This window comes from Protofrankia sp. Cr2, from assembly GCF_963555885.1.
GTDB lineage: Bacteria > Actinomycetota > Actinomycetes > Frankiales > Frankiaceae > Protofrankia.
In genome coordinates this window covers 1-57671 of the sequence record NZ_CAUVXG010000008.1, presented here as the reverse complement: position 1 = coordinate 57671, position 57671 = coordinate 1, and the positions used below count along the sequence as shown (strand labels likewise).

Below are 57671 nucleotides of genomic sequence, written 5' to 3'. Positions count from 1 at the left end.
TCGCCCTGACCCATGACGACGGCCGGCCGCCATCCGACCGGCTGGTGACGCCGATGCCGACCGATCGACTGGCTGGCTGGCTCGCGTCGCTCGCGCTTGCCGCGGTGGCCGGCGTACTGAGGTTCTGGCAGCTCACCGAGCCGCGTGGCATTTACTTCGACGAGGTTTACTACACGCACGACGCCTACAGCCTGATGACCCACGGCTATGAGCTGAGCGACATCAAGAGCGGCTGCAACGGCCCCGGATTCGTCGTCCACCCGCCGCTGGGCAAGTGGCTGATGGCCGCATCCCAATGGCTCTTCGGCTACACCGACTGCGCCGGGGTACAGCACGGCAACCCCGAGCTGGGATGGCGCTTCGCCTCAGCCGTCGCGGGGACGCTCGCGGTGCTCGTCATCACCCGTACCGCCAGGCGGATGTTCCGCTCGACTCTGCTCGGCTGCTTCGCCGGGCTCCTGCTCGCCTTCGACGGGCTGGAGTTCGTCCAGAGCCGGATCGGGATCCTCGACATCTTCCTGATGACCGGTCTCGTGCTGGCCCTGGCCTGTCTGGTTCTCGACCGGGACGACGGCCGCGCCCGGCTGGCGGCCCGACTGCGGGCCCGATCAGGCACCGGCCCGCAGTCGGCCCTGGTCGGCACCGGCCCGCACTCGGCCCTGGTAGGCACCGGCCCGCACTCGGCCCTGGTAGGCACCGGCCCGTGGCTCGGTGCACGCCCGTGGCGGCTGGCCTGCGGGCTGTGTCTGGGTGCGGCTATGGGGGTGAAGTGGAGTGCGCTTTACACCCTGGTCGGTTTCGCCGCACTTGCCTTCGCCTGGGACGTGGGAGCCCGCCGGACCGCGGATGCGCGCCGGCCGATCCTGGCCGCGCTGGCCCGGGACACCCCGATCTGGGCGGTGAGCTTTCTCGTCGTGCCGGTGGTGACGTTCTTCGCGACGTGGATCGGCTGGTTCGTCACCGACGGAGGCTACAACCGGCACCACTTCGGTAACGGCGCGTGGGCCGCACTACGCGGCTGGTGGGACTATCAGATGCAGATCTACCAGTTCCATGAGCACCTCAACGCCTCGCATCCCTACGCGTCCAAGCCACTGAGCTGGCTGGTGCTGGGCCGCCCGGTCGCCTACTACTACGGCGCACCCAAGGTCGGCGAATCCGGCTGTAGCGCCCAGGCCGGTTGCTCCCGGGAGATTCTGGCGATCGGCAACCCGGCGATCTGGTGGCTGGGCACCCTCGCCCTGGTCGGTGTCCTCGCGCTGTGGGCGAGCCGCCGTGACTGGCGGGCGGCCCTCGTGCTGGTCGGCTTCGGCACGTCGTTCCTGCCGTGGCTCGCATTCCCCAGCCGGACGATGTTCCTGTTCTACGCCCTGCCGCTGCTGCCGTTCCTCGTACTTGGCCTGACCGCACTAGCGGGTGTCGCGCTGGGCCCCAGAACCGCTTCGGAGACGCGTCGCCTGGTCGGGTCGCTGGTGGTGGGCGTCTATGCGATCGTTGTCGTCCTGCTGTTCGTCTACTTCTATCCGATCATGGCAGCGCAGGTGATCCCGACCTCGGCGTGGCGGGTCCGCATGTGGTTCCCAGGCTGGATCTGACCGCCACCCGGCGCCCGCCAGGTCGCCCCGCGCGCGTCGTCCGCTGGAGTGGTACCGAACTCTGCGGACCTGCGACCGGACAGTCCGCAGTTGGTTCAGCCCGAACGCCCCCGCCAGCGGCAGGCAGACCAGCGTCGGCAGCATGTAGCGGTAATCGAACACCGCGGTCGCGCAGGGCACCACCAGCAGGGCGAGCCCCATCGCGACCAACAGCAGGCAGTCGTGGCGGGCCCGGACGGGGCCATAGCCGGAGGCGACCATCGATGCCAGGACGCCGAGGAGCGCGTAGGCGCCGAGGAGCGGGCCTGGCATGAATCCGAACGACTGGTATCCCCGCAGCAGACCGCCCAGAAGCGGATCATAACGGCGGGGCACGGCGGCGCCGCCGACGTCCCGCAGCACCAAGTCGATGTGCCAGCGTGGATCCAACCGCCCGGATGGGAACTGCCAGCTCCCGAGATACCAGTCCGGTGGCTCGGCGTTACGCGACGGGGAGAAGTAATGCGCGACGTCATGTGCCACCAGCGTGGCGTACTGGTGGGGCTGCGCCACGATCACTTTGATCGCGAAGTGTCGGAACAACGCATTGGTCTGCGCGTCGAACGCCCGAAAGCGGTAGCGCGGGCTGGCGCGGTCCCAATCGTAGAAATTGGGCCCGGGCCGCTCGTCAGGTGGATGCGGCGAACACAACGGGATCTCGCCCGGCGTCACCTCGAAACGGGCACAGTCCGCGAACGGCGCGACCCGACCCCAGAGGAACATCCCGTCGGCATTCTGCAGGGCAAAACTCCCATGCGCGGCGGCGAACCAGGCCGCGTAAGCGAGCAGCGGCGCTGCCCAACACAGGACGAATGCGATCAGCCGTCGGGTCCCGGCATTGCGGGCGAGCAGGTAGACGGCGGCGAGCAACCCCAGCACCAGCGCCACCGAGCGGGTGAGGGTGGCCGCGGCCAGCAGGATACCGGCGCCGGCGGACATGGCGACGGTCGGGCGCGGGCGGCATAGCAGCAATACGATCGCTGCGGCCAGCAGGGTGGCGAACAGCGTCTCAGCCATGACCATCTGCTCGATGTCCACCTGATAGGCATCCAGCAGAACAGGCGCAGCAGCCGAAGCCGCGAGCCACCGGGGCAAGCCACGCCGCAGCGACAGATGGTACAGCGCGGCGCCGATACCGAGACCTAGCAGGTGCGTGACGGCAGGGACCACCACCAGCGACGGCGACCACGCGAACAGGCGCAGGAAGGCGGAGTACCCGAACGGCCGGACCGGATCCGGGCTGAGCTCGCGGGCGTACCGCAGGTAGGAATACGAGTCGCCATAGAACTCCAACGCCGGCCAGTAGGCGACGAGCGCCGCAACCCGCAGGAGGCTACCGCCTGCCAACAGCACCGCGAACAGGCGGTGCTGTTGGCATAACCGACTCGTGTGCCGCCACAGCACCGGCCAACCCACGTCATCGGCCGGTCATGCATCGGCCGGTCATGGCACCGGACGGGTCGCCACGCACAACACCGACTGCCCGAACGGCACCCGGATCCGCCGTTCGACACACCGACTGATCGGCACGATGACCCGGTCGTAGAGGCGTACCAGACGAGGATCCGCGCTGCGCTGTCGCACCCGCCGGACCGCCACCCACCAGGCGATACCGCCCAGCAGGTTCACCGGCTCCACCCGCTCGACGCGCAGGCCGGCCAGTTCCACCGGCCGCCGCAGTGTGGCTGGCGTGTAGCGACGGAAATGACCGACCATGCGGTCGAACTCGCCGTACAGCGCCGGATAGGCCGGCACCCACAGCACGATGCGACCGCCGGGAATCACCAGGCGGGACAGCCGTCGCAGCGCGGCCACGTCGTCTTCGATGTGCTCCAGGACGTTCATCATGATCAATGTGTCAACCGGGCGCACCGCGGGCTCCAACGCCGCTGTCCGTTCGATCCCGGGCAGGTCAACCCCGGGCAGGTCAGCCCGGCGCAGGCCAGCGACGTCGAGCATGACCACGTCGACATCCGCGCGCCCGGCAAAACGGTGACGCAGTGTCTGTAGGCAAAACGGATCAGTGTCCGAAACGATGAGATGCTCATAACCGTGCAGACCCGCGGCGAAGTCTCCGAGGCCCGACCCGACCTCCAGAATGCGCCGGCCGCAGTACGGCGAGACGAGGTCGAGTTCGAAACGCCGGTAGTTGACCGCGTCCGCGCCCCCCAGATGATTCTCCAGTACCCGCGGCTCAACGCCGTCGGCGACTGGGATCGCAGCCGGCGCGCCGGCCAGTACCGCGGTCATTTCGAGCCCGCTTCGCGTGGTCCGGGGCGACCCACGGTCAGTAGATGCAGGAAGAAGGATGCGAAGACACTCTGTGCGCCGAGCACCATCAACGTCATGGCCAGCAGGGCCGGCCGTAGTTCGTCAATCGGGCCGAGATCAGCGGCGATCCAGCGAGCGAGAACGATCGTGTCGATTACCAACCCGATGACGAACAGCAGGAGGCCGGCCACGAGGCCGCGCTCGAGGGTGAATCGCCGGTACGCCCAGGCGAGCATGCGACGCGGCCGCTGCGCCCAGCCCAGGCCGCGGTTGTAAACATCGGCGAAGAGCCCGAGGAGCACCACCTGCCAACCGAGGATGGCAACCATCGCGAACAGCACGCAGAAATGGACGTCGAAACGGTGAAAGCCGACGTCGAGGGCGCCGGGCAGGAGTACGAGCTGCCCGGCGACACCAAACCCGAGCAGTACCAGCCCCGGGCCGACGAATAGGTGGCGAGGTGCGAGTGGCAACATGAAACGCAGGTGCCGCCAGCCGTCCCGAAGCGACCGTAACTTGGACGCACCGACCCGGGGATGATAGGTGATCGGCACTTCTTCGACCCGCAGGTCGACCCGGGCAGCCGAGATGATCAGCTCGGAGGCGAGCTCCATCCCCTCGCACCGCGGACCCATCCGCTCGTACGCGCCACGGGTGAACGCACGCATCCCGGAATGGGCATCAGACGAAGCGAGACCGAAGATCCGATTGAGGATCCCGGTCAGCACGGGATTACCCAGATAGCGATGGGACCACGACATCGCGCCAGGCATGATCCGGCCGGTGAAACGAGAGCCGAGAACGTAGTCGGCGCGGCCGGTCCGCAACGGCTCAACGAGCACTGGAAGTTCCGAGAAATCATATGAATCGTCGGAGTCACCCATTACCAGATAGCGACCACGAGCGGCCGCGAATCCGGCGATGTACGCGTTTCCATAACCGCGTCGGGGCTCCGTCAGGACACGCGCGCCGGCCGAGCGTGCGACCGATACCGAGTCGTCCGTCGAGCCGTTGTCGACGACGATCACCTCGCCGCCGAGACCGGCCGCGGCAAGGCCCGCGAACGCCTTGGCCACGCAGGCCCCGACCGATGCCTCCTCGTTGAGACACGGCATCACCACGGAGATCTCGACGGAAGCCTCGGCGGGGATCTCTACGGCGCCACGTCCGGTGCCGGTACCGACTGGGTCCGTCCGGCCGTGTCCGGCGATCGCAACCGCGGCTGGTCGGGCCGTCAAGGCCGCCCGATTCTCAGTCACCCAGCCTCCCGAGATGATCGATAATGGATACCATCGGTGACAGTACTAATACTTAAGGCGAAACAGCGGCAAGAGTGACCCGCGGGTCTGTCACGTTGGGTAAAATTTATGGAGCCTTCCGTAAAATTATTCATCGAAGCCCGAGAGCGAAGACCGAGTCCGCCGGGGGGTACCTGTCGGCGCGATGGCGCGATCGGGGATCGTGGAGCACCAACCGCGGCCACTCGCGGCCGACGCAGGAGGAAAGGAACCACCATGGCGGATGTGTCGGTACGCTTCGCGATGACCGATGACAGCGAGATCGTGCTCAACCTGTCGCTCACGCAGGCGATCCGACTGACCGAAGCCATCGCGTCCAAGGTCAGTCAGGCGATGACCGAGCAGCCGCCACGGGGGAGCCTCAACGGCAGCTCCTACGGCGGCCCAGCCGTGCGGCCAGGGCCCTATTCCACCTCGTGACGGCGACCCACATCACCGCGAAACGGGTTGTGGATGGGGACGGTGGCGCCAGCCACAGGCCCTAGCCGGTCAGCTGGGCGATAAGAGCACGCAGCAGTTCGAGGTCGCGCCGGCGGATCTCCGCCGGCGAACGACCGTTGACGCTCTGCGGCGTGAGTGACGCGCGGACTCTACGCAGTTTGTCCCGTAACTCCTGAAGCTCGTGCGGAGGCAGCAAACCCTCGCGCAGCAGCAGCACGACGTGCCCGCCGTGCTCGACAATGTCGATGGAACCCGACATGGGCAGGGTGACGACGCGGATACCGATCGGCTCCTGCTGGTCATAGACCATGAAAAGTCGGTCCTCGGCGATGATTTCAGCCGTGCCGTCGTCCCAGAGCACCGTTGCACGGGCCGCACTCGGCAGTTCCCAGCCGGCCGTCTCGACCCGCACCCCGTCCTCTTCGCCCAGCCCGGGTTCACGGCGTGGTGCCGCATGCACCGCCAGGACGGTTCCGCACCGAGACCAGACTCCACCGCCAAGATCATCAGCTGGAGACACCCGGTCTCCGGTGGCGAACATGACGAGACCGCCTCGGCCATCGGGGGCCGTTGGTCTCTGCACCGCCATGGCGTGATCGTAGGGCGATATGGGTGGCGGCCGACACAGGCGCCTGTCTGCGACCCCCGGCCCGGGGGGGCAGGACACACCCACTGTCACAGATCGATACGTCTCCGGCGCCGGATGCCCGACCATGCATAACGCGACACTTCACGGAGTTGATGCCCGCGAGCCATGAACTGGACGTACGTTCGCGGAACCGCTGGAACGGACGATCCTTTGGCACCCACCCGGAGGCCACCAATGCGCGACACCGGTTATCCCCCCATCGAGGAACACGCGGTCATCGGCGATTTGCGTACGGTAGCACTCGTCGCGACTGACGGCACCATCGACTGGTACTGTCCGCAACGCTTCGACAGCCCATCGGTGTTCGCGAGCCTGCTCGACGCCGAACGCGGCGGAGCATTCCGCATCCACTGTCCCGGTTCCCGCGCCAAGCAGCTCTATCTACCGGACTCCAATGTGCTGATGACGCGTTTCCTCGCGCCGCAGGCCGTCGGAGAGGTCGTCGACTTCATGGTCCCGGTCGACAGCGACATCACCGAAGCCCCGCATGTGATCGTCCGCCAGGCCCGTGCTGTCCGCGGGCGAGCCGAGTTCTCGCTGCGCTGTCATCCACGCTTCGACTATGGGCGCGCATCGCATACGGTCACGATTGTCGACGGTCAGGGTGCGGTGTTCGACTCCCCCGTCGGCACCCTCACCCTACGCACCTGCGTGCCTCTTGTGGCCGACGATGACGGCGTCACCGCGATGTTCACGCTTGACACCGGCGAAACCGCGGACGTCGTCATGGAATGGAACACTCCCATCCGCCCGCTCGTGCAAGGGGAGGCGGATCGCCTGTTCAACCGCACCCTCACCTACTGGCAGACCTGGCTTCGCCGCAGCCGGTACCATGGACGCTGGCGGGAGATGGTGAACCGTTCTGCGCTCGTTCTTAAACTGCTCGTCTACCGGCCGACCGGGGCCCTGGTCGCCGCGCCGACCACCTCCCTGCCGGAGGAACTCGGCGGAATCCGCAATTGGGACTACCGCTACACCTGGATCCGCGACGCCGCGTTCACCACATACGCTCTGATGACGCTCGGGTTCACCGACGAGGCCGCGGCCTTCATGGACTGGCTGGAACAGCGCTGCCACGAGGCGCCGGCAGACAAAGGCCTGCACGTCCTCTACAGCGTCGACGGCAACGCCGATCTTGACGAGATCGTACTCGAGCATCTGCGCGGCTACCGCGACTCGAAGCCGGTACGGATCGGTAACGGCGCCGCCGGCCAACTCCAGCTCGACATATACGGCGAGCTCATGGACTCGGTCTACCTGTACAACAAGCTCGCCGCACCGATTTCCTTCCAGCTGTGGGAGGCACTTTCCCGCCAACTGGACTGGCTCGCCAAACACTGGGAGGAGCCGGATGAAGGTATCTGGGAGACGCGTGGCGGCCGGCAACGCTTCACCTATTCGGCGTTGATGACCTGGGTGGCCTTTGAGCGCGCGTGTCGGATATCCCGCCAGCGCGGGCTGCCCGGTCCCACGAACGAATGGAAGGATTACGCCGGCCGCGCCTACCGTTTCGTCCAGAACGCGGCATGGGATCCGGCCCGCGGTGCCTACATGGAGCATCCCGGGTCATCCAGACTGGACGCCTCGCTGCTCTGCATGCCGCTGGTCAAGTTCTCCGGGCCCACCGACCCGCGCTTCCTGTCAACCCTCGACCGCGTCGGTGAGGACCTCGTCAGCGACAGTCTGGTACGCCGCTATGCCGCTGATGGCAGCGATGGTCTGCACGGGGACGAAGGCACGTTCAACCTGTGCTCCTTCTGGTACGTCGAAGCGCTCACCCGCGCGGGCCGGGTAACCGAGGCACGGCTGGTGTTCGAGAAGATGCTCACCTACGCCAACCACGTCGGCCTGTATGCCGAGGAGATCGGACCGTCCGGCGAGGCCCTGGGAAACTTCCCGCAGGCGTTCACGCATCTCGCCCTGATCAGTGCGGCCGTCCACCTGGACCGCACCCTCGGCTAGGGAATGCCGGGTTGGCAACCAGCGGAGCACCAGATCATCACCTGCGAACGCAGGAGCGGGTGGGTGCCCGCGTGTCGGCTGGAAGACGACATGTTGCTGACGTGTGCCGGATCCACCGGCAGGATGGGTACATCCGGCCCACCAGGGCTGAGTCAGGGACGCTGCAGGGACGATGGACGAGGGGCGCGACGATGGCGGGACTTGACCGTTTCCGGGTCGAGGTGGTGACCGGACGCGGAGCCGAGGCCGGGGTGGTGATCCGCCTGCCGGGAGTCCTTGTCGTCGCCCGCGCCGGGCGTCCCGAGACTCACGAGGTAGCCAAGACGCTGCTGGCGATGTGCGCCGAGGTCGCCGGTGACTCGGGGCCTGCGTCGACTACCGGCCGACGGCTGGTACGCCGGGTTGCGGGGCTACTCGCGGACGCCGACCCGGACGCGGTACCCGACTTCACCCTGCTGGCCGGGGTGGGCGACCGCCTGGCAGCGCTGATCCACGGCTCGATGGAGGTGGCCGCCTACGGGCCGACCCCACTTGCCCTGTCCGGCGCCGAGTCGGCCACCTGGGTGGACCGCCTCCTACCCGCCGAGGTCGGTCGACTTGACATCGGGCCGGTCGGCACGCTTGGGCCCGCCGGCATCGTCGGCGCCGTGAGCGAGCCGACCCGCGAAGCCTTTCCGCTGGACCTGCGAATCGGCGCCGTACCCGGCATCGGGGCGTCACTGGTGCTCTCCGACTCGCCGATAGCGGTCGTGCCCAGGGGGGCAGAGGAGGACTTCCTGGCTGAAATCGGCGGACCACGCGACCCGATGACCTCGGCGGCGCCGATCCCGTCGTCGGGTGCGGGAGCGGCGGCCGGGTCGTCCCGCGAATCCATGTCTCCGATATCGCAGGTGCCGCCGATATCGTCGATGTCCACGGCGCCGCCGGCGCTGGCCCCGCTCAACAGCAAGGACATCGGTGAAGCGGCGCACTGGCAGCGGACCGGACAGCCCACAGAGGCCGCGGACTTCGCCGCGCTCACGGCCGCCGATGCCGACCCGCCGACCGAGCTCGCAGGCCGTGACTCGGCTGCCGCCCGGATGGAGGACACCGAGAGCGAGGCGCTCACCGAACTGCCCGGCCGCGGTCTCGATGTCGCTGACCTGTTCGACGACCAGGACGCCCCGACCATGCTGCCCGGCCAGTCCGAAGCACAGGTCGAGGGAATCCTCTGCGCCAACGGCCACTTCAACCACCCGGACGCGCCCTACTGCACCGAATGCGGGTTGTCGCTGGCCCAGCAGACCGGTAACCCGGTCTGGGGCCCCCGACCGACGATCGGGGTGATCCTCCTCGACGACGGCACGGAGGTCCACGTCGACACGAACCTGGTGATCGGCCGGCAGCCCGACCGGGACGAGGCGGTACGGGCGGGTCGCGCGCGCCCGCTGATGCTCGAGGACGGCGAGAGCGCGGTGTCCCGCGTCCACGCGGTCATCACGCTCAGCGGGTGGGACGCGGTCATCGCCGACCAGGGCTCGGCGAACGGCACCTACATCGCCCCGCCCGAGGCGACAGTGTGGACACCGCTGAACCCGCACGACCCGGCTCCGCTCGTCCCCGGCACCCGGGTCCAGGTGGGCAAGCGGACGTTCGTGTTCAACCCGCCGATGCAGGGCTGAGCGCAGCATGGCCATAGGGAGGCCCGATCTGGATCGTGACCCCACAGACAGTGACCCCACAGACAATCACCGGACAGGCAGTGACCGGACGGCGAGGCTACGGCGAGCCTCCCGCTGGTTGCCGCTGGTCCTGGTCTTGGTGATCGCCCTGCTGGCCGCAGGCGCAGGCCTGCGCGGGATTGTCGACCAGGCTCCCGGCGAGGGTTCCGTGGACGCCGGATTCGCCCGCGACATGTCCGTCCATCATGTCCAAGCCGTCGAGATGGCGATGGTCGAGTTCCGCGGTAGCGCCGACGCGACACAACGTGGTGTCGCCCAGGACGTTGCGCTCACCCAACAGCGGGAGATCGGCATCATGTCGGCATGGCTGACCCAGTGGAACCTGGCACAGATCTCGACCGACCCGCCGATGGGCTGGATGCGATCCGTGCACCAGGCGAGCCATGACAGCTCCGGGCATGACGGGGAAACAACGCATTCCACGCGGATGCCCGGCATGGCCACCGACGCAGAACTGGGCCAGCTGTCCAAGGCTTCCGGGCGGGAGCTGGACGCCCTCTTCCTCACCCTCATGATCCGCCATCACCGTGGCGGGATCACGATGGCGCAGGAGGCCGCGGCCCGCGCCCAGGAGCCCGATGTGCGGGCACTGGCTCGGGCGATGGTCATCAACCAGGCGATCGAAATCGACCAGATGGAGGCCGACCTGCACGCCATGGGGGCTCCCCCGGCCTGATGCGGAGTTGGAGCGCCCGGGACGATGACACGTCGGGCGTACCGTAGGCGGCTGTGACCACAGCCCACCCGGATACCCGAGCTCTCCCCGCGGCGGTGCCGGGGCGCCACCGGTTCGCGGACCACCTCGGCCGCGCATGACCGCGCATCGGCAACCGGAGCTGCTCGGCCGCACGGCGCTTGTGACCGGTGCGTCCAGCGGGATCGGACACGCCATCGCCGTCCGGCTCGCCGTCGCGGGTGCGTCGGTCATCGCGACCGGCCGGGACCAGCCCGCGCTGGACGCGCTGGCCGCGCAGGCGGGCGGCCACGGAGCCGAGATCCACCTCCACCGGGCGGACATCACCGACACCGATGCCCGGGCCGAGCTCGCCGAGGCTGTCCGCCGGCAGTTCGGCGGCCTGTCCATCCTGATCCACTCGGCTGGTGCCTATCAACGTTCGCCCATGGCGGACGCGGACATCAGCGACCTTGACCACCAGTACGCGGTGAACGTCCGTGCCCCCTACGCCCTCACCCAGCTCCTGCTCCCGGATCTGCTGCGCGCAGGCCGCCACTCAGGCGGGGACGTCATCTTCGTCAACTCGACCCAGGGCATCTCCGCCAGTCCGAAGATCGGCCAGTATGCCGCCACCAAGCACGCGCTGCGCGCGATCGCGGACAGCCTGCGCGCAGAGGTAGCCGACGCCGACGTCCGCGTGTGCACGATGCTTCCCGGCCGGACGGCGACCGCCATGCAGCGCCGGGTCCTCCAGGCCGAGGGCCGACCCTGGGCGCCAGACGCGCTCATGGCGCCGCAGGACGTCGCCGAGATGGTGACGGCGGTGCTCGCGCTGCCCATCCGCACCACCGTCACCGAGGTCGTGATGCGCCCGACTCGCACGCTCCCGCCCGGTTAGGGCATGTCTGGTGGATCTTCGATCGCATGGACCAATATCCACCAGACAGGCCCTGGTTCCCGGTATCCCGGACGCCCCGGACGTCCCGGACGTCCCGGACGTCCCGAGTGATCAGACGTCGGCGGGGACGAGATCCGCGAGCAGGGCGCGGACCCGGGCATCGATATCGTCACGAATGGGTCGAATCTGCTCAGGTGCCTTGCCGGCGGGATCGGCGAGGTCCCAGACGAGGTAGCGTTTGCCCGGGTAGACAGGGCAGGCGTCGCCGCAGCCCATAGTGATCACGACATCCGCAGCATGAACCGCGGCATCCGTGAGCGGCTTGGGGAACTCCTTGGACAGGTCGATGCCGACTTCGTTCATGATTGCCCGAACGGCGGGGTTGATTTCCGAGGCCGGGGCGGAGCCCGCCGAACGGACGATTACCCGACCGGCAGCGTGGTGATTAAGAAGGGCTGCGGCCATCTGGGAACGGCCGGCATTGTGGACACAGACGAACAGCACCTCGGGGATGTCGGACACAAGCGTTTCCTTTCATGAATAGGGTCTGATTACCGAGCCCAACGAGCTGACTACGTATATCGCCTGGCCGGTAACCGAAATTCGGCGATCCCGCCGGGAAGACCGCCGGGAAGATCAGCCGATCAGGGCGTGCCTGATGGATGTTGGTCGATGCGGGCTATGATCCATCAGACACGCCCTAGGGGCGGATCGGCCATGGATCTTCTCGCGCCGCCGGTACCGGGGTGGGCGACCACCGCGGCGGGCGTGGCCACCGGGCCCAGGTCCGGATAAAACAGGCGGATCCCCGCGACCGCGACACCGCCGCCGACGATCTGAGCGGCGATGAAACCCGGGGCGGACGCGGGAGCGATACCGGCGAAACTGTCCGACAACATCCGGCCGACGGTGATCGCAGGGTTGGCGAAACTAGTCGAGCTGGTGAACCAGTACGCCGCCCCGATGTAGGTGCCGACCGCAGCTGGCGCCCGATCGCCCCGACCGGATCTGGCCAGCGCGAAGATGACGAGCAGGAGGCCTGCCGTCGCCACGACCTCGGACAACAGGTGCGGGCCGGACGCCCGGTGATGGGTGGAGATCGATACCGCCGGCAGGTCGAACATCAGATTGGCGAGCACCGCCCCGGCGACGCAGCCGCCGACCTGGGCGGGCAGATAGGCGGCGGCATCCCGCCACGACATCCCGCCGAACAGGGCGTCGACCGCGGACACCACCGGGTTGAAGTGGGCACCTGAGACCGGACCGACCATCAGGATGATGGCGAACAGGCCTGCGGCGGTCGCAGCCGAGTTCTCCACCAGCTGCAGGCCGACCTGGTTCGGGCTGAGTTGCTGGGCGGCGATCCCTGAACCGATCACGAGCGCGGCGAGCAGCATGCTGCCGACCGTCTCCGCCGCGAGCCGCCGTACCAGCGGCGGGGTCTGCCCGGCAGTCACGGAGCGGGGCTGATGACGGTCAACAGTTCGCCCGCCCCAGCCTGTGCTCCGGCGGCAGTGGCAGTGGGCTCCGGCCCACAGCCGGCCGGACCGCACGCGCATGCAGACCCCGGCACCGCGGCGTCGACGATCGTCGGCTGCGTACTCGTCGGCTGCGTACTCGGTGGCTGCGTGCTCGGTGGCTGCGTGGACACGCTGGCCTCGACATCGGCGAGGACGGTGTAGACCTCCCACGGTGCCCCGTCGGGATCGTCGACCCAGACCTTGTCCTGCACCGCATAGCAGCAGGACGTGCCCTCCTGCGTTGCCGTGGCCAGGCCCTGCTCGGCCAGCCGCCTCGTGGCTGCGACGACATCGTCGGTGGATTCGACCTCAACCCCGAGGTGGTTGAGTGCCCCGGTCACGCCGGCGCCGCGAGCCTGAGGGTTTTCGATCAATACCAGTTTCAGCGGCGGGACGTCCACGGCGAAGTTCGCGTACCCCGGCCGTTGCTTCGCGGGCCCCACCCCGAAGAGCTTCGAGTAGAAATCAACCGCCGCATCCACATCCGAGACGTTCAGTGCCAGTTGCACCCGAGCCGCCATCATCACCACACTCCAGACATCGACAAGCATCTATATCTTGATGCTGTTGAGGGTGCCCCAGCCATAGACGGCTGTCAATAGCCGAGGCATGCTGACGTCATGACCGCGACCAGAATCGAATTCGGGACGGAGGCATCCGCCAATGCGGACTGGGCCTGCGCCACCCCGCTCTCTCGCGAACCCCTCTCCGCCGAGGCCGCCGCACAGCTCGCCGGTGTCCTCAAGGCCATCGCCGACCCCACCCGGCTGCGGCTGCTCTCATTGATCTATGCCCATGCCGGCGGTGAGGCGTGCGTGTGTGAGCTGACCGAACCGCTGGGCCTGAGCCAGCCCACGATCAGCCACCACCTCAAGGTGCTCGTCGACGCCGGCCTGCTCACCCGTGACAAACGCGGTGTGTGGTCGTACTACCGGGCCGTTCCCGCGCGGTTGGCCGCTCTCGGCAGCCTGATCACGCCGGGTGATCCCACGGATGGCGCGGTGTCCGGCTGAACTGCGTCCGGCTGAACTGCGTCCGGCTGAACTCCCCGAGCGTCCGCTACGGCGGGATTGCCCTGGCGGCGCCGGGTGCGCGAGAATGATCGCGATCGAACATCCGGTGCCACCAGGCTCTGGACGCCCTACCGTGGGCGTGGCGTACCGTGACACCACTATCAGAGCATGGAAGTCGACGCGTTTCCGGGGGGTGCGGCCGTGCCGGGAACGACGCCGCCGCCCGTGTCGGGCGCTGTCGTGGCTCCACTGCGGCCGGAGGACCCCCGCGAGCTCGGGCCGTACCGCATCGCCGGCCGTCTTGGGCAGGGCGGGATGGGCGCCGTCTTCCTCGCCTCCCACCCGGACAGGTCCCAGCAGGACAGCCAGTGGGTAGCGATCAAGGTGATCCGCCCGGATCTCGCCCAACACCCCGAGTTCCGCGCCCGCTTCCGGCGCGAGGCCGAAAGCGCCCGCAAGGTGAAGCGCTTCGCGACCGCCGCCGTGCTCGACGCCGACCCCGACGGCCCCCAGCCTTACCTTGTCACCGAATACGTCGAGGGACCGACGCTGTCGAAGATGGTCAACGCCCGCGGCCCGCTGCGACCCGCCGACCTTGAACATCTCGCGCTGAGCGTCGCGACGGCGCTAAGCGCCATCCACAATGCCGGCATCATCCACCGTGACCTGACTCCGTCCAATGTGCTGCTGTCACCGGTCGGCCCCAAAGTGATCGACTTCGGGCTCGCCCGGTCGTCAAGCATCCTGACCAACATCAGCCATGTCGGTGCGCAACCGATCGGCACACCCGCCTACATGGCGCCCGAGCAGATCGTCGACGATGCCGTCACGTCAGCGGTGGATGTGTTCGCCTGGGGAAGCGTCGTCATCTTCGCCGGGACCGGCCATCCGGCATGGGGCGAAGGACCTACCGATGCGATCCTTTATCGGATCATCCATGACGAACCACGCCTTCATGGCATCCCCGATGACCTGCGCGAACTCGTCACGCGCGCGATGCGCAAGGACCCGGCCGAACGCCCGAGCGCCGACGCGCTGCGAGCCGTCCTGACCGGCAGCCTGGACCCCGCCAGCCTGGCCGGACCCGAAACGACGGGAAGATCAGCGGGAAGGCTGCGTAGAGGATCCGCGGGGGGCGGTCGATCGCGCCGACGCCTCGCGCTCGCGCAGCGTGATCCGCCGGCGCCGTCGCTGGCCGACGGTGGTGGCACCGTTGGGCTTGTCCCATCGAATCCGCCGGTACCACCGCCGGTGTCGCCGAGACCGACGGTGGCACCGACACCGGTCTCGCCCTACCCCGCGGTCTCGCCCGCGCCGGCGGGGTCCGGGCCAGCCCGACGAATGGCCGTCCCCGTCACGCCCGCTCCACGCCGACGCCGCCTGGGTCGGCGCGGGCTTGTCCTGCTCAGCTGTCTCACGGCGGCGGTTGCGACAGCGTCCGTCGTGGCCGTCGCCGTTACGGGCCGAAACAGTGGCCGGACGGGCGTGGACCGAGCTGCGGTATCCCGGCAACTTGCGAGCAACGCGGACACCCAGCGTCAGAGCGACCCAGAGCTGGCCGGCCAACTCGCCCTCGCGGCATACCGGATCGCTCCGACGGCCCAGGCGCGGCGCGCCATGGTCGCGTCATTCGTCGCCTCATCCGCGGTGTCGCTGCCACAACGCGGCGCGACGGTGATCGATGTCGCCTGGGACGCCCGAGGCCGGACCCTCGCCGAGGTCGACACCGATGGCCGGGTCCGGCTGTGGGATCTCAGCGACCGCGGCAAGCCGACCCTGACCTCCGAACTCGGCCCGGCGGTGACCGGGCCGGCAAGCGGTGTCGCGCTGAACGCGGACAGCCGCAGCCTCGCGGTCGGCGGCGTCGACAACACCGCCCGGCTCTGGGCCGACCGGACCTGGGAGACCGGTGGAACTGGCGGATCCGGTGCTACCGGCGGAGTCAGCCGGCTCGACGGTCACATCAGCCCGGTTGTCCGGCTCGTGTTCGACGCCTCCGGCAGACTGCTGGTGACGGTAGGTGCGGACGGAACGGTCGGGCTGTGGGACGTCAGCGATCCACGGCATCCGGCATCGCTTACATTTCTGACCAACCGCAGCGGTCTGGTGACCGACATCGCACTGCGCCCGGACGGTCACCTTCTCGCCACCGCTGCCGTGAACGAAACTGTGCGATTGTGGGATCTGACGGACCCGGCACAGCCCCACCAGATCGCCGCCATGTCCGGACACGTCGGTGCGGTCGTAACGGTGGCCTTCAGCCAGGACGGACGCACAGCTGTGACCGGTGGTGACGATCACACGTTGCGGCTGTGGGATCTGACGGACCCGGCCAAACCGCGGGCGACGGACGTCCTGACCGCCCACGACGATCGTGTGACCGGCGCAGCCTTCGGCGCGGACGGCCTGCTGGTGTCCGCCGGCACCGACGGCGCCATCGTGTTCTGGGACGCCACCGCGAAACCCGTCGAGCTGACCCGGCTCGTCGACCGGAACAAGGCCGTCAGCCGACTTGCGGTGTCCGCAGAGGGTTACGCGTTCGCGGCCGGCGGCTCCAACGGCGACCTGCGGGTGCTGTCGACCGATCCAGCCACGCTTGCCCGGACCGCCTGCGCGGATCCACGCTTGCGACCCAGCCGCGAGCGGTGGACGCAGTGGGCTCCGCAGGTTCCTTACTCCGACCCCTGCCCGCAATAGCCCCCGCGACGACGAGGGCCTACTTTCTGAATCTTCGCTGGTATCGCCCCCACCAATATCCAGGAAGCAGGCCCTGGGCGGGGTGTCCGTAGGGAGCTCGGCCCGATCGCTCAGATCTCAGGGAGCGCCGAGAACCCGGGGGTATTTCCTGTCTGCATGGCGTTGGGGACGTCTAGTTGGAACCAGACGGTCTTGCCTGTGCGGGTGGGCCTCGCACCCCAGCGGGTGGCCAATTCGGCGACAAGTTGCAGGCCACGGCCTCCTTCGTCGTCGAAGGTGGGATGCAGCAGGCGGGGCACCCGGGTGTCCTCGTCGGAGACTTCGACGTAGAGGGCGTGCTGTCCCCGGCGCAGGACGAGGTTGCTGGGGGTGTTCGCGTAGCGGATCGCGTTGGTGACCAGTTCACTGACCAGGAGTTCGACGGTGAAGACGTCCTCGCCGATTCCCCAGTGCTCGAGGGCGGTGCGGACGGTTGCCCGCGCGATTTTGGCGGCCCGAGGCTCGGGGGCGATCGAAGTGGTGGTGGTGGTGGCCGTGGTGGTGGCGCGGACAAGCAGCAGCGCCACGTCGTCGTCATAGCCCTCGCCGCGGTCGATGAGGGAGAGCAACCGGTCAGCAGTCATATCAAGATCTTTTGAATTGACACTGCTCCCGAGGCTGTCAGGCGTCCGGAGAGCGCCCATGAGATGCCGGCAGCCTTCGTCGATGTCGATGGACGGGGCTTCGACCAGGCCGTCGGTGAACAGGGCAAGGGTGGAGCCAGCTGGGAACGGGTGCCGAGTTTCGGCGAACGTCTGACCGCCGACGCCGAGGATGATGTCGCTGTGGCCTTCGAGGAGCCGGACCTCTCCGTCGGGGCGGGCGAGGACGGGGTCCAAGTGGCCGGCGTTGGCCAGACAGATCGTGCCGGTGGCGGGTTCGAAGATAGCGTAGATGCAGCTCACGAGGGTTCCCTCGGGACCGGCGCCGATGCTCTGGACGAGGTCGTCGAGGTGGGTGAGAACGTCGGCAGCGGGCAGATCGAGCGCAGCGAAGGCCCGGACAGCGGCGCGGACCTGCCCCATAACCGCCGCGGCGGCAAGACCCCGGCCCATGACATCACCGATGACAAGGGCGGCTCGGCCCGCGGACAGCGGGATCACGTCAAACCAGTCGCCTCCGACCTCGGTGCCGGCCGTTCCCGGTTCGTAGCGCCAGGCGATGTCCAGACCTTCGAGGGTCGGAGTGCCGTGGGGTAGCAGGCCTCGTTGCAGGGTGATGGCAGCGGCCCGCTGACGGGCGTAGGCATGAGCGTTTGCCACCGCGTTGGAGATTCGGCTCCCCAGCGCGGCGGCGGTCTGCACGTCCCAGTCGGTATAACGACGCCGGGACGAGCCGATGCCGAAGTAGACGACGCCGAAGAACCGTTGGCCCACCAGGAGGGGGGCCGCGATGGCCATGTTTATCTGGATGCGCTCGAAGAACTTGGCCGGATCCGGTACATGAACGCTGCGGATCACCCGGTCGTCGATGTCGAAAAGCACCGGCCGGCGCGTGGCGAGCGCCCGGTGAGCGGGATTGTCCGGGCCGAGCTCGACCAGCGTACCGATGATTGAGCCTGAATCCTGTGGTTGGGGTGAGGAGCGCGGCCGGTTTGCCTCGGCGAATCCGCGCAGCGCCAGCCGGTTTGGCCTCGCGTCGGCGTCGAGGGGCTCGTCGGCCAGCAGCACTTCGCAGTTATCCGCGAATTCCGGGACGGCGAGTTCGACGATCGCCTTCAACGTGTCCAAAAGCTTCAACGAGGCTCCGAGTAGCCTGCTGGCCCGGCCCAGCAGGCGCAGCCGCTGTTCCACAACGTCACGTGCCGCCTCCGCCTGACGCTGTTCGGTCACATCAATCAAGGCGACACCCACCGCGGCCGTTACACCGTCCGGGTCGCGGAGCGGGTAATGGGAAACCCGCCAGATGCGCTGGTCGGGCCAGCTTGCCGGGGTGCTTCCGGTGATCTCCACGTCGAGGATCGGCTCCCCGGTGGACAGCACCTGCCGGAACACATCCCAGGCGTAGGGCTCCACGTCAGGAAGCAGATCGGAGATGGCCCGGCCGCCGATGTCGTCCACGGACAGACCGTTGATAGCCAGTATCGCGCGGTTCATCATGCATATCCGTAGCTCCGCGTCCACGACCAACAAACCGATAGGAGCCGTGTCCGCGAGCTGTGTGATCAGCCCAAGGCGTTCCCAGCGGTCCGATACCAGGCTACGCCGATCTTGGGCGCCCGCACGACGAATCCTCGGTGGGCGTGAGCCGCGAGGATCCGGCGTCGATTCCATGTGACTGCCCTGCGATTGGCGGAAGCTGCGATTGGGATATATGGCGTTGTCGCGGCCAGCGACGGCGTGAGGTCACACGGTCAGATGCACCATCCCCATCCCCATCGCCATCCCCATCATCCATGCAGTCACAGAGTTACCGATCCCCGGAGCCGGATGTAACCAAACGCGCGAAGCGGCACCCGGGGCTACGTCGCATCCTGATAGCGGAACCACGTTCAGGCCCTTAGAGCGCCCGGCAATAGGGGACGCGGCGTCGCGGGGCCGGGGCACGCACCTCGCCACGTTGTCGTCGGTCGACACCCAACACCTCCGGTGTCTCCCTCCTCGCACCTCGCGATGCACGCACCCCAGCTTCGCTCCTTGATCCACTTCCCTATTGCCGGGCGCTCTAAAGGATGTGAATGTGATGTTGCTGGAGAAACATCAGATTCACATCGTTGAGAGGCGGCCGGTGCGGGCCGGCTGGCCGATCACCCCCGTGACCACGCGGGCAGCCCGACAGAGGCACTCATCGCACGCGCAGCCCGCGGCGTAGCCCGTCGAGCTTGTCGACCAGCATGCGGTAGACCGGTCAGGTCCGTGGCCCGTGCCGGCACGTCGGCACGTCGGCACGTCGGCACGTCGGGCACATTCATGTTGTGACCGGGCCGACCCCCGCAGTGAGCTTCCCAGCAAGGTTGATGTTGCCTGTCGTCGTCTCGTCGTTACGCGGCACCTCGTGGGACTTGAACGCGATGTCCTTGCCGTTACGCACATAGAAGTTGACGAATGCGGCGGTGGCCGGCTTACGCAGGGCCTCTTTGCTCACATACAGGTAGAGCGGTTTGCACAGCGGTATATAAGCGCCGGTCCCGGCGGACACCACCGACGGCGAAACACAGCCGCTGCCATTGTTCAGCTCCAGGCCGCGAATCTTGTTGCCGTAGGTCTCAAACGTCGGGAAGTCAAGGAAGCCCAGCGCGTTCTTGTTCTGGGCGACGTTCTGCGCGACGGCTTCCAGCTCGACCGCGCGGTACCCACGGACGTTATCGCTCGCCCCGTTCACCTCGTTGTTGAAAACCTGGCCGTGAACGGACGTCGGTGCCGGGCCGAACAACTCCACCGGCTCGTTCGGGAAGCTCGGATCGATCTGATTCCAGCTGGTGACTGTCGAACCCTTCTTCCACACGTTTGTGAGCTGGCTGAGCGTCAGGCACCGCGCCCAGGTGTTCGCCGGATTCACGATGACCGGCAGCGTGTTGTGGGCGATCTCGAACTCAGCGACCCTGTCGGCGCAGCCAGGGTCACCCTTGAAAGCGGTGTTCAATGCGAAGGAGGCCCCGGCGATGTCGATCTTACCCTGGCACAGCCGCGTGAAGCCGTCATCGGTGGACGTCGATTCGACGCGGACCGCAACGCCGCTCTGTTGCCGGCGGAACAGCGCGTAGGCAGTCTCGGTGATCGGTGCGACCTCGCTGGAACCGGAGGCGAGGACGACGTTCTCAGGCCGGACCGACGGCTCGCTCGGCAGGGCCGCCGTCTGGACCGGGGCCACCGCCGACAGCGACGCCGCGGGGGCCGCGGTACCTGACCCGCTGTTGTCCGCGGTAGCGACGATTCCGGCCGTTGTAGCCGCGATCAGAACGAGCACGGCGGCGGCCACCGAGACGATTCCCCGTCGGGTGCCGACAAAGCCGGTGAACACGCGCGGTTTCGTCCGACCGGCTGCGTGGGCCGCGTGGGACAGTTCAACCGGGACCGGGACATGAGCCGGAGCCGGCTCTGCGTTCCCGGCCTGCGCCACGCCGATCGTGGGCGGCATGCTGAGCGAGGGCCGGACTCCCCCGGGCGAGCTGCTCGAAATCGGCGGAACTGACGGTGGAAGGGTCCGCGAAACCGGCGGGACACTCAACGCCGGTGGAACACTCAACGCCGGTGGCGCGATGATCACGGTCTGGAGTGGGGGTGATGTCTGGCGCGCGCCCTGCGCGGCAATGAGCGCCGCACCGAGGGCAACATCGCCGGGCGAGCCGACATCCTGCCTTCCGATGCCGGGGAACGCCTCGGTGAGGACCCTGCCCACCAGGGGGATCCGGGTCGAGCCGCCGAGCAGGAGCAACATCGACAGGTCCGCGGACGTCGCCGGAACCGAACGAAGTGCGCGCTCGAGCACCCGGACCGTGTCGTCCACCATCGGTCGGATGAGGGCCTCGAACTCGTCGCGGGTCAACCGCACCGATTCCGACACGGCATCGCGGCCAGCCTGGGACAAACCCAGCGCTGACAGGTCAACCGAAATATCGACCACGTCATCCTCGGAGAGGATCTCCTTTGCCTGGGCGCATTCAGACCGTAACCGACGCAGAGCCGTGGCCGTCGCGGGATCCGTGTGGTCGAGACCGGACGCGGTGTCCCCGAGCGTGCGCAGGACATGGGCGAGCAGGATCTCATCGATCTCCATACCACCGGCGCGGGTGATCCCAGCGGGGGTACCGGCAATCTGGAATCCGGCGGGCATCGCGGCCAGCACCGCGGCCTCGAAGGAACCCGCGCCCAGGTCGTAAATGCCCACGAACGCCCCGGGGGTCGCCACCCCCCGACGATTGAGCAGCGCGCCGACAGCGTCAGCCGAGGAGCACACCGTGATCGGGACTGCGGCGTCGACCTGGCCGACGGCTTCGGTGAACAGGTCACACCGAAACTGCGACCAGCTGGCCGGATGAGCGACGACCACGTGATCAGGCGGTGCCTTGCGCAGCCGGGTGGCTGCGGCGACGACCCAGCCGAGCAGACGTGAAACCAGCGCCTCGGGGGTATAGGCGGCGTCACCGAGCAGGATGGGCGTCGGATCACCCACCTGTCGCGGAAAGCCGCGGGCGGCCCGGCCCGGATCGGCGGCCGCCCGGCGTTGCGCCGCCCGGCCGGCCTGTATCCCGCCGTCAGGCGCGGCGTAGAGGACGGTCGGAATATCGATTCCGCCGCCGATGGCCAGCACCTGCGGCCAATCGTCGTCGGCCACAGCGACCACGGTGTTGGCCGAGCCCAGGTCGACTCCCACCTGATATCCCACAACGCCCCCGAACATCGGCAACGACGCTGATCAAGAACAGAACCAGCGCGCCGATCAACGCGCCCGCGATCAGCGTGCCCGCGATCAACTCATCCACGATCAACATATCCGCCCGGATTATAGGCGCAATATCAACCTCCTACTACAGCCGCATGTACAGTCGCATGCCGTTGATCAACATGTCGTCGCCCCGACAGTGCGATCGCACGGTATCGATCATGGTCGAAGAGTGCGGGACGCCACGGACGACGGGCTTGCACCCCTCGCACCCAAGTCATCACACACCGCCGCCACCCAAAAGCTACGGGTCGACAATTCGTTGACCATCCCTACATATTCCTTCATTCAATCGATCCATAGGCACATTCTATCGATCCATAGATAAAAACAATCGTACGTACCCGACAAAATTTTTCTCACTGAACCCACCTTCATTGATTTACCTTTTGTTAACGATTTTCGATCCGTTCACCACCCGGACAGCAGGTGATGCTGAAATCCGAGAAGCACTGAGGTGGCCAGCCCGCCCCTGTCACGGCCGACCACGGCCGACCACGGCCGATCGGTTGGGAAGGCCGTCCTGCACACCATTCCGTAGGTAGACCATTCGAGTCTTGGAGGGGGCTATGGATTCTATTGATTCGATCAACCCGAGCCTGGCACGCCGCGGTTTTCTCGCGGTGTCCGGGCTGTCCGCGGCCGGAATTGCGACCGCGTCGCTGCCCGCCGCACGAATAAGAACCCCGAAGATCAACGGTTACCCGTTCACCCTGGGAGTGGCGTCCGGAGAGCCGACGTCACACGGTGTCGTCCTGTGGACCAGGCTCGCTCCGTCACCGCTGGACCCCGACGGCGGCATGCCCAACAGCAACTACAAGGTCCGGTGGATCGTCGCCGACGACTGCAACCTGAAGCACGTGGTCCGCACCGGCGTGGCAACCGCCACGCCCGAGTGGGCGCACAGCGTCCACGTCGAGGTCGAGGGTCTGCTCCCCGCGTGGGACTACTACTACGCCTTCGAGATCGACGGTGAGCGCAGCCCCATCGGGCATACCCGCCTGGCTCCCGGCGCGGGTTGGAACATCCCCGCGATGAAGATCGCCCACGTCTCCTGCCAGAACTTCGAAGAGGGCTACTACCGGGCCTACCGGGATATCGCCGAGCAGGATCTGGACATCGTGTTCCACCTCGGTGACTACATCTACGAATCCAACCCGAGGCCCGGACGCTCCCGGCTGCACTCCAACACGGAGCCGTACGACCTCGCCGGTTACCGGGTGCGGCTTTCGCAGTACAAGACCGACCCGGACCTCCAGGCCGCACACGCAGCCCACGCGTGGGGGGTGACCTGGGACGACCACGAGGTCGACAACGACTACACCGCCACGACAAACCAGGACAAAGGTACGCAGGACACCTTCCTGGTGCGCCGTAACGCCGCCTACCAGGCGTACTGGGAGAACATGCCGCTGCCGAACAGGGTCCGCCAGGACTACGTGTTGTACCGCCGGCTGCGGTACGGCAAGCTGGCCGAGTTCAGCATCCTTGACACCCGCCAGTACCGCGACTCCCACGCGTGCGACGACAACGGTGTGACCAGCGGCCAGTTCGCCACCTGCAGCGAGAACCAGGAGCCGACTCGCAGCGTCCTGGGCGCGCCCCAGCGTGACTGGCTGCTGAAGGGATTCAGGAACGCCAAGACGCACTGGAACGTCTTCCCCCAGCAGATCCTGATGGCCCAGCTGAACTTCAATGCAGGCCCCGACCTCAAGTACTGGAACGAGTTCTGGGACAGCTACGGCGCCGAGCGCCGCACCGTCCTGCAGGCCATGTACGACCGGAAGCTCTCCAACCCGGTCGTACTGACCGGGGACATCCACGCGTTCCTGATCAACGACCTGCACACCGACTTCCGTGACCCGAACTCGCCCGTGGTCGCAACGGAGCTGGTCGGCACGTCGATCAGCACCGTGCTGCCCGTCCCCTTCCCGACGATCGTCGGGGCCGCGATCCCGAACAACCCGCACATCAAGCTCTTCGACTGCAACTACCGTGGGTACATCCTGTCCACGATCACCCAGGAGGACTGGACCGCCGAGCTGCGGGCGGTGCGGGACTTCACCAAGCGGGACTCCGAGATGTTCCTGCACAGCAAGTGGGTCATCGAGGACGGCACGCCGGGTGCTGTGAAGGCCTGACCGCCGAGTTGTAGTCACAGATCGACGATCGACGAGGTTGGTGCGCCTGCACCGGCCTCGTCGATCACCTGGTAGACCGGGTCAGGACGCGGCCGCGCCGGCGCCACTGGGCCGGGCGAACGGCGCCAGCCGTATCACCAGACCCCGAACCTCAGCGGCGGCCGCGGCGATGGTCTCCTCGGGCACGCCCGGGGAAACCCCCTCCAGGATCACCTCAAGAGCGGCCAGTCGCTCGACGACCTCGGCCAGCAGATCGAAGTCCCGGACCCTGGCCCGAGCGAGCTCGGCGACCCGCTCGTTCTTCTCGAACAACTCGACGAACACCGTGACCTTCGCGCGCAGCAACCACGGGTCGAACGGCTTGGCGATGTAGTCGACCGCGCCGACCGCGTAGCCGCGGAAGGCGTGGTGCGGCTCCCGGTCGATCGCGGTGAGGAAGATGATCGGCGTGTCCCGCGTTCGACCGCGCTGCTTGATACGGTGCGCGGTCTCGAAGCCATCCATCCCGGGCATCTGGACGTCGAGCAGAATCACCGCGAAGTCGTCCACCAGAAGACGTTTGAGGGCCTCCTCGCCCGAGGAAGCGGTGACCAGATCCTGGTCGAGGGAGGCCAGGATCGCCTCGAGGGCCATCAGGTTGTCAGGTCGATCGTCCACCAAAAGGATCTTGCTGCGCGGACGTTCCGCACCATGGGTGTCTTCGGCGTCCCCCGCGTCCATGAGATCACCCTTGCGCTCGGTCACCGCCCGCCTCCTCCTTCACGCCGCACCGCCCCCATCGGGCCACGGCTTCGAGCTCAACCGTACAAATGACTTCCGCCGGCTTCCGCCGGCTTCCGCGTGGCCCGTGGCCCGTGGCCCGTGGCCCGGCCCAGTGGAAGTATCACCGAGCCTGGCCAACGGCGACGAGATCCGCGCGGGACGCGGAGGTCTGCAGGTGAACCGAGCCTTTCATCCCTGCCCTGCCCGGGTCGGACCCACCCCGGGCGGCGCTACAGATGAGACCGCATGGTGTCGAGCAGATGATCAAGATCAACTGGCTTGGTGATGTAGTCGGTCGCACCGGCCTCGAAGCTCTTCTCCCGATCTCCCGGCATCGCCTTGGCGGTAAGCACCACGATAGGAAGGGCGGCGAACGCGGGCATCTGCCGGATCGCCGAGGTGGTCTCGTTCCCGTCCAGCCCCGGCAGCATCACGTCCATCAGAACGAGGTCGATCGACAGACCCTCCTGCTGGAGCAACCGGATCGCGGTGTGGCCGTTGTCCGCGTACAGCACCCGCATTCCGCGCATCTCCAGGGCGCTTGTCAGCGCAAAGACATTGCGGACGTCGTCGTCCACGACGAGCACGCTCGATCCGACCAGCGGGTCGGACTCGTCGAGGCCTGTCGTCACCGCCGGGCCGCCCAGATCAGCGGGCAGTTCGGTGAGGAACGGCATATCCGGTACGTCGGAGTCCGCGTCGGCGCGAAACGACCGACGCGCCCGCGCGCCCGGTGGTTGGAGTCCCGCCGATGCAAGTGCCCGCGCCGGGCCGGCGCCCCCGGCCGCCGGGCGTGGTCCGGAGGCGAGGGCCACAGCCGATGTCCCGGGCGTGGCGGCCAGCCGCCGGCGCGCCATCGCCCCGCCGGTTTCGGGGAGCATGATGATCTCGTCGCTGTCCCCGGGGCTGGCCGACGGAAGGACCTCCGACGGCATCACCGACGGGACATAGAGCGTGAACGTACTGCCCAAGCCGACCGTGCTCGCGACGCCGATGGACCCGCCGAGCAGCCGCGCGAGCTCCTTGCTGATGGACAACCCGAGCCCGGTGCCGCCGTAACGCCGTGACGTCGTCCCGTCCGCCTGTTGAAACGCTTCAAAGATCATAAGAAGTTTGTCGGCGGCCACCCCGATGCCGGTATCGGACACGCTGAACGCGAACACCACCGGTGCGGCCGACAGGGTCGGCGTGGTGAACGCGACGTCGGTCGCTGCGACCGTCACATCCAGCCGCACCTCGCCGGCGTCGGTGAACTTCACCGCGTTGGACAGCAGGTTCTTCAGTACCTGCTGGATGCGCTGCTCGTCGGTGACGAACTCCTCGGGGACGTCGCCGGCGACCGTCACCTCGAAGGAGAGGCCCTTTTCCTCGGCCATCGGACCGAATACCTGGGCGACCGCATCGCAGAGGGTAGTTGTGCGAACACTTGCAGCCTCTACTGCCATCTTGCCGGCCTCGACCTTCGAGAGATCGAGAATGTCGTTGATGAGCCCGAGCAGTTCCGAGCCGGCCGAGTGGATCGTCTCGGCGAAATCGATCTGCTTGGCGGTGAGGTTCGCCTCGGGATTGTCGGCCAGCAGCTTCGCCAGCAGCAGCAGACTGTTGAGCGGTGTCCGCAGCTCGTGGCTCATGTTCGCCAGGAACTCCGTCTTGTACTGGGACGACTGCGCGAGCTGCTCGGCCTTCTCCTCCAGGCCGATCCGGGCCATCTCGATTTCGCCGTTCTTCTCCTCCAGCAGCGCGGCCTTCTCCTCCAGCTCGTTGTTGGTGCGCTGGAGTTCGACCGACTGCGAGCGCAGTTCCTGGGTGAGCCGCTGGGACTGGGCCAGCAGCTCCTCTGTCCGCGCGTTCGCCATGATCGTGTTCAGGACGACACCGATCGTGCCGACCAGCTGGTCGACCAAGTGCAGATGCAGCTCGGAGAAGCTGCTGAAGGACGCGAGTTCGATGACGCCGAGCACCTGATCCTCGAAGATCACCGGAGTCACGACGAGATCACTGGGCGGCGCCTCCCCGAGGCCGCTGCGGATGCGCAGGTAGCCGGCGGGGACCTCCTCCACCCGGATGCGCTTCTTCTCCGCCGCGGACTGGCCGATGAGGCCCTCACCGAACAGGAACGTACCGTCGGACCGTTTGCGCGGCGCCGAGCCGTAGCCCGCGACGTGACGCAGCTTGTCACCTTCGATGAAGTCAAGCAGGTAGACCGTGCCGAGCTGGGCGCCGACCGCCGGTGTCATCTCGCTGATGATCATCTGGCAGACCGCGTACAGGTCACGCTGACCCTGCATCTTGCCGCCGATGCGGGCGATGTTCGACTTCAGCCAGTCCTGCTGGGCGTTCTTGTCGGTCGTCTCCCGCAGGTTGGCGATCATCTGGTTGATATTGTCCTTGAGCTCGGCCACCTCACCCTCGGCCTCCACCGTGATGGAGCGGGTGAGGTCACCGCGGGTAACCGCGGTCGACACCTCGGCAATCGCCCGCAGCTGTGTGGTCAGCGTGGACGCGAGCTGGTTGACGTTGTCGGTGAGCGCCTTCCAGGTGCCGTCGACCCCGTCGACCGTTGCCTGACTGCCGAGCTTGCCCTCGATACCGACTTCCTTGGCCACCCGGGTCACCTCGTCGGCGAACGACGAGAGCTGATCGACCATCGTGTTCACGGTGTCCTTCAGCTCGGCGATCTCACCCTGCGCCGACACCGTGATCTTCTGCGAGAGGTCGCCGCGTGCCACCGCGGTAGTCACCAGGGCGATGTTGCGAACCTGCGCGGTGAGGTTACCCGCCATCGAGTTCACCGATTCGGTGAGATCCCGCCACACCCCGGACACACCGCGCACATGAGCCTGACCACCCAGATTGCCCTCGGTACCCACCTCCCGGGCCACCCGGGTCACCTCATCGGCGAACGACGAGAGCTGATCGACCATCATGTTCACGGTGTCCTTCAGCTCGGCGATCTCGCCCTGCGCCGACACCGTGATCGTCTGTGACAGGTCGCCGCGGACCACCGCCGTCGCCACTTGGGCGATGTTGCGAACCTGCGCGGTGAGGTTACCCGCCATCGAGTTCACCGACTCGGTGAGATCCCGCCACACCCCGGACACACCGCGCACATGAGCCTGACCACCCAGATTCCCCTCGGTACCCACCTCCCAGGCCACCCGGGTCACCTCGGCCGCGAACGACGACAGCTGGTCGACCATCGTGTTGATGGTGTGCGCAAGACCGGCGACCTCGCCGCGGGCGTCCACGGTGATCTGCCTCGTGAGATCACCGCGAGCCACCGCCGCCGACACCTCGGCGATACTGCGGACCTGGGTGGTGAGGTTGCCGGCCATGACGTTCACCGAGTCGGTGAGGTCCCGCCACACTCCGGACACGCCCTTGACCTGGGCCTGACCGCCGAGCTTGCCCTCGGTGCCGACCTCCTTGGCCACCCGCGTGACCTCGTCGGCGAACGCCGAGAGCTGGTCGACCATCGTGTTCACGGTCGACTTCAGCTCGTAGATCTCGCCCTGGGCGTCCACGGTGATCTTCTGGGACAGATCGCCCTGCGCCACCGCCGTGGTCACCTGGGCGATGTTGCGGACCTGGCTGGTCAGGTTTCCCGCCATCGAGTTCACCGACTCGGTGAGATCCCGCCAGACCCCGGACACGCCTTTGACCCGCGCCTGCCCACCGAGATTGCCCTCGGTGCCGACCTCGCGGGCGACCCGGGTGACCTCGTCTGCGAATGACGAGAGCTGGTCCACCATGGTGTTCACCGTCGTGCCGATCCGCAGGAACTCGCCCCGTACCGGCTGGCCGGCGATCTCCAGCGCCATATGCTGCGAAAGATCACCCTCTGCGACCGCGGCGATGACCCGCGCGACCTCGTGAGTCGGCCGCGCAAGGTCGTCGATGAGCGAGTTGACCGCCTGGTTCGACATCGCCCAGCCGCCTTCGAACCCGAGATCGGCCATCCGCTCGGTCAACCGGCCGTCCCGCCGGATCACCTTGCTCACCCGCTCCAGTTCGAGGGAGTGTCGCTGTTGGACGCCGGCCAGCTCGTCGAAACGCGCTGCCAGCAGTGCGCCGCGGCCGCCGCGTTCTCCCAGCCGAACCGAGAAGTCACCGTGACACAACGCGGTGAGAGCACCAAGCAGATCATTGATGAGCTGGTCGTCCACGGGCGCGGTTTCCGACACCATCGTCATGATGAAGCCCTCCAAACCCGCGTCCGCGGGAATCACTCGCGTCTGGTCGACCACACCGAACGGGTCGGCAACCGTTCATGAGGTATCGGGTGGTACTCGCCGCCAGTATCCGCCAGAGCCCGCTGGGCGGATATCGGCGGATCCCCGGGTACATGCCCGACACCCGACTAACCGACCGGGGTGCCCCCGGGGTCCCGGGGCCTGCGGCGCAGCCAATCCCCCAGAGCTGGACAACACAGGAGACACTGACCGGCATGCTTCCCGTGCTCGGAGATGAGGGACTCCGCCGCACCCTCACACTTCCACCGGTCACCGACTCACCGCGGTCGGCCCGGCGGTTCATCGTGGCCGCACTGCGCGGCCGGGTCGACCCCGATCTGGTCGACACCGTTCTGCTGCTGGTGACCGAACTCGTGACCAACGTCGTCGTGCACGCCGGCACCGACGCGACAGTCGACCTCCGCCACGACGCCGCCGGACTGGCGATCTCGGTCAGCGACCGCAATCCCACCACGTTGGGTGCCGCGCCGAGCACCGACGACCCCGACCGGCTGGCAGCGTCCGACCATGCCGTCGGGGGCGCTCAGGACGGCGGCACCCAGGACGGGTCCGGCCAGCCAGACAGCCGCCGGCCAGACAGCGGCCGGGTCAGGACGATCGAAGGGCTCCGTGAGAACGGTCGCGGCCTTGCACTGGTGGACGCGCTCGCCACGGCATGGGGAACCGAACACGACCGCACCGGAAAAAAAGTGTGGTTCCGGCTGGATACCCCCGTCCCCGGCCACGTTCCCGGCCACGTTCCCCACGAAGATCACGGCAGGGCACCCGTCGGGCCACCGCAACCGATGGCGGTGGACATCCTGCGGCCGGTGCGGCTGCTGGCTCCCGGTCTCGCCACCGCGCTGTCGGCCGAGGACGAGGTCGGTGAACTGCTGGCCCAGCTCGTGGACGCCCTACCGACGTCCGGCGCCGGTCTGGTACGCAGGCCCGGCCGGGCCAAGAACGCGCCCGCGGAGGTGGTGGCCGTCTTCGGCGCGACCGGCGCGGAGCGGGACGCCCGCCGGATCCCGCTCGAATCTCGGGATGGAATCGTCGGGGAACTCCTGCTCTGGTCACCGCTCCCGCTCCCGCTCCAGGGCCCGCCCCAGGGCCCTGTGCCCGGAGCGCTCGAGGAGCGGATCGCCGTGGTCACCCGCTGGATGGCGTTGACGCTCGGCGGCGCCAACCTGCGGCGGGCCGAGGAACGACGCATCGGCATGCTCTCCTTCCTTGCCGAGGCGTCGGACCTGCTGGCAGGAAGTCTCGACACCGAACGCAGCCTGGCCCTGCTCGCCCGCCTACCGGTACCGCGGCTGGCGCGGTGGTGTGCGGTCTATCTGCTGCGGGAGGACGGCGCGATGAAGCTCGCCGCCGTCGGACACGTCGACGAAGCCGAGGCGGCAGACCTGTCGGACTGGGCCGGCGACCCGGTCGGACCGCTGGCCCCCCATGTGCAGGCGGCGCTCGCCGACACCGTGCGCATCGCCACGATCAACGGCTCACCCACGGTGATCGCGACGATGCGAGCCCGTCGTCGGGTGCTGGGCGTTGTGGCTCTCGGCCGGGCCGTGGGCAACAGCTTCCAGGCCGACGAGATCGAGCTGCTCGCAGATCTCGCCCGCCGCGCGGCGTTCGCCGTCGACAATGCCCGCATGTTCCGCCAGCAGGTGGAGGTGGCCGGCGCGCTGCAGGCCGGGCTGCTGCCACCGGAGCTACCCACCATCGACGGGATCGAGCTCGGCTCCTCCTATCGCGCGGCCCGCGCCGGGTTGGAGGTCGGCGGTGACTTCTTCGACCTCGTCCCGAACCCGGACGGCGGATGGACGATCATCATCGGCGACGTCTGCGGCAAAGGTGCGGAGGCCGCGAACGTGACCGGGGTCGTGCGAGCCGTGCTACGCCTGTTGGCGGGCCAACGTAACAACCTGCCCGACATCATGATGGATCTCAACCGTGCGTTGCGGGACGCGGGTCATCCCAACTCGGCAGGTCAGGGGCGTTTCTGCACGCTTGCGGTGGCAGAGCTGCGCCCACCGGACGTGCTGGTGTCCGCCGGGCCGGACCCCGCCGCGGTGACGCAGCGGATGATCTCGATCTGCATGGCCGGGCATCCGCTGCCCATCGTCGTACGCGCGAACGGAACGGCCACGTTCGTCGCGGAGCCGGGAACGCTGCTCGGAGTACTCGACGACGACGACGTCGCCTTCCCCGAGGTACCGGTGACGCTCACGGCCGGGGACGCGCTGATCCTCTACACCGATGGCGTGGTCGAGGCCCGCCGCGGTCGGGAGCTGTTCGGCGACGAGCGGCTGCTGGCGGCCGTGCGTGGCTGCGCGGGCATGTCCGCCCAGGGAATCGCGGACCGGGTGCGGGCGTCCGCCGATCGGTTCGCGGGGGGGCGCCTGCGAGACGATGTTGCGGTTGTCGTAGCCCGCATCCCGAAATGACGATCAGCGAACGATCGGTGACCCAGAAAAGACAGGCGGCCGAACACTCGGCGTGGGTTCGTGACGAGCACCGAATATCTAGCTACGCTGCGTCATACATGACCAACCGTCATCCACTGGTAGACCACAAAAGGCCCGGTAGCGCTTGGAATGGCCCGCCTGTGGGTAGACGTGTAGGGATGGCACCGCTCAGATCTGACGATCTATGAACACAAACGGGGTGTAAGCGGACATGGTGGCCCACGCGTCGTCCTTTCGGCCCTCGGCCACGCATGTGCTGGTCGAGCTTCCACATGTATCCAGCGCCGTTCCGCAGGCGCGCCGTGTGCTGCGAGAGCAGCTCACCGCGACGAACCTGACCGAGGACGCAGTGGGCACGGCGGAGCTCCTGGTCAGCGAGCTGGTCACGAATGCGGTGAAGTACGGCGAGCCACCCGTCTGGCTGCTGATCGAATTGCGGCCCGGCCTTGTGCACGCCTCCGTGTCGGACACATCCGTCGCATTGCCCCACCGTCAACAGGTGGACCTCGGCAGTGAGGGTGGGCGTGGTCTACTCGTCCTGGACGCTCTCGCGGGCAGTTGGGGAGCGGTGGCGGTCGACTCGGGTAAATACCTCTGGTTCGACCTACCCGTCGAGTTGTGACCACGGTGAGGGCGGAGAATGCGTTTCCACGACAACCTTGCCGCGGCGGTCGGCGATACCCCGCTGGTCCGGCTGAACGCGGTCACCGCGGGCATCGCGGCGCCCGTACTGGGCAAGCTGGAGTATCTGAACCCGGGTGGCTCCGTGAAGGACCGGATCGCAGTGGCCATGGTGGCTGCCGCGGAGAAATCGGGACAGCTCCGGGCGGGTGGGACGATCGTCGAACCGACCAGCGGAAACACCGGGGTCGGCCTGGCCATCATCGCCGCCACCCGTGGCTACCGCTGCGTGTTCACCATGCCCGACAAGATCAGCGAAGAGAAGCAGGCGGTGCTGCGGGCCTACGGAGCCCAGGTCCTGGTCTGCCCGACCGCGGTCGCCCCGGACGACCCCCGCTCGTACTACTCGGTCGCGCGCCGGGTGGTCGCGCAGACGCCCGGCGCCTGGAGCCCGGACCAGTACTCCAATCCCCACAACCCGGCCGCGCACCGCGCCACCACCGGCCCGGAGATCTGGGCGGCAACGGACGGACGTATCACTCACTTCGTCGCCGGAATCGGCACCGGTGGGACGATCAGCGGAACCGGCCGGTACCTCAAGGAGGCCAGCGCCGGGCGGGTGGCGGTGGTGGGCGCGGACCCGGAAGGATCGGTGTACTCCGGCGGCAGCGGCCGACCCTACCTGGTCGAAGGAGTCGGTGAGGACATCTGGCCGACGACCTACGACAAGACGGTGGTCGACCGGGTGGAGGCGGTCAGTGACCGCGACTCGTTCCTGATGACCAGAGAACTGGCCCGTCGCGAAGGCATCCTGGTCGGCGGCTCGTGCGGGCTCGCGGTCGTCGCGGCGCTGCGGGTCGCTCGGGAGCTGGACTCGGACGGCTGCGTGGTGGTGCTGCTGCCGGACTCCGGCCGCGGCTACCTGTCGAAAATCTTCAACGACGAGTGGATGTACGACTACGGCTTCCTCGACCGGCCGTCGGACGAGCCGACCGTCGCCGAGGTACTGGCCCGCAAGGCCTCCGACGCCGGCGGACCGCCTGAGCTGGTACATGTGCACCCCGACGAGACCGTGGGCGCGGCCATCTCCTACCTGCGTGAGTACAACGTGTCCCAGATGCCGGTGGTGCGACAAGAGCCACCGTTGCGCTCCGCCGAGGTGGCCGGTGCCGTCATCGAACGGGAGCTGCTCGACGCCGTGTTCGCCGACCGCTCCGCCGTCGAGGCGCCCGTCGCCACCCACATGTCGCCTCCGCTGCCCACGGTCGGTGCCGGCGAACCGCTGTCGGTACTGGTCGCCGTCCTGGGCGCCGCCGCCGCCGCGCTCGTTCTCGAAGACGGTAACCCGGTCGGCATCCTCACCCGGTCCGACCTGCTCAGCTTCCTGGCGACCGGGTGAACCGCCCAGACCACCCGGACGCCGTGGCGGACCAGACCCCGGGTGACTGGACCGGCGCGGGGTTCGAGACGGTCGCGATCCACGCGGGGCAGGATCCCGACGCGACCACCGGCGCGGTGGTCGTCCCCATCCACCCGTCTTCGACGTTTGCGCAGGATGCGGTCGGTGTCCCGCGCGGGGACTACGAGTACGCCCGGTCGGCGAACCCGACCCGCACGGCGCTGGAGACCTGCCTGGCCGCGTTGGAGGGCGGCCCGGTGGGCCTCGCGTTCGCCTCGGGGATGGCTGCAACGGACGCGCTACTCCGTACCGTCTGCCGGCCGGGCGACCACGCGGTGATCCCATCGGACGCCTATGGCGGTACCTACCGGTTGTTCGCGAGCGTATTCGCGCAGTGGGGCGTCGAGTACACCCCCGTGCCGCTTGACGACCCGAGCGCGGTGGCGGCGGCGCTGCGCCCGGGTCGGACGCGGCTGCTGTGGTGCGAGACGCCGACGAACCCGTTGCTCGGCGTATCCGACATCGCGGTGCTCGCGGAACTGATCCACTCGATCGGTGGCCTGCTCGCGGTCGACAACACGTTCGCCACCCCGTATCTGCAGCGGCCGCTGGCGCTCGGCGCCGACATGTCGGTCCACTCGACCACGAAGTACCTGGGCGGCCACAGCGACGTGGTCGGTGGGGCCGTGGTCGTCGCCGATCCGGCGTTGGGTGAGCGGCTGCGGTTCATCCAGAACGCCACTGGGGCGGTCGCCGGGCCGTTCGACGCCTGGCTGGTGCTACGCGGGGCGAAGACCCTCGCGGTTCGGATGGACCGCCACTGTGCGAACGCCCGCCGCATCGCCGCGCTGTTGGCTGCACATCCGGCTGTGGCCACGGTGTACTACCCGGGCCTGCCCGATGATCGCGGGCACCCGGTGGCGGCCCGGCAGATGCGCGACTTCGGCGGGATGGTCTCGTTCACCCTGCGCGGCGGCGAGGAGGCTGCGGTCGAGGTCTGCCGGCGGACGCGGGTGTTCACCCTTGCCGAGTCTCTCGGCGGCGTCGAGTCGCTGATCGAGCATCCGGGCCGGATGACGCACGCTTCGGCGGCAGGCTCGCCCCTGGAGGTACCCGCCGATCTGGTCCGCCTCTCGGTCGGCATCGAATCCGTTGAGGACCTCGTCGACGACCTCGCCAAGGCCCTCGCCGCGCTCACCTGAGAACCACTGGTACGAACCGGACGTTTTCGACTATCATCGACGCAGGCGCGAGTCGCACAGGCCCGCGCGGACGCCGAAGCCAACCGGGAACGCCAGGCCGGCTATGCGCAGTGCCCGGCATGCGCGACGATCGACCAGCTCAAGGCCATCCCACCGACCGTCACAACCTTCGCCCCGGGATCCGGCTTCGCGATCACCTCGCCACAACGGTAGGCGATCGCGATCCAACCAACCACGTCCACCGGATGGGCAACGGCCCTCATCTACAGCAGGACCCCGGCCCTGGCCGCGTTGATGACCACCCGCAGCTGGTCGGCGTCCGCGGGGACCTCGGCGGTGGCATCCCACGACCAGCGCAGTGCTGTGACGTCCTCGCCGCGGACGTAGATCCGCCGACCCTCGTCTCCGACGTACCAGGTGATGGCGGCGGCCTGGATCGGGTGCGGGGTGAGCAGCGTGACCGCTTCGTTCCAGGGCACCTCGGCACAGCGCCGCCGCAGCTGGTCGACGGCGTTGTCATGGTCGAACATGCACTCACCGACCCAGGCTCCGGCGGCCAGCCGCATGGTGCCGGGGCCGCGGTCGACCCCGACTCGCTCGGTACCGAGACGGTGCAGGGCCAGTTCGAAACGGAACGCTTCACGCACCCATTCCTCCCTGTCGCCGTGCATCCAGGTGTCGCGCAGGTAGGCGGCGAAGGCGAGCACGGACAGCTCCGGCGCGGGGAAGAAGCTTCCCGGCAGCGACCCCCGTCGGCGCCACTGCTCGCTGTCCAGGAAGGCCGCCATCCCGGGCGTGCCCTCGGTCGCATAAAAGGCGACGAAGGTCACCGGGAAGGCGTCAAGCAGGTCGGGGCCGATCCGTCCGCGCCGACGGCACGCATCCCGGTGGAACCCGCCGGTGCGGACACACTCGCCGAGCAGTTCCGATTCCTCCGCGGGTAGCGCCGCGAGGATTGCCCGGTGCCGTTGCGCCGGAGCGTACAGCGCAGCCCACGTAGCCTCCATCAACCTGGGGTAATCGACCGGCATCACGTCAGCCGGCTCCGCAGGTGGCATCGTCGGAGCACCGCTCCTGCGGGGGATCCTCCCCGGGCAGCCACCGGGGTAAGGCCGACGCCAGTCGGCAGATCGTGTGCACCAGCTCTGCCCGGGGCATCAACTCGCACTCGGCCATGAGCGCGCGCAGATTCCTCGCCCGTGGCACCAGCCGTGCGGCCAACTCCCACACCCCCGACGAAACCGTGACGGTGTGGAAGTCCTCGAAGACCCGCTCCCCACCTGGCAGTACCCGTTCGACCAGGCCGGCAAGGTGGACCTCCACCACGTGGTCCCAGCAGAAGCTGTCATCCCCCGGCTGTTCGAGCGGCCGGCCCTGCTGGCGGCGCAGCCCGTAGAGGTGACCGACGTCGATCGTGGCCAGAGCGCCGGTCCGCTCGACGATCTCGGCCATCAGCGGGAGGACGTCGGCGTTGCCCACGATGAACGGGTAGGGAGCGTTCCCGATCACGATCGGCCGGTCGATCACATCCTGAGCCCGGCAGATCCGCGGCACACACCAGTCGACGGCCTCGGGTACCAGCGGCATCGGCACCAGGTTATTGATCAATGCTTCACCGCCGCGCACCCACATCGCCAGGTCCGTGGTCACCCAGGCAACGTCCAGCTCCGCAGCGCGGTCGCGCACAGCCCTCAGGACGGAAATGTCCAGCGGGTCCGTACCTGCGAGATCGAGATCCATCGGATGCAGGGTCAGTCGCAGCCCCCGGCCGCCGAGCAGGTCCTGCGCGTGCTGGGCGAGGTCGGCCTGGTCGGAGAGGATCCCCAGGCTGTAGTAGCGAACCGGGGCAGCCGACCCATCGGCGACCGATGCCGCGAGCCGCGCCGCCGCGTCATCGGCCACCACCGCGGCAAGATCTAATTCGGTGCTCGCCTCGCAGCTGAATTCCACGCCCCGCAGCGCAGGTGCGCCCTGCAGCGCCCGTGCCACCACGTCGGTGGCGGCGTTACCGGTCGAGGCATTATCGGTCGAGGTACTGCGCACGATCGCCATCAAGACCTCCAGACCGGAACGCCATCATCCGCATCGTTTCCACCCGCCCACAGTTACAGTCCAGACGAACTCGGATGGATCGAGATTAGAGCCCCATACGTGGTCGTGACAAGACCCACAGTGGTGTCTCGACAGAATTCTCCCACCATCGTGGACGTGCACCGCAAACGCCGAGGAAGAGCGCGGCAAAAGGTCTTCCTGGTACGTCCAGGCTGTTCATTTCACTATTCTGCCTATTATTCGTTCCGCTGGTGGTCCGCCCGTTCGCCCGTTTCACCGGGAGCACACCGGGCTGCCACAGCCATGTTCTTCCGGTACCACTATTCCCGGCAGACGGTTTCTACGATGCCGCGGGCTCGGTCGGTGTCGGCCGCGACGGCGCAGCCTCGGCCAGGCCGATCCGGGAATGCAGTGCCCGCAGGGGCCGGGGCGCCCACCAGTTGGCCTTGCCGGCCAACCGCATGAACGCCGGGACCAGCACGCCCCGGATCAGGGTGGCGTCCAGGACGATCGCCAGCGCGGTGCCGAGGCCGAACATCTGCAGGAAGGTAACCGACGACGTCACAAACGCCACAAAAGTCACCGCGAGCAAAGCCGCAGCAGTGGTCACAATCCGTCCGGTGCGGGCAAGGCCGGCCGCGACTGCCTCGGCGTTGTCGACGCCCCGGTCGTGCTCCTCCTTGATCCGTGAAAGCAGGAACACCTCGTAGTCCATGGACAGACCGAAGGCGATGCAGAACAGCAGCACCGGCATGGACGTGTCCAGCGGCCCCGGAAGAAAGCCGAGCACGCCGGAAAGGTGCCCGTCCTGGAAAATCCAGACGGCGGCTCCGAGCACGGCGGTCAGCGACAGCGCACTGAGTATCAACGCCTTGATCGGCAATACGACACTACCGGTGAACAGGAAGAGGAGCACGAACGTGGCAAGCGAGATCAACCCGATGGCCAGCGGCAACCGGGCGGCGATGGTGTGCTTTCCATCGACCAGGGCGGCCGACGGCCCGCCGACGAGTACGGATGTTCCCGCCGGCGCGGGCCGTGCACGCACTGCCTTGACAAGGTCCTGACCCGCACCGGATGCGAGGTCGACCGAGGGAACCACCTCAAGGTAGGTGACGGTACCGGCGGTGAACCGGGCGTCAGCCGGGCCGGCGGGCGCCGTCTGGCGGCCGGCGGCAAAGGTGCCTGCGGCGCTGTTCACGCCGGCCACGTTCGCCACGGTCGAAAGCTCACCCGCGTACGTGGCCAGCCCGGCCGCGAACGCCGGGCCGTCCACGGGCGCCGTGCCCTGCACGACGACGGTCGTGGCCGCGGGGACGTTCGAGGAGAAGTCGGCCCGGATGATGTCGCCGACCTGGCGGCTGGCGGCGGTGTTCCGCAGCACGCGGTCATCCGGGGTGCTGAAGGAGACATGCAGGAAGGGGATCCCGAGCGCCAGCAGCAGGGCGATGGCAGGCACGCCGGTGAGTACCGGCCGACGCATGACCGCGGACGCGATGGCGCGCCAGGCGCCCGATTCGGCCACCTGCCCTGAGCGCGACCGCGCCCGGCCGACCGTGAGCGCGTTGACCCGCGGGCCGAGCAGCATGAGCACCGCGGGTACGGCCAGAAGCGCGCTGAGAACCGAGAAGACCGTGACCGCGATGCCGGCGTAGGCCATCGACTTCAGGAAGAAGGGCGGGAACACCAGCATCACCGCGAGCACCACCGCAACGGTGGCGCCGCTGAACAGGATGGTGCGGCCGGCCGTGCGCATGGTGGTCGCGACCGCGTCGGCGCGATCCGACCCCGCCGCGAGCTCCTCACGGAACCTGCTCACCATCAGCAGGGTGTAGTCGATACCCAGACCCAGCCCGAGCGCGGTGGTGAGGTTGACCGCAAAGATCGAGACGTCGGTGAGGCTGCCGAGAACGGAAAGGATGGCCAGCCCGCCGAAGATGCCGGCCACGCCGACGACCAGCGGCAGCAGGGCGGCAACGGCACTGCCGAAGGCGAGGACCAGCAGCACCATTGTGATCGGAATGGCTATCGACTCGGCCACGGCAAGGTCCTTGCTGACCTGACTGTTGACGTCCTTGTTGATGGTCGCTCCGCCGCCTGGCGTCACGGTGACGGGACCACCGTCGTCCGCGACCTTCTCGTAGCCGGTCACCAGTTTCTTGGCTCGGTCCTTATCGGGTACCCGGGCCACGACAAGGGCGCGGCGGCCGTCGGTGGAACGCAACCGAGCACCACCTCCGTCCCAGTACGAGATCACCCGATCCACCCCCGGTTCGGCGGCGAGCCGACGGACGACGTCCCTGCCACCGGCCACGACAGCTGGATCGTCGACCGTCCCCGACCGGGCCGTGACGAGGAGCACCAGGTTGGGGTGACCGCCGAAATGTGCGTCAACTGCATGCTCCGCCCGGATGGACTCCGACTGCGGATCGGCAAAGCCCCCGGTCAACAACTTCCCGAACGCCCCGACGCCGACCACGGCCGCGGCGGCCACGACCAGCAGAGCGACCAGCAAGAGCTGTTTGGGACGGCGCGTGACCACGTGCGCGAGTCTTGCGAACACCAGGACCCCCAGAGAGTTGTCATCGCTACCTACGATGACTGATAGCTGAGGGTCTGGCCGTGAAAAAGCCCCGTTTTCCGGACAGAAACCACCGCAGGCATCATCCTGATGATGTGTCGATACATCGGTGGCGGTCGCGTGGAGGATCGCAGTCGCGGGCGCCGACCTGGTACCGCGATCGGTCCGCGGTCGCGCTCCTCGCGGTCGTCGCACTCCCAGCGGCGGCGGCGCTCGCCCTGACCGGCTGCGGTCCCAGCGGCGGCGGTCCGAACGGCGGCGTCAGCTCGGGACACGCCGGCAGCACACCGAGACCGGGTTCCGTCACGAGCGCGGACGCAACGGGCACCCTGCCGAATCTGGTCGGCAAGGGTCTCCAGTTCGCCCAGGACACCGCGCAGGCGGCCAGCTTCACAACGTTGACATCTCATGACGCGCTCGGCCGCGGTCGCCACCAGATTCTCGACCGGGACTGGCAGGTCTGCGACCAGTCCCCCGCCGCCGGGACGCATCCCGTCAGCACCAAGGTCGACTTCGGCGTGGTCAAGCTCGAGGAGTCGTGCCCGGCGGCGGGATCGGTGCCCACGACCATTCCGAGTATCGGCACGACCATGCCGAACCTCACCGGCCGCTCGCTCAACGCCGTCCGGCCGGCGTTCGGGAGCAACGCGAGTATCACGTTGCACGACGCGACCGGTGGGCACCGTCCGGTAGTTGTCGAAAGCAACTGGAAGATCTGCTCGACGTCCCCGGCCGCCGGTAAGCCCTACTCCCTCGGGACCCCGGTCACCTTCAACGTCGTCAAGGTCGAGGAAACCTGTCCGTGACACGTCCCTGCGGCCGCGGGGCGACGCGGCCGGTCCAACACGATCGCCTATGCCAGCCGGCACCGGCCATCAGATGAGACGGCAGGTGAAAGGTGGCACCCTGACCATATGGATGCCCTCGCAGCGCTTTCCCGGGATCCCCTGCGGCTCAACGGCGCCGCACTGCCGATCGTCGGTCGGGCCCGGGTGTACGTCTGCGGGATCACTCCCTACGACGTCACGCACCTCGGTCACGCGTCCACCTACCTGTGGACGGATCTCGCCGTCCGGGTCTGGCGGAGTGTGGGCGTCCGAGTGGAAGTCGCACGCAACATCACCGACGTGGATGACGCGATGTTCGCCGAGGCCCGCCGGGTCGGCATGCCCTACGATCAGGTCGCCGCGATCGGGCGCTTTGCCTTCGACCGGAGCATGGCCGCGCTCGGCGTCCGCCCGCCCGACCACGAACCGACCGCCCGCGCGTCCGTCACCCATGTGATCGAGCTCGGGCAGGCTCTGCTCGCTGGCGGCCACGCGTATCTGCGCAACGGCACCGTCTACGCGCGCACCGCCGACGCCGCAGCCCATGCGGGCCTCGGCATGGACGAGGCGGTCGCGCTCGCCGCCGAGTTCAACGACGACCCGGACGACCCGCAGCGCGATGATCCTCTCGACGTGGCGGTCTGGCGTGCCGGCGACAGCGACAGCAGCATCAGAGAAGCCGGTGTCGATGGCTCGCGAGGCATCGGCCAGAGCGGGGTGAGCTGGCCGAGCCCGTGGGGTCCGGGGCGGCCCGGCTGGCACGCAGAGTGCGCAGCGATGGTGCTCAACACGTTCGGCTCCAGCGTCGACCTGCACGCCGGCGGTGCGGACCTGCGTTTCCCCCACCACGCGGTGGAGAGTCTGCTCGCCGAGCGCGCAACCGGGGTGGCACCGTTCGCCCGCGCCTGGTTCCAGGTCGGCTCCGTCCGAGTCGACGGCATCAGGATGTCGAAGTCGCTGGGCAACCTGACGCTCGTCGACGACCTGCTCGACCGGCACACCCCGGCCGCCGTCCGCCTGCTGTGCCTCGCCCGAGGCTGGCAGGACGCCTGGGACTATCACGAGTCAGCCCTGACGGGAGTCGAGGACACCCTCGACCAGCTGTATGTCGCGGCCGGGCGTGCCCGCTCCGCGCCGGACCCGGCGGCTCCTGTCGCCGTGGTCGACGCGGTCGACGCGGCGCTGCGCGACGATCTGGACGTGCCTCGGGCACTGGCGATCGCGCTCGACTCCGGTGGCGCAGGCGCCCGCCGCCTCATCGACGTCCTCGGCCTCGCCTGACCGTCCACCGTCCACCGTCCACCGTCCCCATGACGAATCCGGCTTGTTGATCCACGATCTTTCGAGGTTTGTACGGCAAAATCGGCCTTGTTGATGTTACAAACCTCAAAAGATCGCTAGTGGCTGGCCGGCGGGGTGCTGTCGGCGGCGGGGTCAGCCGGCGGGGGTCGAATCCGGGCCGGCGGGGGTGCTGTCCGGGCCGGCGGCGAGGTCAGTTGGCGGTGTCCGGGCCAGCGTTGCTGTCCAGGTCGGCACCGGCCTGCATGGGCGGGCAGGTGCAGAACAGGTGGCGGTCACCATAGGCACCGTCGATGCGGCGGACCGGCGGCCAGTACTTCGACGTGCGTAGCGACACGACCGGATAGGCCGCGACGGTGCGCGGGTACGGATGCGCCCACTCGTCGGCGACCAGCACCGAGGCCGTGTGCGGGGCGTTGCGCAGGGGGTTGTCATAGACGGGCCAAGTGCCCTTGCCGACCTCGTCGGCCTCCCGCCGGATCGAGATCATCGCATCGCAGAACCGGTCGATCTCGGCGAGGTCCTCGCTCTCGGTCGGCTCGACCATCAGCGTCCCGGGCACCGGGAACGACATCGTCGGCGCGTGGAAACCGTAGTCGACGAGGCGCTTGGCCACGTCTTCCACAGTCACCCCGGTCCGCTTCGTCAACGGGCGTAGGTCCAGGATGCACTCGTGCGCCACCAGGCCATCACGCCCGGTGTAGAGAATGGGAAAGGATGACGCCAGCCGGTGGGCGATGTGGTTGGCGTTGAGGACCGCCACCGACGTGGCCTGGCGCAGGCCGTCCGCGCCCATCAGGCGGATGTACGCCCAGGGGATCATCAGGATGCCCGCCGACCCCCATGGCGCCCCGCTGATCGCTCCGATGCCCGTGCGCGGCCCCGCATCCGGCAGCAGCGGATGATTGGGCAGGTAAGGCGCGAGCCGCTCGACCACCGCGACCGGACCGACCCCCGGGCCACCGCCGCCGTGCGGGATGCAGAACGTCTTGTGCAGGTTCAGGTGGCTCACGTCCGCACCGAACATCCCAGGCTTGGCCAGCCCCACCAGGGCGTTCAGGTTCGCGCCGTCCACATAGACCAGGCCGCCGCAGGAGTGCACCAGATCGCACGCCCGCCCGATGCCCTCCTCATAGACACCGTGCGTCGACGGGTAGGTCACCATGAGCGCGGCAAGCCGGTCGGAGTGCGCCGCGGCCTTGGCGGCCAGATCGGCCAGGTCGACGTTGCCGCCGGTGTCGCAGGCCACCACGACGACCTGCATCCCGGCCATGACTGCGCTGGCCGCGTTCGTCCCGTGCGCCGACGACGGGATCAGGCAGACGTCACGGGTGGGCGCATCCGGCGGATTGTGGTCACGATGGTAGGCGCGGATCGCCAGTAGTCCGGCGAGCTCGCCCTGGCTGCCCGCGTTCGGCTGGAGCGACACGGCCGCGTACCCGGTGATGGCGGTGAGCCACTCGGTGAGATCACCAATCAGCTCCAGATAGCCGGCGGCCTGGTCCAGTGGGGCGAACGGGTGGATGTCGGCGAAGTCCGGCCAGGTCACCGCCGCCATCTCGGTCGTCGCGTTGAGCTTCATCGTGCAGGATCCAAGCGGGATCATGCCACGATCGAGCGCGAGGTCCTTGTCCGCGAGACGGCGTAGATAGCGCAGCATGGCCGTCTCGGACCGGTGCTGATGGAACACCGGGTGACTGAGATAGCCGGTGGTACGCGACAGCTCCGCCGGAATCGCCGTGTCGACATCGGTGCCGCCATCCGAGCCGGCACCCGGGCCGACGCTGCCGCCGGGCTCCAGCGCGGCTGCCAATCCAGCTGGCAGCCCAGCTGGCAGCCCGGATACCAGCGCTGGGCCCGCTGTGCCTGCTATGGCGCCGGCATCCGGACCCGGCATCGTGGGATGTGCGGGCAGCGGCAACGCCGGGACGCCGAACGCCGCCCACACAGCGTGCAGGTCCGCGTCCAGCGTCGTCTCGTTGCAGGAGACACCGACGTGGTCGGCATCGACCAACCGCAGGTTCAGCCCGCCGGCGAGCGCCGCGGCGACAACCTCCGCCGCCCGGGACGGCACGAACGCGAGCACCGTGTCGAAGAAGTAGTCGTGGACGACCTGGACGCCACCGGCACGAAGTCCGGTGGCAAGGCGGACCGCGTGGTCGTGCACCCGCTCGGCGATCGCGGTCAGGCCGTCGGGACCGTGATGGACGGCGTACATCGACGCCAGCACCGCCGGCAGCACCTGCGCCGTGCAGATGTTGCTGGTCGCCTTCTCCCGGCGGATGTGCTGCTCCCGGGTCTGGATGGCGAGCCGGTAGGCACGATGGCCGTCGGCGTCCACCGACACACCGACAAGCCGGCCCGGAAGCGACCGCTCCAGACCGTTACGGACGGCGATGAAACCGGCATGCGGGCCGCCGAAGCTCAGGCCCAGGCCGAACCGCTGCGTGCTGCCGACCGCGATGTCCGCACCGAGCTCGCCCGGCGGGGTGAGCAGGGTCAGCGCCAGCGGATCGACCGCGACCGCGACGATGATCCCGCGGTCGCGCGCCTGCTCGACCACGGTTCGCGGGTCCCGCAGAGCGCCCTCGGCACCGGGATAGGCGAGCAGGACGCCGAACGCCGACTCGGCGAGGTGCTCGGGAAGGACGGTTGACAGATCCGCGACCACCACGTCGATACCGAGTGCCTCGGCACGGGTCCGGACCACCGCGATCGTCTGCGGCAACGTGTCCTCGTCCACGATGAACCTCGGGCCCAGGTCCTTGGTGACCCGGCGGGCGAGCTGCATGGCCTCGGCGGCCGCGGTCGACTCGTCCAGCAGCGAGGCTCCCGCCACCGCCAGGCCCGTCAGATCTGTGATCATCGTCTGGAAGTTCAGCAGCGCCTCCAGCCGTCCCTGGGAGATCTCCGGTTGGTACGGCGTGTACGCGGTGTACCAGGCCGGGTTCTCCAGAACGTTGCGCTGGATCACCCCGGGCATGACCGACGGGTGGTATCCGAGACCGATCATCGACGGCACCCGGCGGTTGCGGCTGCCGAGGCGACGCAGCTCCGCGAGTACCTCCGGCTCGGTCACCGCGGGAGGCAGGTCAAGCCCGCTGTCGCGGATCACTGCCGGCACAGCGGCCGCGGTAAGGGCCTCCAGGCTGGCGTAGCCAAGCTCGGCGAGCATCGCCTGACGCTGATCGGCGTCCGGACCGATATGGCGGTCCACGAAGGTGACCATCTCACCGGTCACCGACCCGGCCGGGTACGCGGCGGGTTGCACGGCCCGCGCCGGGCCTGTCCCGGATGCAGCCGGCGCCGGCGCCGGGGGGACAGGCGACAGCGAGACGGTTGATCGTGATGTGGACGGACCGCCTGCGGATGAGGGAGGGTTCGTATGCACGGTCGAAGCGCTCCAGAGGTCGGGCAACTCGGCGGACCCGCCGGTTGCGGCTGACCTCCCCCTCTGTACATCTGCCTGAGAGTTTCACCCGTCGCAACCGGCCGGCGGACCGGTGCGCCTGGCTTTCACCGTCGGCGGGACGTCTACGGCGTCCACTTTCCAGAGCTGCCTGACCCGGCGGTTGCTTCAGCCTGAGAGTTTATGGGGAGATCTTGCTCCTTCGGCGCCACGGGCTGGCGTGCCGTGGACTCTCCCGCGCAGGTGTGAGCGGCATCGATGTGCAGTTGTGTAACTACGCGGTAGTCGTTCGGGAGTCATGCAGTCGGGCAACCAAGCCGATCCTAGGGTTTCCCGTGACTCGCCGCCACACTCAATTGGCACAGTTCATATGAAATGGTATGAACGTCAGAATTTTATAATGATCGAACCTCCTGAGAGCGCCCGGCAATAGGGGCGTGGGTGAAGGAGCGGGGGTGGGGTGCGTGCATCGCAAGGCGGAGGAGGGAGGCGCCCTGGTTGTGGGCGTCGACCGACGGAGCCGGGGTACCCGTGCCTCGCGAAGCGATGGACGGGGAGCGATGCGGCGAGGTGCGCGCCCCGGCCCCGCGACGCCGCGCCCCCTATTGCCGGTCGCTCTAAGTGATTCCGCGGTTTCAGCCCCACCCGCGACCTTCCAGTGGCTGACCCGCTATGGGACGGCGGTTCAGCTCCGCTACGGTCGGGATAAGGTCACCGATGGTGGCGTAGTCAACCGCGACGAACGTCGGCAACCGCCCATGTACGCTCTGACACGCCCACACATGATCAAGCAGGGACGTCCGCCGATTCACCACGGCAGCGTCAGCCCGGCTGCTCGCGGTCCGGGTGATCCAATGGTTGATCAGAACGATGGCTGGTTTCCGGGGGCCGCGGCCGAAGGAACAGTTGAAGCCGTCGGACGAGGACACCTCGAACGAGGTGTCAGCCGCATATCGGAAGAACCCCCGGTAGAAGGAACCCGGGACGTCGGCGCTCTCGGCGAACACGACCAGTCGGCGGTTTTTCTCAACCATCGAACCGAGGGACGGCCAGTCGCCGCCCGGATCCATGGGCGGGGTCAACGCATAGCGGCCGAGCCCCGCCGCGCTGAAGACCGCCATCACCTCGGCCGCGGGCGCCCCGTCCTGGATGATCAGAGTGACGACCTCGGTCGGGTTCGCGTCAAGCCACGCGCGAAGTCGGGTCAGCTCCGTATCGAGGCTGAGCGCTCCGAGCTGGCAGATGTCGTGGCAAAGCCACAGCCCCGCATGCTGGGACCGGGCGCCACGCGTGAACGGTTCGAGGATGGCGCGCTCGTCCGGTGGGAGCGCGTTGAAGAACGTCTCCACCTCGTCGGGCTGCGTCCAGTGGTGGACGTCGATCAACAACGCCCGGACGCCTGCGTTCAACTGCCCGATCAGATCGGGATCCTGGGCCGCCCCGAGGAAGCGCGCGTCGCTGGCGGCCATGGCATTGTGCGTCGCTGCGTACACCACATCGGTGTAACGACGACTGCAGAGCAGATCCGAACCATTACAGATCCGCGCCGCCGGCGCGACCGGCATGGGCAGGACGATCCAACACAGGGCAGTGATCGCCGCCGACGCTGCCACCAACGTCTCCCAGCGTCGCCGACGCGCGGTCGACCGGACGAGCGTCGCCATCCCAGACATGATCATCGCAAGGCCGACAGCCACCACCAATGGGATTGCCGCGAATCCCAGCCAGCGACGCTGGGCCTGACCGATCAGACCCGCCCAGATGTCGCCGAGCATCGCCCGCACGCTCACCGGGAGCGAGGATGCGGGGCCCGTCAACGCCGCGAGCGGGTCACCGATCACATTCGGGAGCACACCCCCGACCGCCAGCGCGGTGATCCCGGATGCGGCAAGCGCGGTGACCACCAACCGCGAGCCGCTACCGCCATGGCGACGAACGACGACACATCCGGCCGCAAGCACCGCCAGTTCCAGCCCCGCGAACCCACTGATGGCCAACAGCACACCGGTCGAGCCGAGTCGGTGAACGGCGTGCGCCGCGGACATACCCGGCGAGGCGGGCAACCCGGCGAGTGCGGGCCCGAGATCGAGCGTCGTGCCACCGCCGACCCGGCGGCGCAGGTCGGCGATGGCCGCCTCGTCCCCGTGGAAGACCAGCGGACCCGCTACCGCCAGCGCCGACGTCAGGTCGCCAGCCCGCAGCAGCGCCACCAACTGTTCATGCACGGCCAGACGCTCGCGGCCGTCCAGTCTGCCAGCCCGATCAAGAATGACGTCGGCAACCTGGTCAGCCTGCTGGGGCGAGAGCCGGACCGTCCCGATCGACGGCACGCCAGCCGGCGGGCGCCCCATGGACAACTGATCAAGCGCGTTGAGCAGACCGACGGTGAACCGACTCACGTCGTCCACCGGGTATGTCGTGGCACCGGCCACCTCGCCGGCCAGGTAGGTGCTGGCGAGTTGGGAGATGTTGGCCAGCACCGGCCGCAGGTCGATACGCAGGTAGAGCATGTCGCCATTGCCGCCCAGATACCCTGCGGTCCGTTCGGCGAGGCTGGCGGCCACACCCCGTAACGACGAAGGCGGAACAACGACCCGCAGATTCGCGGTCAGCACCGACTGGTCCACCGGGAGACCGGCGAAGAACTGACCGGAGACTTCGACGACCCGTGGGTCGGGCAGCACCTCGCTGTAGAAGCGCTCATATACGTTGGCGTCGGCAAGCACCCGCTCGTAGTAGTCGGGCTGCTGCACAGTGCCGTGAACGGTGAGCAGGGCAACTGTGACCGGCCAGCACAATGCGGCGATCACGACAACCACCACGCGCAGCGGCCCGTCCCATTGGTGGCGCGAGTAGGCGGACTCATCGCCGTGCGGACCCGAGGGGGCGCGAGTGCCGCTCACCGCGTCCCTGCGCCCCCTTCGTCCCGCCGCATCGTCCCGCCCCGCCTCGTCCCGCCGCCCCGGCTTGATCGCCTCGCGCACCGGCCAGCGCGCCCCGGAGCCGTCCGGACGGTTCGGGCTTGTCTCCCATGGTGCGCGATCGAAGGATCCGCCACGGCCGAACCGGAATGAAGGTGCCGCATTCGAACATCGCCGACCTCATCGCCGTCGCCGTCGACGCCACTGACATCGAGATCGAGATCGAGATCGAGATATTGCCGGGCGCTCGTGGAGTCCAGCTCGCGACAACCCGGCGGACATCCGGTTGACGGTTTCTTAATGATCATGAATTCGCGTGGACGCCGGTTAGTCTGCGCTGGAGATGGTTGCGGATCGGTCCGGTGCCGCGGGCACCACCCCGGACACAGCGGGGCGGTTCATGCTGCCCCGACGCAGCCGAACCCGGCTGGCCGGTGCCGGCCGACTTCTGCGCGGACGACTACGCCTCGGTGGCGTCGTGCTGCGCGGGATGACGCCGACGCCACGGCGGCTGCTGCGGGTCATCCGGTCGGCTGTGGCGAGCGGGCTCGCGCTCGGCCTGGCGTTCGCGTTCCTGCCCGGCATCGAGGTGGACAGCCTCGCCGGGCTGATGCGACTGGTCGTCATCCTCGCGGTGGTCGGCGCGGTACTGCGGCCCGTCCTCGTTGCGCTCGCGGTCGCCCTGGGTGGGATCGCGGTGCTCTTCATCGGCCTGTTCGCACAGACTCTCGTGATCTATGTAGCACTGCATATCGAACCGGATGTCAGCTTTCGCGGCTTCGGCGCGGCCGTCGGCGTCGCCTGGACCACCGCGGTGATCGCGGCGATGGTCGGCTGGCTGGCCGATGCGGGCAGCGACGAGACCTTCATCGGCGAGGTCATGCGCCAGGTTGCCCGGTACGGCAGCGACGACAGTCCCCCGTTCGACGGCCCCGGGGTCGTCATCATCCAGATCGACGGGCTGTCCGCACCGCTGCTGCGATGGGCGGTGACCGCCGGGAACCTACCGACCCTGAGTCGGTGGGTCCGCTCGGGCTCGCACCGGTTCATCGAATGGCACACGGGAATGCCGTCGACGACCCCGACCAGCCAGGCCGGCATCCTGCACGGAGCGTCACGGTACGTACCCGCCTTCCGTTGGTACGAAAAGGACGCCGGGCGTCTTATGGTGACCAATCGGCCACGCGACGCCGCCGAAATCGAACGACGGTTCAGCAACGGACGCGGCCTGCTCGCGGACGGCGGAGTCAGTATCAGCAACGCATTCTCCGGGGACGCCCCACACAGCCTGCTCACCGTCAGCCGGGCTGGGTTGCCAGGGCGGCGGGCCCGTGGGTATGCGTCGTTCGCGGCCAGCCCGCAGGGCCTGGCCCGATCGCTGGTCCTCACCATCGGCGAAATGATCAAAGAAGTGCACCAGGCCCGCAAGCAGCGCCGGGACAACATCCTCCCCCGGGTCCGGCGCGGTGGTTCCTACATCGCGCTACGCGGGCTGACCAACGTCCTGCTGCGTGACCTCAACGTCACCTTCATCGCCGAGCAGATGGCCCGTGGCGTGCCCGTGGTGTTCTGCGACTTCGTCGACTACGACGAGGTGGCCCACCATGCCGGACCGAACCGGCGGGAGTCCCTGCAGACCCTGGAGGGCATCGACCGGGTGCTGGCGATGCTGGAGCGAGTTGCGGCGAACGTCCAACGCCCGTACACGTTCGTAGCCCTTTCCGATCATGGACAGAGTCAGGGTGCGACGTTTCGCCAACGCTACGGACGCTCCTTCGCCGACACCGTCCGCGGTCTGCTGACCCCCGGTGCCGCCGCGACCGCCGCCACCGGCACAGTCGAGGACTGGGGCCCGGTCAACACACTGCTCACCGAGGTCACCGGCGGTGACACCGGTGACGGACCCAGCCGGCGTATTCTGCGCCGCCGGACCGACGACGGCCAGGTCACGTTGGGCCCGTCCAGACGTGAGGTCACACTCGACCCGCAACGACCAGATCTTGTCGTTGTCGCGTCCGGGAACCTGGCCATGGTCTACCTGCCGCAGGTGGCCGGACGCGCCGATCTCGAACACCTGGAGTTCCTGCATCCGGCGCTCGTTCGGGGCCTGATCAGCCATCCCGGCGTCGGGTTCGTCGTCGTGCGCTGCCATGGGCACGGCCCGGTCGCCTTCGGTGCCCGCGGGCGGATGTTTCTGGACACCGGAGTGGTCGAGGGCGAGAACCCGCTGCTCGGGTACGGCTCGCGAGCCGGCGCGGACCTGCTTCGCCACCAGCAGATGGACCATGTCGGTGACATCGTCGTGGTGAGCCGGGTGGACCCGGCAACCCGTGAGGTCGCCGCCTTCGAGGAGCTCGTGGGCTGCCACGGTGGGCTCGGTGGGGACCAGACCCGCGCGGTGCTCGTCTACCCAGCGGGCTGGCCCGCCCCGGCCGGTCCGATCGAGGGACCGGACGCGATCCACCACCAGCTCGTCGGATGGCTGGAACAGCTCGGGCTGCGCCGGGAGTCGCTACCGGCGGCCCGCGCCGCCGACGACGATCAGCCGTTGTCGGCGGAAGCGGTTGGGATGGCGTTGCCCGGCGCGGTTGCCGACTCCCCGTGCGCGAGTACCCGGACCTCGGCGGGCAGACGGGCGGCATCGGCCAGCCGGGCGAACTCGCGTCCAGGTTCGTGAAAGCGATCGGGCCGCACGCGGTCGAGGCCCATCGGCCAGAGCGTCCCGTAGTGGATGGGCACGGCGATCGCCGGCGCCGACGGGCCCGGTGCCGTCCGGGGTGATCCTGTCCCGGCGGCGGGCATCGTCCCGGCGGCGGGCATCGTCCGCCGCACCGCCTCCACCGCGCCGGCCGGGTCGATGTGCCCGGGGCCGAGGTTAGGGCCCCAGCCGCCAACCGGGACAAGGGCGATATCGATCCCGAGCGGGGCGAGATCGGCCATGGCGTCGTGTAGCGCGGTGTCCCCGGCGAACCAGGCCGTGGCTGTCCCGGTGATCACAAAACCGAGCGCCGGGCCACGGTGGCGCGACCACGGGCCACGGGAGCCGTCGTGACGCGCGGGCACGGCCAGCACGTCCAGGCCGCCACCGCCGTTCGGCGCCGGTACCCGCGTGCGGTCCCCCGGCACCATCTCCACGCAGCGCTGCGCGAGCGTCGGATGCCGGCGGCGCAGCAGGGCCGCCGCGCCGCGCGGAACCAGGATCGGCACGGTGGGCGGCAGCAGCCGAAGCGACGGGATGTCGAGATGATCGGCGTGCAGGTGGGAGACGAGCGCCGCGTCCACCTGTACGGCCGCCGCCGCGGGGCGTGCGCCGGCACGCCGGCGCAGGTGCGCGACCCGCATCCCGAGGACGGGATCGGTGAGCAGTCGGGTGCCGGCATCGGCGATCAGAACTGTGCTGTGCCCCCACCACGTGACGTCCACCCCGCCAGTGTGCCCGCCGCCGGGAACTGCGGGCCGGCGATGTAGAAGACTCCCTGGCCGACCGTCTTCGCCGAGCCGATGGCGAGCGCCCCTTCGTCCCGCAGCTCGCTGAGTACCCGAGACGCCTGCATCGATCGCAGACCGAAGCAGTCGATGAGATCGCCGGCTCGCACCGACCCCTGTTCGGTGACCAGTTCCACCACGAAGGGCTTTGCCTCCTTCGGCGGGACGCGGAAGTAGGGCAGCCGAGCGGCCAGCAGCTCACGTGCCGCGTCGCCGAATCGGAAGCCTGTTCTGCCTGTGCTCATCGAAGTGATCAGCATGGAGCTGCCACCGATGCCTTCGCGCCGTGCCCGCGCCAACGCCTCGGCCGCTTCCTCCTGGGACTTCTGCAGCAGTGGAGCGAGAACTCCCTCGTCCACCCGAGGATGATCCAGGAGCCGATAAATAATCAGAGCGATATCCACGTCCGCTCGGGCGTCGTCACTCAGCAACGAGGTCAGATCGGTGACCGGCTCGACCGGATTACCGCCGATGAGCACACAGCGAACCGCGTCCGTGGTCTGTGTGATCACCGGTGGTCGATGCCCGAGGAGAATCATCTCACGGTACATGCGGTCCACACCGATCGCCTCGCGCTCGGCGAGCCGCAGGCTCCGCATGACATTCGCGAGATGCGGATTCGTCGGCCGTGACGTCGTGGTCAGGACATTCGATATGTTCACACCGGACGGAAAACGCCCGGGTGAAGTGACGACAAGCTGATCGCCGAGATGTTCGATGGTAATTGCTTCCGGCCGGGTCCAGTCCCGGTGCATGATGGCATTGATAATTGCCTCACGTGCCGCGGGGCGGGGAATCGCGTCGCCGATCCCCCGCGCTCCCAGCCGCACCGGGTGCACACGCTGGTTCGCCAGCCGGATGGAGAATTCCACCTCGTTGAACTCGACCAGCAGAGATCGGCCCGGTTCATCCAGGCGCACCTGAGTATCAGCCCCCGGCCGCACTCGCCGAATGTAGTCGAGGTGCGACCGGTCGTTATCCGTCACCGCAAACAGTAGCGCCCCCGCCCGGGTCAACCTACCGATCGCCGGGTCGAGGACGCCGAGAGCACGCAACAACTCCTCATCCGGTCGGGATGCCAGGGCCACCCGGCTGGCTTCCTCGGTAGCCCGCAACACCTGTCGGGCCACGAGGAGGGCCGCCAGATCGACGTCGGCAAACCGCATCGGAGTCAGCTCGGCGGACCAGTCGACATAGCGGCGAACCAGTGCCGCATGGTCCACACCGGTCATCTCCACACAGTGCGCTCCGACCCGATGCTTGTATCGGCCGCCGGACGCCTTATGCGCGGTCAGACCCGCACTGACGACGACGGCCAGCAAACGCTCCCCACCCTCAGCAGAGATCGTTTCGACGTCGACAGCGAGATGCGGATCGGTGAGCTCCCAGATGCGATGCCGAAGCCACTCGGGATTCAGATCAGTGCCGATGAACGCAGCCGGGCCAGCAGCCTTGTCATCGACGCCCACGATTGCGACGCCACCGCGGGCGTTCGCGAAACAGCACGCGGCGTCTGCCAAATCGCGAGCGGTCGGTTCGTGTTGAGTACCGCCAGCCGTCATCGAGCTGCCCATCGAGCGCCGAGACTGATCTTCCTTGAAGTCCAACGTCTCAGTTTCGACGTCGGCGGCGCGGAGGCCCGCATAGACGGTCGCGAGCGCCGTGGACGCCTCAGCGCGTCTGGGATCACGCCAGGTGGAAGTCACGATGCGACCACCACGGGGAGGCTAAGTCGATACTTCACAACTATGAAGTATAAGGTTCTAGCCAAGCAAGGCTTGGTCCGCTCCTTCACCAGCGAGCCGAGGACACACAACGTAACCGCCATCCTCCCCCACCGGGCACGCTCGGTGCGATAGTGACCCGCGCCGAATGCATGGTCATCCAGCTCCGGGATGATGGACCGGTGCGCGAATATGGATCAGCCGTAGGGCAGCTCGCCGGCGGGTCACCATGAGCCCCGGCACGAGAGCTCGCAGGGCCACCCATGTGGCGGACGGCCCCGTCCTCGGCCACCCATGGTCCGGTTGCGCCGACGCCTGCCGGCTGATCCCCGAGGAACCGATGACCGACGCACCGGACCCGACCGAAACATCATCATTTGGTGAATTTCGGTAACAATACGCGGATGACAGCCGTGGCCTCCGACAGCATGGATGCGTGATGTCGGTGCGGGTGCCGAGGTGGCTGCGTCGAGGAGCCTCGGTGGTGGTGCTCCTACTCGTCATCGAGTACGCGCTGTTGCCACAACTCGCAGGCGCACGCAAGGCCCTGGAGACACTGTCCGACGTTGAGCCGACGTATCTCGCCATCGGCCTGTTTCTGGAAGCGGCGTCACTGCTTGCGTACGCAATGCTGACCCGCAGTGTGCTTGCCCGCGAAGGCCGGCCGTCGCTGTGGACGCTGGCGCGGATCGACGTGACGTCGCTCGGTGTCAGCCATATGCTGCCCGGCGGTGCCGCCACCGCGAGCGCGCTTCGCTACCGTCTACTCCGCAGCGCCGGGGTCGGTGCATCCGAAGCGGTGTCCGCCGCCGCGATCCAGGGCGCCGGCTCAGCGGTCGTCCTGAACGTGATGCTGTGGATCGGTCTCCTGGTCTCCATTCCCACCCGGGGCGGCAACCCGATCTACGGCACCGCGGCCGCGGTCGGGACGCTGCTGATCGCGGCCATATTCGTCGGGGTGGCACTGCTCACCCGCGGGAGCGACCGGACCGTCCGCATCGTCCGTGCCGTCGCAGGCCGTCTCCCGGGGGTGTCGCCGAGCAGCGCCGAAGACCTCATCCGCACCCTTGCCGATCGCCTTCGAGTCCTCGGCAAGGACAAACCCCTGCTCATCAAGGCGACGGTGTGGGCGGCCGCGAACTGGTTGCTTGACGCCGCATCCCTATGGGTGTTTTTGTATGCTTATGGTCACGCAACAGCGCTGGACGGCCTTCTGATCGCCTACGGAATCGCCAACGTGCTGGCAGCTATTCCCATCACACCCGGCGGGCTCGGGATCATCGAAGGAGTACTCGTACCGACGCTCGTGGGTTTCAGTACGACCCGGGCCATCGCGCTGCTCGGGGTAGTGACCTGGCGACTGGCGAACTTCTGGCTTCCCATCCCGGCCTCGGCTCTGACCTACCTGTCGCTACGGACCGGGCCTCTGTTGCACCGACGGCTACCGGCCCAACGCCCATGGACGGCCCCAAACACGATCAACGATGAAACGATCAACAAGGAGACGACCGCCTAAGAGCGACCGGCAATAGGGGGCGCGGCGTCGCGGGGCTGGGGCACGCACCTCGCATCGTTGTCGTCGGTCGACACCCAACACCTCCGGTGCCTCCCTCCTCCGCCTCGCGATGCACGCACCCCAGCCCCGCTCCTTGATCCACGCCCCTACTGCCGGGCGCTCTAAGGCAGGCCACGGTCATCGCCAACCCCGAAATGCAACCGATGGGAATAGAATTATTACTCACAGTGAATGATGGTGGCCGCCATAGGTCGCCGCAGGGACCAAGCACTGAAGGAGAGCGACCATGGCACTGACCTGGCCCATGCAGAAAAGCGGCAAAACCGGTGAAACGGTGCGTACCGTACAGTTCCTGCTCCGCGTACAGGGGTACACGGTGGCCATCGACGGGAATTTCGGACCACGAACCGAAGCAGCGGTGCACGGCTTCCAGTCGTCACAGGGGCTTACGACCGACGGCGCAGTGGGCGACCAGACCTGGTCGAGGCTCATCGTGGTCGTCCGCCAGGGCGATCGCAGCGAGAAGGGCGACGCGGTACGTGCCGTCCAGGACCAGGCGAACTTCCGCGCCGGGGATCCCGCTCACCCCTTCCCGGTGGACGGAGTATTCGGCGCGCTGACCGACGCGTGGGTGCGAGGGTTCCAGCAGGGCGTCGGAATCAACGCCGACGGGGTCGTCGGACCGGTCACCTGGAACCATCTCGTCAACGAAGAGCTCAACACCTGACCCGCACGACTACCGGCCCGTCGAGTGATCAGGGCAGGGTGATACCGAAGGCCGGCATCGGAGACTCCAGTCGACGTTGCCGGCCTTCGACGTTGCCGGCCTTCCCCGCCGTGCCGGTAGCCCCAGCCTCGCGAGATCCCGAACCCGAGGTTGCCATACGGTGCATCGCGATATATCGTGAGCGTACGCGATACACCGCTTAGGAGGATCACATGGAAACACACGGACTGCCAGGGCCGTGGCCCTGGGGGCACGGCAGGTCCCACAAACACGGCGGGCACGACGAGCATGGTGGACACGGCGGGCATGGCTGGCATGGCGGGCACCGGTTCGACGACGCCCGGATGGCCACCGCCGAAGGTCGCGGCGGGTGGCGGCACGGCGGCCCGGGGGGACCGGGCGGATCCGGACACATCCCCCCGGTCCCTCCGGGCTTCGGCTTCGGCTTCGGCCCGGGCTTTGGTTCAGGCGGCCCAGGCTTCTTCGGAGGCCGCGGCCGCGGTCGCGGTCCGAAAGTCCGTCGTGGGGACGTCCGCGCGGCGATTCTCGCCCTACTCGCCGAAGCGCCGATGCACGGCTACCAGATGATCAATGAGTTGGCCGAACGCAGCCAGGGAGCGTGGCGGCCGAGCCCGGGATCGGTCTACCCGGTCCTCGCACTGCTCACCGACGAGGGCCTCGTACGCGCCGAGGAAAACGACGGCAAGCGGGTATTCCACCTGACCGACGCCGGCCGCGCCCACACCGACGCCCGAGCGGGCGAGCCCAGGCCCTGGGATACCGCCGCGGCCGCCGCCGACGAGGGTCTCACCGACCTGCGGTCGCTGGCATTCGGCGTGGGCGCAGCCGTCATGCAGGTCGCTCAGGCCGGCAGTGACGCCCAGATCAAGGCAGCACAAGGAATTCTCACGGACACCCGCCGGGCGCTCTACCGGATCCTTGCCGATGATGAGCCGGACGAGCCGGACGAGCCCATGGCCGAGGACGGCCGGGCGCTCTGAACCGGCCTCACCATGGCCCCGCGGTGAGGCTGATCCGACCACATGCAAAGAGTTACAAATAATTACGAAAAGTCACGACCCTGGTGCCGGCGAATCCGGCTGGACATCACCCGTCACCGAGATGGTGTGATGGGTGGGATCTCTCCGGGGAAGGGGCTCGTGCCGTGCGGAAACTTGGCTCTGGCTATGTGCTGCACGAACCAATCGGGCGCGGCGCGTTCGGCCAGGTCTGGCGAGGGGCCACGGTGGCGGGCGATCGCCAGGTGGCCGTGAAGGTCCTGCGCGGCGAACTCGCGGACGACCCCGAGGTCGTCGCCAGGTTCGTCCAGGAACGGTCCGTACTGCTCGGGTTCAATGATCCACATCTTGTCACCGTCCGTGACCTCGTGGTCGAAGGCGACACCCTCGCGATCGTGATGGACCTCGTCAACGGTGTGGACCTGCGGGTGTACCTCCGGGAGCGGGGAAAGCTCACCATCCCGGCGGCGGTCGCCCTGACCTGCCAGGTGTTGCGTGCGCTGACGGTCGTACATGCGGCCGGCGTCGTCCACCGCGATCTCAAACCCGCGAACGTGCTCATCGACCTCACCGACCCGGACGATCCGCAAGCGCGGCTTACGGACTTCGGCGTGGCCAGGCTCGCCCACGGCCGGTCGCTGACCCGCCTCACCGGCGCGATCGGGACGCCGCTCTACATGGCGCCGGAACTGGCACAGCACGAGCATGCGCAACCCTCCGCCGACGTCTACAGCGCAGGAGTCATGCTCTATGAACTCCTGACCGGTCATCCACCCTTCTCCGCGCCGCACCCAATCGCGTTACTGCGCGCCCATATGGAGGACGCACCCGAACCCATCGCCGATATCCCGCCGCCACTGTGGGACATGATCGCGTGGATGCTCGCCAAGGACCCGGCTGCCCGTCCCAGCGCGACCGAGTCCAACGGCGAGCTGACCCGGCTCGCGCGCTCCGGCTTCCAGCCGGCAGCCCCGCCGTCACGTGATGCCGATCACGGCACTGGTGCTGCGGCTGCCACCGCGACCGGGGAGTCGGACGCCGGCGTGACCGCGCTGATTCCCCCAGACGCGACGATCGTGACTCC

38 protein-coding genes, 1 pseudogene and 2 riboswitches are annotated in these 57671 nt (G+C 68.1%); of the genes and pseudogenes, 21 read left to right on the top strand and 18 right to left on the bottom strand.

Going from position 1 to position 57671, the window contains the following annotated elements; all coding sequences use genetic code 11:
* Nucleotides 1-53 precede the first annotated feature (53 nt).
* Nucleotides 54-1595 carry a dolichyl-phosphate-mannose--protein mannosyltransferase gene (locus U9978_RS06455; RefSeq protein ID WP_322760184.1) on the top strand — a complete coding sequence of 514 codons (1542 nt, stop codon included), beginning with the start codon at nucleotides 54-56 and terminating at the stop codon, nucleotides 1593-1595.
* A 1482-nt stretch (nucleotides 1596-3077) separates the two neighbouring features.
* Here U9978_RS06455 and U9978_RS06450 read toward each other — a convergent pair.
* Both U9978_RS06450 and U9978_RS06445 read right to left on the bottom strand, forming a co-directional pair.
* Nucleotides 3078-3884 carry a class I SAM-dependent methyltransferase gene (locus tag U9978_RS06450; protein WP_322760126.1) on the bottom strand — a complete coding sequence of 269 codons (807 nt, stop codon included), beginning with the start codon at nucleotides 3882-3884 and terminating at the stop codon, nucleotides 3078-3080.
* Nucleotides 3881-5164 (bottom strand): glycosyltransferase family 2 protein, encoded by a 1284-nt coding sequence (locus U9978_RS06445; RefSeq protein WP_322760125.1) that lies wholly within the window; start codon nucleotides 5162-5164, stop codon nucleotides 3881-3883. The genes U9978_RS06450 and U9978_RS06445 overlap by 4 nt, the downstream gene beginning before the upstream one ends.
* 255 nt (nucleotides 5165-5419) lie before the next feature.
* On the opposite strand from U9978_RS06445, the gene U9978_RS06440 reads away from it, so the two are divergent.
* Nucleotides 5420-5623, top strand: a complete 204-nt coding sequence (locus U9978_RS06440; RefSeq protein ID WP_131745275.1) for a hypothetical protein — start codon at nucleotides 5420-5422, stop codon at nucleotides 5621-5623.
* A 61-nt stretch (nucleotides 5624-5684) separates the two neighbouring features.
* On the opposite strand, the gene U9978_RS06435 is transcribed toward U9978_RS06440, so the two are convergent.
* On the bottom strand, nucleotides 5685-6164 hold the full coding sequence (locus U9978_RS06435) for a hypothetical protein (RefSeq protein WP_322760124.1): 480 nt from the start codon (nucleotides 6162-6164) through the stop codon (nucleotides 5685-5687).
* Nucleotides 6165-6467: 303 nt separating this feature from the next.
* Between U9978_RS06435 and U9978_RS06430 the strand changes: the two genes are divergently transcribed.
* The 4 genes from U9978_RS06430 to U9978_RS06415 all read left to right on the top strand — a co-directional run bounded on the left by U9978_RS06430 (nucleotide 6468) and on the right by U9978_RS06415 (nucleotide 11550).
* Complete coding sequence (locus U9978_RS06430) at nucleotides 6468-8255, top strand: glycoside hydrolase family 15 protein (protein WP_322760123.1); 1788 nt, start codon at nucleotides 6468-6470, stop codon at nucleotides 8253-8255.
* A 191-nt stretch (nucleotides 8256-8446) separates the two neighbouring features.
* The gene (locus U9978_RS06425) at nucleotides 8447-9916 is read left to right on the top strand and encodes an FHA domain-containing protein (protein WP_322760122.1); all 1470 of its coding nucleotides are present in this window, start codon (nucleotides 8447-8449) and stop codon (nucleotides 9914-9916) included.
* 7 nt (nucleotides 9917-9923) lie between these two features.
* Nucleotides 9924-10652 (top strand): DUF305 domain-containing protein, encoded by a 729-nt coding sequence (locus U9978_RS06420; RefSeq protein WP_322760121.1) that lies wholly within the window; start codon nucleotides 9924-9926, stop codon nucleotides 10650-10652.
* 136 nt (nucleotides 10653-10788) lie between these two features.
* Nucleotides 10789-11550, top strand: coding sequence for an SDR family oxidoreductase (locus U9978_RS06415; protein ID WP_322760120.1), 762 nt, complete (start codon nucleotides 10789-10791; stop codon nucleotides 11548-11550).
* A 111-nt stretch (nucleotides 11551-11661) separates the two neighbouring features.
* Here the strand turns inward: U9978_RS06415 and U9978_RS06410 are convergent, their stop codons facing one another.
* From U9978_RS06410 to U9978_RS06400, 3 genes are all read right to left on the bottom strand, one after another.
* On the bottom strand, nucleotides 11662-12072 hold the full coding sequence (locus tag U9978_RS06410; RefSeq protein ID WP_322760119.1) for an arsenate reductase ArsC: 411 nt from the start codon (nucleotides 12070-12072) through the stop codon (nucleotides 11662-11664).
* A 167-nt stretch (nucleotides 12073-12239) separates the two neighbouring features.
* A complete protein-coding gene (locus U9978_RS06405) occupies nucleotides 12240-12947 on the bottom strand; it encodes an MIP/aquaporin family protein (RefSeq protein WP_322760183.1) in 708 nt (235 codons plus the stop codon).
* 56 nt (nucleotides 12948-13003) lie between these two features.
* Nucleotides 13004-13621 carry an ArsI/CadI family heavy metal resistance metalloenzyme gene (locus U9978_RS06400; protein WP_322760118.1) on the bottom strand — a complete coding sequence of 206 codons (618 nt, stop codon included), beginning with the start codon at nucleotides 13619-13621 and terminating at the stop codon, nucleotides 13004-13006.
* Between the two features lie 69 nt (nucleotides 13622-13690).
* Between U9978_RS06400 and U9978_RS06395 the strand changes: the two genes are divergently transcribed.
* A complete protein-coding gene (locus U9978_RS06395) occupies nucleotides 13691-14083 on the top strand; it encodes a metalloregulator ArsR/SmtB family transcription factor (RefSeq protein WP_322760117.1) in 393 nt (130 codons plus the stop codon).
* A 201-nt stretch (nucleotides 14084-14284) separates the two neighbouring features.
* On the top strand, nucleotides 14285-16780 hold the full coding sequence (locus U9978_RS06390; protein WP_322760116.1) for a serine/threonine-protein kinase: 2496 nt from the start codon (nucleotides 14285-14287) through the stop codon (nucleotides 16778-16780).
* A 110-nt stretch (nucleotides 16781-16890) separates the two neighbouring features.
* On the opposite strand, the gene U9978_RS06385 is transcribed toward U9978_RS06390, so the two are convergent.
* Both U9978_RS06385 and U9978_RS06380 read right to left on the bottom strand, forming a co-directional pair.
* Entirely contained in the window at nucleotides 16891-19092 is a 2202-nt protein-coding gene (locus tag U9978_RS06385; protein WP_322760115.1) for a SpoIIE family protein phosphatase, read from the bottom strand.
* A gap of 634 nt (nucleotides 19093-19726) precedes the next feature.
* The gene (locus U9978_RS06380; protein ID WP_322760114.1) at nucleotides 19727-22132 is read right to left on the bottom strand and encodes an Hsp70 family protein; all 2406 of its coding nucleotides are present in this window, start codon (nucleotides 22130-22132) and stop codon (nucleotides 19727-19729) included.
* A 638-nt stretch (nucleotides 22133-22770) separates the two neighbouring features.
* Here U9978_RS06380 and U9978_RS06375 point away from each other — a divergent pair.
* A complete protein-coding gene (locus tag U9978_RS06375) occupies nucleotides 22771-24342 on the top strand; it encodes an alkaline phosphatase D family protein (protein WP_322760113.1) in 1572 nt (523 codons plus the stop codon).
* Nucleotides 24343-24423: 81 nt separating this feature from the next.
* Here U9978_RS06375 and U9978_RS06370 read toward each other — a convergent pair whose 3' ends face one another.
* Nucleotides 24424-25086 carry a response regulator gene (locus U9978_RS06370; RefSeq protein ID WP_416210868.1) on the bottom strand — a complete coding sequence of 221 codons (663 nt, stop codon included), beginning with the start codon at nucleotides 25084-25086 and terminating at the stop codon, nucleotides 24424-24426.
* Nucleotides 25087-25334: 248 nt separating this feature from the next.
* Nucleotides 25335-29297 carry a HAMP domain-containing protein gene (locus tag U9978_RS06365; protein ID WP_322760112.1) on the bottom strand — a complete coding sequence of 1321 codons (3963 nt, stop codon included), beginning with the start codon at nucleotides 29295-29297 and terminating at the stop codon, nucleotides 25335-25337.
* Between the two features lie 254 nt (nucleotides 29298-29551).
* Here U9978_RS06365 and U9978_RS06360 point away from each other — a divergent pair, with 254 nt between their 5' ends.
* The 4 genes from U9978_RS06360 to U9978_RS06345 all read left to right on the top strand — a co-directional run bounded on the left by U9978_RS06360 (nucleotide 29552) and on the right by U9978_RS06345 (nucleotide 35026).
* Nucleotides 29552-31783, top strand: coding sequence for a SpoIIE family protein phosphatase (locus U9978_RS06360; protein ID WP_322760111.1), 2232 nt, complete (start codon nucleotides 29552-29554; stop codon nucleotides 31781-31783).
* A gap of 232 nt (nucleotides 31784-32015) precedes the next feature.
* Nucleotides 32016-32426 (top strand): ATP-binding protein, encoded by a 411-nt coding sequence (locus U9978_RS06355; RefSeq protein ID WP_322760110.1) that lies wholly within the window; start codon nucleotides 32016-32018, stop codon nucleotides 32424-32426.
* An 18-nt stretch (nucleotides 32427-32444) separates the two neighbouring features.
* The gene (locus tag U9978_RS06350) at nucleotides 32445-33824 is read left to right on the top strand and encodes a cystathionine beta-synthase (RefSeq protein ID WP_322760109.1); all 1380 of its coding nucleotides are present in this window, start codon (nucleotides 32445-32447) and stop codon (nucleotides 33822-33824) included.
* 23 nt (nucleotides 33825-33847) lie between these two features.
* Nucleotides 33848-35026, top strand: coding sequence for a cystathionine gamma-synthase (locus U9978_RS06345; RefSeq protein ID WP_322760181.1), 1179 nt, complete (start codon nucleotides 33848-33850; stop codon nucleotides 35024-35026).
* Between the two features lie 101 nt (nucleotides 35027-35127).
* On the opposite strand, the gene U9978_RS06340 is transcribed toward U9978_RS06345, so the two are convergent.
* From U9978_RS06340 to U9978_RS06325, 4 genes are all read right to left on the bottom strand, one after another.
* On the bottom strand, nucleotides 35128-35289 hold the full coding sequence (locus U9978_RS06340) for a hypothetical protein (RefSeq protein ID WP_322760108.1): 162 nt from the start codon (nucleotides 35287-35289) through the stop codon (nucleotides 35128-35130).
* Complete coding sequence (locus tag U9978_RS06335; protein ID WP_322760107.1) at nucleotides 35290-36033, bottom strand: hypothetical protein; 744 nt, start codon at nucleotides 36031-36033, stop codon at nucleotides 35290-35292.
* 28 nt (nucleotides 36034-36061) lie between these two features.
* Nucleotides 36062-37078, bottom strand: coding sequence for a DUF692 family multinuclear iron-containing protein (locus tag U9978_RS06330; protein ID WP_322760106.1), 1017 nt, complete (start codon nucleotides 37076-37078; stop codon nucleotides 36062-36064).
* Between the two features lie 340 nt (nucleotides 37079-37418).
* Nucleotides 37419-39641, bottom strand: coding sequence for an MMPL family transporter (locus tag U9978_RS06325; RefSeq protein WP_322760105.1), 2223 nt, complete (start codon nucleotides 39639-39641; stop codon nucleotides 37419-37421).
* Between the two features lie 113 nt (nucleotides 39642-39754).
* On the opposite strand from U9978_RS06325, the gene U9978_RS06320 reads away from it, so the two are divergent.
* On the top strand, nucleotides 39755-40465 hold the full coding sequence (locus U9978_RS06320; protein ID WP_322760104.1) for a hypothetical protein: 711 nt from the start codon (nucleotides 39755-39757) through the stop codon (nucleotides 40463-40465).
* Between the two features lie 108 nt (nucleotides 40466-40573).
* Nucleotides 40574-41767 (top strand): cysteine--tRNA ligase, encoded by a 1194-nt coding sequence (locus U9978_RS06315; protein WP_322760103.1) that lies wholly within the window; start codon nucleotides 40574-40576, stop codon nucleotides 41765-41767.
* Nucleotides 41768-41978: 211 nt separating this feature from the next.
* Here U9978_RS06315 and gcvPB read toward each other — a convergent pair whose 3' ends face one another.
* Nucleotides 41979-45014: an aminomethyl-transferring glycine dehydrogenase subunit GcvPB gene (gene gcvPB / locus U9978_RS06310; protein WP_322760180.1), complete on the bottom strand. Its 3036-nt coding sequence runs from the start codon at nucleotides 45012-45014 to the stop codon at nucleotides 41979-41981.
* Between the two features lie 223 nt (nucleotides 45015-45237).
* Nucleotides 45238-45341: riboswitch (glycine riboswitch) on the bottom strand.
* 3 nt (nucleotides 45342-45344) lie between these two features.
* Nucleotides 45345-45443: riboswitch (glycine riboswitch) on the bottom strand.
* A 386-nt stretch (nucleotides 45444-45829) separates the two neighbouring features.
* Nucleotides 45830-48097, bottom strand: a complete 2268-nt coding sequence (locus tag U9978_RS06305; protein ID WP_322760102.1) for a hypothetical protein — start codon at nucleotides 48095-48097, stop codon at nucleotides 45830-45832.
* Between the two features lie 173 nt (nucleotides 48098-48270).
* Here U9978_RS06305 and U9978_RS06300 point away from each other — a divergent pair, with 173 nt between their 5' ends.
* Both U9978_RS06300 and U9978_RS23980 read left to right on the top strand, forming a co-directional pair.
* Nucleotides 48271-48405, top strand: coding sequence for a hypothetical protein (locus U9978_RS06300; protein WP_322760101.1), 135 nt, complete (start codon nucleotides 48271-48273; stop codon nucleotides 48403-48405).
* Between the two features lie 53 nt (nucleotides 48406-48458).
* Nucleotides 48459-49835 (top strand): annotated as a pseudogene (locus U9978_RS23980) (phage holin family protein); the annotation flags it as partial.
* Nucleotides 49836-50656: 821 nt separating this feature from the next.
* Here U9978_RS23980 and U9978_RS23975 read toward each other — a convergent pair.
* Both U9978_RS23975 and U9978_RS06285 read right to left on the bottom strand, forming a co-directional pair.
* Nucleotides 50657-51538: an MBL fold metallo-hydrolase gene (locus tag U9978_RS23975; protein WP_416210867.1), complete on the bottom strand. Its 882-nt coding sequence runs from the start codon at nucleotides 51536-51538 to the stop codon at nucleotides 50657-50659.
* Nucleotides 51502-53307: an ATP-binding protein gene (locus U9978_RS06285; protein ID WP_322760099.1), complete on the bottom strand. Its 1806-nt coding sequence runs from the start codon at nucleotides 53305-53307 to the stop codon at nucleotides 51502-51504. Before U9978_RS06285 ends, U9978_RS23975 begins: the two co-directional genes overlap by 37 nt.
* A 499-nt stretch (nucleotides 53308-53806) precedes the next feature.
* Here U9978_RS06285 and U9978_RS06280 point away from each other — a divergent pair, with 499 nt between their 5' ends.
* The 4 genes from U9978_RS06280 to U9978_RS06265 form a co-directional block, all read left to right on the top strand.
* Nucleotides 53807-54841: a YbhN family protein gene (locus U9978_RS06280; protein WP_322760098.1), complete on the top strand. Its 1035-nt coding sequence runs from the start codon at nucleotides 53807-53809 to the stop codon at nucleotides 54839-54841.
* A 286-nt stretch (nucleotides 54842-55127) separates the two neighbouring features.
* Nucleotides 55128-55568: a peptidoglycan-binding protein gene (locus U9978_RS06275; RefSeq protein ID WP_322760097.1), complete on the top strand. Its 441-nt coding sequence runs from the start codon at nucleotides 55128-55130 to the stop codon at nucleotides 55566-55568.
* A 212-nt stretch (nucleotides 55569-55780) separates the two neighbouring features.
* Nucleotides 55781-56569, top strand: coding sequence for a PadR family transcriptional regulator (locus U9978_RS06270; RefSeq protein WP_322760096.1), 789 nt, complete (start codon nucleotides 55781-55783; stop codon nucleotides 56567-56569).
* 164 nt (nucleotides 56570-56733) lie between these two features.
* Nucleotides 56734-57671, top strand: a 938-nt coding sequence (locus tag U9978_RS06265) for a serine/threonine-protein kinase (RefSeq protein WP_322760095.1), incomplete at its 3' end; no start/stop codon positions are given.

Excerpts from the sequence above, each read along its gene's own strand:
- U9978_RS06455 (WP_322760184.1), top strand. The coding sequence starts at position 54 with ATGCCGACCGATCGACTGGCTGGCTGGCTCGCGTCGCTCGCGCTTGCC.
- U9978_RS06450 (WP_322760126.1), bottom strand. The coding sequence starts at position 3,884 with ATGACCGCGGTACTGGCCGGCGCGCCGGCTGCGATCCCAGTCGCCGAC.
- U9978_RS06440 (WP_131745275.1), top strand. The coding sequence starts at position 5,420 with ATGGCGGATGTGTCGGTACGCTTCGCGATGACCGATGACAGCGAGATC.
- U9978_RS06430 (WP_322760123.1), top strand. The coding sequence starts at position 6,468 with ATGCGCGACACCGGTTATCCCCCCATCGAGGAACACGCGGTCATCGGC.
- U9978_RS06425 (WP_322760122.1), top strand. The coding sequence starts at position 8,447 with ATGGCGGGACTTGACCGTTTCCGGGTCGAGGTGGTGACCGGACGCGGA.
- U9978_RS06420 (WP_322760121.1), top strand. The coding sequence starts at position 9,924 with ATGGCCATAGGGAGGCCCGATCTGGATCGTGACCCCACAGACAGTGAC.
- U9978_RS06415 (WP_322760120.1), top strand. The coding sequence starts at position 10,789 with ATGACCGCGCATCGGCAACCGGAGCTGCTCGGCCGCACGGCGCTTGTG.
- U9978_RS06405 (WP_322760183.1), bottom strand. The coding sequence starts at position 12,947 with ATGCTGCTCGCCGCGCTCGTGATCGGTTCAGGGATCGCCGCCCAGCAA.
- U9978_RS06400 (WP_322760118.1), bottom strand. The coding sequence starts at position 13,621 with ATGCTTGTCGATGTCTGGAGTGTGGTGATGATGGCGGCTCGGGTGCAA.
- U9978_RS06395 (WP_322760117.1), top strand. The coding sequence starts at position 13,691 with ATGACCGCGACCAGAATCGAATTCGGGACGGAGGCATCCGCCAATGCG.
- U9978_RS06385 (WP_322760115.1), bottom strand. The coding sequence starts at position 19,092 with ATGGAATCGACGCCGGATCCTCGCGGCTCACGCCCACCGAGGATTCGT.
- U9978_RS06375 (WP_322760113.1), top strand. The coding sequence starts at position 22,771 with ATGGATTCTATTGATTCGATCAACCCGAGCCTGGCACGCCGCGGTTTT.
- U9978_RS06365 (WP_322760112.1), bottom strand. The coding sequence starts at position 29,297 with ATGACGATGGTGTCGGAAACCGCGCCCGTGGACGACCAGCTCATCAAT.
- U9978_RS06360 (WP_322760111.1), top strand. The coding sequence starts at position 29,552 with ATGCTTCCCGTGCTCGGAGATGAGGGACTCCGCCGCACCCTCACACTT.
- U9978_RS06355 (WP_322760110.1), top strand. The coding sequence starts at position 32,016 with ATGGTGGCCCACGCGTCGTCCTTTCGGCCCTCGGCCACGCATGTGCTG.
- U9978_RS06350 (WP_322760109.1), top strand. The coding sequence starts at position 32,445 with ATGCGTTTCCACGACAACCTTGCCGCGGCGGTCGGCGATACCCCGCTG.
- U9978_RS06340 (WP_322760108.1), bottom strand. The coding sequence starts at position 35,289 with ATGAGGGCCGTTGCCCATCCGGTGGACGTGGTTGGTTGGATCGCGATC.
- U9978_RS06335 (WP_322760107.1), bottom strand. The coding sequence starts at position 36,033 with ATGGAGGCTACGTGGGCTGCGCTGTACGCTCCGGCGCAACGGCACCGG.
- U9978_RS06330 (WP_322760106.1), bottom strand. The coding sequence starts at position 37,078 with ATGGCGATCGTGCGCAGTACCTCGACCGATAATGCCTCGACCGGTAAC.
- U9978_RS06315 (WP_322760103.1), top strand. The coding sequence starts at position 40,574 with ATGGATGCCCTCGCAGCGCTTTCCCGGGATCCCCTGCGGCTCAACGGC.
- gcvPB (WP_322760180.1), bottom strand. The coding sequence starts at position 45,014 with ATGGTCACCTTCGTGGACCGCCATATCGGTCCGGACGCCGATCAGCGT.
- U9978_RS06275 (WP_322760097.1), top strand. The coding sequence starts at position 55,128 with ATGGCACTGACCTGGCCCATGCAGAAAAGCGGCAAAACCGGTGAAACG.
- U9978_RS06270 (WP_322760096.1), top strand. The coding sequence starts at position 55,781 with ATGGAAACACACGGACTGCCAGGGCCGTGGCCCTGGGGGCACGGCAGG.